Source organism: Paenibacillus sp. MAHUQ-45, from assembly GCF_058133325.1.
In genome coordinates this window covers 56921-114591 of record NZ_JBYUPV010000014.1, presented here as the reverse complement: position 1 = coordinate 114591, position 57671 = coordinate 56921, and the positions used below count along the sequence as shown (strand labels likewise).

The following is a 57671-nucleotide window of genomic DNA, read 5'->3' as shown; positions in this document are numbered from 1 at the left end:
CCTTCAATCAAACAGGAGCAGTTTGACGAGTTGTTTAAGGCCAATAATCAAGCTTTTAGCAAAATGTCCCTTACGGATGACGCCTCCATTAAGGCAGAGCTGCATACAACCAATCAACTGCTGTCTATTGTCTTGTTTGCTGTGATTCTTATGGTGTTCTATCTGAATGCCAGTAATACGAAGATCATTTTGGCCAAAAGAATGCCTGAAATAGCCACGCTACGCAGTATTGGCGCAACCCGTTTAACGATGAATCTGATCCTGCTCGCAGAAAATGTGGTATACGGTTTGGTCAGTGGAATAGCAGGGGTCATACTTGGGGTTTTATTGAAGGAACCCGTAATATCCTCACTCAGTTCCTACGGCAAAATGGCTTCAAGTCTGAGCATTCCGTATGATTTTAATATCCGGTATGTCATCTATTCCGTAGGCTTAACGGTAGTTTTTCAGGTAGGGGTCTCCTTGTACGGGATACTGTCTGCAAGCAGGAAATCGCTTAGAGCGTCGATGCTTGATACGGTTTATACAAAGGCGGACATCTCAAGAAGTAGAAGCTGGCTGGGGATTGTTTTATGGGGGTTATCGATCCTTCTATATTTCATCAATACGGAATATAACCTCCTGCTGGCGGGTTTGGTGTTTATGGGAATGCTGACAGGCACGATCTGCTTAATTCCCTTGCTCACAGCGGGTTTATCTAATATTCTCACCAAATTGGCAAAGCGTGGATGTGGAGCAGCCGTACAACTGGGGAGCACCAATCTGGCAGGAAACAAGATCAACCAGTCGAGCATCATCTTGGTGACAGTTACCTTATCCATAATGTTGACTGTATATTTAACAACGGTGTCCATTAATCATGTGTTTGAGCAGGCGGGAAAAACTTTTGAGGGAGATATCCAAATTACCGGACTCTCTGAACCTGCCGCAGCGTATAACCAGCTTGATCGTGTTAATGGCGTACAGTCTCTTCAGCCTGTTTACTACAGCTTTCGCGATTTTACAATCAATAACTATAAAATGAATATAGGCATCTTTGGACTGGATCATGAAATGCTCGGAATTAAGGATGTTTCGGGTAAAATGAGTGTCCTTTTGGCAGGGGAGGCTCTGATCGACAGATTTTATGGCCCACATAACGATTTGAATATCGGTGATCGGCTAACTATTAAAAGCGATACGATGGATGCCTTTACGATACGAATTGTTGGCTACATTCATTCGGGGAACTTTACTTCAAAAAGAAACGTATTGGTGGTCTCTCCAGCGGAATATATGGCGAAGGTAAGCCGGATTCCGAACTCCATTGAAATTAAAACTACAGGGGACCTCAAGCAAGTGAAGGATGATCTGAGTGAAGCACTGGCTGGAACCAGCATCCTAGTTCAGACCGTAGATGAATTCTTAGCAGGCAATAAAAGTGGAGTGGACTCCTTACTCATGTTAATCAATCTCATTTTGGGGTTGTCAGTTTTGATTGCTTTCACAGGTGTCATCATTAATCAGCTAATCGGGTTCTTGCAGCGGAAGAAAGAGTATGCGGTTCTGTATTCACTGGGAATGAGCAAATTGCAGATCAACCGGATGATACTCACCGAGACGGCGGGGATTTTTATTACAGGCTGTCTGTTCTCCGGGGTACTGGGCCTATTTCTTGCCAAGGCACTGGAGCAGATTCTGTTCTGTATTGGGGAGTATGTGAGCATTGGTATGGATATCGTTGCGATCTTGAAGCTGCTCGCCGTGATGTTCCTGCTCCTTATGCTGACTTCCGTGTTGTCGATCAGAAGGATGCCTCAATTGAATGTGGTACAGGAATTGAAATATGAGTAATTTAAGGTTTATGGAAAAGGATGATTCTATAGTGGAAGCTATTATGGAATGTCAATCACTTACTAAGAGGTATGATAACCATACAGCGCTTAACAATATTAATGTGACTGTGGGCAAGGGCAGAATTGTGGGTTTGCTCGGACCCAATGGCAGCGGCAAGACGACCTTACTAAAAATGATCAATGGCCTGCTGGTGCCTTCCAATGGAGAAGTGATAATCAAGGGAATGAGACCTGGTATAGAGAGTAAGCGAATAGTATCTTATCTCCCGGAGAGGAACTGCCTAAATAACTGGATGAAGGTGAAGGAGTTAGTTGCCTATTACAGTGATTTCTACGCGGATTTCAGCCGGGAGAAAGCTAGCGATTTAATGAAGGATCTAAATATAAACATGGAGTCTCGCTTAAAGACTCTTTCGAAAGGGACCAAAGAAAAAATACAATTAATTCTTGTAATGAGCCGTGATGCGGACCTGTATTGTCTGGATGAACCTATTGGTGGTGTCGATCCTGCATCCAGAGACTACATCATCGATACCATCCTCAAGTGTTATAACCGTAGAGCATCCATTTTGATTTCCACACATTTGATTTCGGATATTGAGCACATTTTGGATGATGTGATCTTCATTGATAATGGTTGTATTCTACAAGCAGCTACCGCTGAAGAGATCAGAACCGGGAATGGAGTGACTGTGGATCAATATTTCAGGAGGATCTATGCTAAAAAAACTGATCAAATATGATTTCAAATCAACCATGAGATATATGATTCCCTTATATGTAATTATTCTCTTATTTACAGTATTGGCCCGACTGGTGACCCATGTAAGCGGATTTGAAGGCCTACTCGGTTTTATTCCCATTGTTATTAAGCTTACCTATGAGTTGATGTTGGCGGCAGCAATCATTATCACCTACATTTTGCAGGCGGTCCGTTATTATTCACACCTGGTTACCGACGAAGGGTATCTGACATTTACTTTACCGACAGCCATCCGAAATTTGACGATATCCAAGCTTGTGACCGCTGTGAGTTGGAATCTGGCCACAATGCTGCTTGTTCTGACTTCAATCGGCATCGTCTTTTATTCCGAGGAGAACAAGAGGGCATTTACGGCGGCCGTGGAGGAACTGTTTCAACAGGGAGCGGGATCAGGATCAGGTTCAGGTTTGAATACAACCATGACTATTTTATTGGTTTGTATCATTTTTATTATCACTTCCTTGACGATTCATCTATTTATATACACCTCCATTGCGCTGGGGCAAGTTCTCATGAGTAAAAATAGATTGGCAGGCACATTTGTGGCGGGGATTGTGATCTATATATCGATACAACTGCTGATGGTGGTTATACTCTTGCCGATAATGTTCATGCTGGACTTGAATACCGAGGACTCCGGTAACCATATGATTTTGTTGATGGCTATATGTGCCCTGTTTCAGATCTTCATTTGTGTCCTCATGTACAAGGCGGTAAACCATATGTTCAGCAAAAGGCTAAATTTAGAATAAGCAGAATTTAGTAGGGAGGCGGCAGTCATACATTTGCTTGAACTGAAACATATTCAGAAGAAGTACAGGGATGCCGAAGTGCTGAGGGATGTATCTTTACGGATTCAAAAGGGAGAATTCCTGACGATTATGGGTTCTTCCGGCAGCGGGAAAAGCACGCTCTTATATATTATGGGTGGTATGGAATATCCGACAAGCGGAAGTGTCCACTTGTCGGGACGGGATATTCTTGGACTCTCGGACAAGCAAAAAAGCAAACTCCGCCAAAGTGAAGTGGGATTTGTATTCCAGAACTATAATCTTGTACAAAATCTCACGGTAGAGGAGAATATTGTACTGCCCACTCTACTGGCTGGTAAGAAACAGCGCGATGTTGCGCCCAGGCTGGAAGAATTGCTACAACTGCTGGGTTTAAAGGAGCAACGCCGACAGATACCCAGCCAGTTGTCGGGCGGACAGCAGCAGAGAGTGGCCATTGCGAGGGCGGTAATCAACAACCCCCCATTGATTCTTGCGGATGAGCCAACCGGAAACCTCGACAGTGCTTCGGCCATTCAAGTCATGGAAATGCTGCATCATATCAACCAAACCTTCGAAACTACCATCGTACATATCACACATAACTCGGATTTGATCGGCTATGGAACAAGGAGTATTACCATAAAAGACGGACAGATTGTATCGGATGCTTTAGTAACACCCGATCGTCCTGCCGCAATGGTTGGGAACCCATAAGGAGATATGCCAGATGAATGAAATCTTGAAGATTGCAGATATTCTAGACGGAGCAGACACTATCCCTGAGCTTCTATCCAATGCTGTCGGCAGATTTCAGCAACAGACTGCAGTGAAGTTTAAAGCAAATGGTGCAATTATCGAAAAAACATATGTTCAGCTAAAGGCTGATTCTGATGCATTGAGCGCGGCCTTTGAGGAAAGGGGCCTTGCGCAAATAAACATTGGAATTATTGGGGATTTAAGCTACGAGTGGATGGTTACTTTTTTTGGCGTGACGGGTTCTGGGAATACAGTGGTTCCCATCGATAAGGATTTAAGCCTTCTGAATATTGAAAGATTAATTCTCCAAGCAGATGTAGTGGTTCTTTTTGTAGACGGCAACAGGCTGTATATCGCTGAGGAGTTAAGACAACGTTGTGAATCTCTGAAAGTAATCGTCTGCTTTGACAATACGGAACGCTTTCAGAGTTTAGATGAATTTTCGTGGGAAAGAGCCAGTAAGCAGCCAATGGCAATCCGCGTACATGCGGATCATACCGCCATGATTGTCTTTACATCAAGCGCGGCAGGTGATCACAAAGGGGCCATGCTCTCACACCGGAATCTTTGCCATGATGTTCTCTGCTCTGTCTATTTGGTGGGTAGGGGAGCTTTCACACCTGGAGAGTGTACGGTACCGGTACTTCCGCCACATCATATGTTTGCCATTACCCCCGGCATTCTGGCTCCGATGCTATTCTATGGTATTACTGTTTGTATAGGCGGCGGATTGAACAATTATTTGAAGAGTGTGAAGCAGTTCAGTCCTGCTATGCTCATCATGGTACCTATGATTGTAGAAGGCATTTATAAAAGAATTTTGAGAGAGGCAAAGAAAAACGGTAAGGAGAATCGAGAGGTTCTGAATATGCTTGGGGGGGAGCTGCGAACGATTATCTGTGGTGGCGCTTATATGGACGCGGAACTGGTGGATAAATTTCAGGCTCTGGGGATCACCTTACTGAATGGATATGGCATCACCGAGTGCTCACCGGTCGTTTCTTGTAATCGGCCAGGCAGCATAAGAAAAAATTCCGTAGGACTTGTTGCCCCTGAACCCTATTGTCAGGTGAAAATCAACAATGGTGAGATTATGGTTCGGGGAAGCATCGTTATGCAGGGATATTACAAGGATCAACGGGGTACTCAGGAGGCTTTTGAGGAAGGCTGGTTTAAGACAGGGGACTTGGGCTACACGGACAAAGATAACTACTTGTATATTACAGGCCGAAAAAAAGATCTCATCATTCTGAAGGACGGCAACAATATTTCACCGGTAGAGATTGAGCAGGCCATAGAAGAGCATCCGCTGATAGATCGCTCGCTTGTATACGCAGCGGATAAAAACGGCACGGAAATGTTGATGGCGGTCATATATCCTGATTACAAATATGCGGATAACAACGGAATTGATGATGTCGAAGCGGCTCTGAATGAAGTTATTCATACGATAAATAAAAGTTCACCCGCATTTAAGCGTATCCGAAGGGTGGAAGTACACGAGAAAGCATTTGATAAGCAGGATATGAAAAAAGAACGCCGGGTATTCACCACAATATCTAAGGAGTTGGCAACCTATGAACAAGGAACAGAATGACGAGCAAATGTTGCAGATCAAAGATATAATATCGCAATTTACAGATGTGGATCTAAAGGAGATTAGGCTGGAATCAGAGCTGATTTGCGATTTGGGCTTTACCTCCTTTGATCTAGTCTGTCTGCTGTCTTCCCTTGAAGAAGAGTTTGGTGTAAAGGGAGATGAGAAAATGCTCAAACGCATCAAAACTGTGGAAGATGTAAGCAGTATGATCCTGGCACATCAATGCGGAACTTTATAGGTTCTGACAATATAAAAGAGGTGAATGGACATGACATTGTTATCAAAATACCCAACGCTGAATGAAGAGGTCTTAAGTGCAATGCGGCAGTGCGATTTAAGTGAACTGGCCGGATACATGGGGGAGTTCTTTCAGGAAAAGAAAGAGAGCTTTACCTACCGCCAGGATAACAGTGAATATTATATTAATAGTTTCTTTCCTTCCTTCCCAGGTCCGGCTTGGAACCGTCTGATTAAGGGGGTCAATGATATAGTCTATCATGAGCGACGTGTTCCGCTTCAGGCTGATATTGTAGTCACTGGTAGGTGTCACTGCAACTGCTGGCACTGCTTTAGGGCCAAATACGGGGAAGAAGAATTGAGTATCGAGAAGATTAAGGAGTGTATGAATGAATTATCGGAGTTGGGAACCGCTTCGGTCGGTATCACGGGCGGGGAGCCGATGCTTCGAACTGATATTTTTGAAATCATCGAATCCATCCCGGAAGGAATGGAGGGGGTACTTTTCTCAACGGGTCTGGGGATCGATGATGCATGTGCGCTGAAATTCAAGAACACCCGACTAACAAGATGCATTCTGAGTTTGGACCATTTTGAAGAAGAAATATGCTGTAAGCTCAGACGAAATCGCAATGTATTTAAAGATGCAGTACAAGCGATCAAAGCGCTGACTACACAAAACATATATACGGCAGTTACAGTATGCGTAACGCAGGAGTTATTGAAGGAAGGGGCTTTGCAGCAGTATTTTGAGTTTGTCGCTGGACTCGGCGTGCAAGAAGTACGTGTAGTAATGCCGATTCCGCAAGGTAATCTGGAAGGAAGCGAGGTGGGCAGATTTTACGGGAAAGCGATGGGGTTGATTAAACAGTTGAAGAGAGAGAATGCTTCCAATGAGACGTTTCCGGTCATTGTTAATTTTTGCGAGTTTGAAAGCTCGGATTATTTTGGCTGCGGGGCCGGATCTAATTATATTGCTATCAATAATGACGGTAATGTAACGCCGTGTGTCGCCGTACCTTCTTCTTTTGGGAGTGTTCATGAGGACACACTGGGGAATATCTATAAGAAGATGGGTGAGGTATTTTCCAGTTCGAATTGTGCCTGCTTTGGAATTTCTTCCAGCCGTGTGATGACGAGAGATCAGATGGATACCTCTATAACGCCGACACCCCCGGATGTATCCTTTGATATTGCTAAAAAATGCAGAATTTCAAGTGAGCGGGCAGCTATCTTCAGATATTGTGCATCCAAGGGCCAGCCTAAGGAGGGGGTGCCGGTTGAAGCTCAAACTGAATTACCGACTCCTATCCAAGCTATATGATTTAAGTGAGCTATTGTTTTTTTGCCGTACTAGCCGGAGTCCCCGCCAGGCTTTGTTAAGCTATCTTCCGGATGATTCAGTTAAAGTCCTTGATATCTGTGCGGGCACGGCCATCAACGGTATACTGATATCAGAGCAGAAAACCAATGCCACTGTCTTTGGAATCGATAATTCCAAAGAAATGCTGTCTGTTGCACGCAAAAAAATAGTGAAGAAAAAGATTAAAAGTGTGGAAATGCACGAAATGGACGCCATTAATTTGGAATTTGCTGATCATGTTTTTGATGTGGTGATTATTTCATTAATATTGCATGAAATGGGCAAACCTATGGCCCAAAAAACATTAAGTGAAGTAAGGCGCGTTATAAAACCTGAAGGAACGGTATTGGTGGTGGAGTGGGAACAACCTCAAGGGTTGTTTCAAAAATTCATGTTCTCAATCATCAAACGGCTTGAATTTCAGAACTTTGAGCACTTTCTAAACAAGGATTTTGATCAATATTTCAAAAATAACGGACTTAATATCCTAGATGTGAGGCATTGTGATTATACAAGGATTTTTAAGCTGGAAGTATCTTAAGATAAACTGACTCCATACTTAATATAGAAAAGGTCTAGTTGAGTTCGTCAACTGGGCCTTTTCAAATTATATATTTTTATGAATTTAATGGAACTGAGAATGAATATGAGATAGAATTTAAGTATTAATCAGAATGATCACACGGAAAAATGTAATTATGTGCATCCAAGGTAGTGAAAGTTCGCAGAAATAATGAATAGCTGGAGGACACAGTCCTATGAGAATTAGATCAGTTTCCCTAGGAATCATTAGCAGAGAAGATGACATTTTAGTTCAAATCATTAATTTCCCTGGGATAAGTACAACTTTCTATCGACCTATCGGTGGGACTATTGAGTTTGGTGAAAATAGCAAACAAGCATTGATAAGAGAAATTAGGGAAGAACTGAATCAAGAAATTGAAGAGCCTATATTAATTTCTGTCATAGAAAACATATTCGGTACTGAGGATGATATGGGACATGAAGTGAATTTCATTTACGAAGCGAAACTGAGAGAAAAGACATTATATGATCTTGATGAGATAGAGGGAATAGAAGGAGATATTAAATATAAAGCTCAATGGAAACCTTTGAACTTTTTCAAAACAGATTCAGAAGATGTAAAGTTGGTTCCAGATGGACTATTGGATGTACTTTTAAAACAAGATAACCCAAATATAAGCATCATTAAGCATGTAAGAGCCAACTAAATTTAATATGAAATGAGATAGGAGAACAGAATTGAGTAGAGGGTTAAGAATTTTAATGGATATCTTCCTAATTGAAATTAAGAAATTAAATAAGAATAGTATGGTGAGATTCTTAATCCAATATCTCTTATGCATTTCACCCACCATTATAGTGATATCATTATTAATTCATTACTATCCAAATACAGGTTTAGGGAGGATTGTGGCATTACCAACGATTTATGTCATCAATACATCCATAATAGTAGTTGGAATGATCCTTCAAAAGAAATTTAAACCGTTTTTAAATTTTATGATATGGATCATGTTGATAATGATAACGATATCAATAGCTTTAAATGTTTATCCTCAAGAATCAGGACCGCCGGTAATTGAACTGATTTTCAAAAAGTGAGTTAAAAAATTTGGATAACAACAAGTTGCTCGAATCAATATACATATGGAAATTTAGAAGGACGTGAAGATCTTGAATTACATAAAACAAATAAGAGAGTTAGTAGGAACACGACCTATAATTATGGCAGGAGCATGTGTGATTCTTATAGACGATCAAGGTCGCTTGTTATTACAACAGAGAACTGATAATGGTTTATGGGGCTTACCTGGAGGTTCAATGGAGCCTGGGGAAGAAATGAAAGAGGTCGCAAGACGGGAACTATTTGAAGAGGTGGGTTTAGAAGCTACAGCGCTAGAGTTACTTGATATATTTTCAGGACCGGAACTGTATTATAAGTACCCACATGGAGATGAAGTATATAACGTAGTTGCTGCTTACTTATGCAAGGAATACTGTGGAACAGTTAAAGGTGATGGAGATGAAGTACAAGATATACAGTTTTATCACTTAAACGAGATACCAAACCAAATAAATCCTGCTGATTTACCTATAATAAAAAGATTTTTAAATGAAGTAAGACAATAAGGAACGTGAGGAGGTAACTCATGAAAGATAGTCAGATTGCTAGTTTAATAATCACCCTCCTAATCGGACTAATCACTTGTGTAACCGGATTCATTGTGAAGAAAAAACCTCCGAAAACGATAAATTCACTATATGGATACAGAACCAGGAGATCAATGAAGAACCAACTATTATGGGATGAAGCCAATAGATACAGTGCAGAATTAATGATCAGATATGGGCTGTTGTATACATTAATTGGTCTAATATTAAGCTTTCTATTTGAAGGGACTTATCTTTCACTCATTATTACTGGATTGATCTTTGTACCATTCACCCTCTTGATTATACAAACTGAAAAACGATTAAAAGAACTTGATGAAGAGCTAGAAAGGAAAAATTGATGTTGGGAAGAGATAATTGAATAAGCGAGTATCACAAGGAGGAATTGCATGAAAGACTATATAAATAACAATGAATATCAAATTAGCTTGCCGTACATAGGTGCAAAGTATGCAGCATTTTTTAGTATGATGGGTATTTTTTCTATATTAATTCATCAGATTTGGGATCTAGAGCAATGGAAAGAAATTTACATAACAATATTAATCTTATTAATAAGCGTCGTTGGAGTATCCATGATAAAAGAGATTAGGAAAAAACGTAGCATTGTTATAAAAGACAGCAATTTGATCGTTGATGGTGTGTTCCTTGAAGCTAATGAAATAAAATGTACCAATATCAATAAATATTACATAGAATTTGAAACGAATAAGAAAAGCTGGTCTCAGCGTGTGATCAGATTTGATTTTAAAGGCATAGAAAAAGAAACTCATAGAAGCAACTTAAAAGCATGGTTAAGGAGGAAAAAAATAACAATTAAATAAAAAGAAGGTATAAGAATATGAGTCATCGAACCTCTAATACCGTTATTAAAGCAATCCTCTTCGATTCTGGTAAGGTGTTGAATGGTCCTGTTACAGGACATTGGTTTATTAGCCCCAACTTTTTTAACTTTATCGATGAGGAGATTTTCTGCTCAATAGACAAGCAGACTAGAAATAAGGCATTTTATAAAGCCAATACCTATATATCAAATCAGAGTTTGATAAGAAATGAAGATGAAGAATTGTATCATTTCATTGAATTCTATAGAATTTTCGCTGCTGAATTGCCTCAATTAGGGTTGGGCGAAGATCAGATCAAAGCTATTGCGACTGATTTAGTTTTTAATTATGAAAAGTATAAGTTCTATACAGATGCGATAGAATTAATCCCGGAGTTGAGCAGGACTTATAAGCTGGCTGTAGTCTCGGATGCATGGCCATCTTTGGATAATGTATTTAAACAGGTCGGGTTAAGGGATTACTTCTCATCCTTTATAATTTCCTCAGTAAAAGGAGTCAGTAAACCGCATGAGTTAATGTACAAGGCGGCTCTTGAAGAATTGGAAGTCTCTCCATCTGAGGCTATATTCGTTGATGATAACATTAGAAACTGTGATGGCGCCGAGCGGCTTGGAATTCACTCTATGGTATTGAGCCGGGATATGAAGCAGTATTTATTTAACAAGATAACAAATCCCAAACACTTAATAGTGCGAAACTTAAATGACGTTGTGAGGAAATTAAAGTAATCTTAATAGTAACTCGAAGAGCACCATAGCATCGGATAACAACGTATTTACACACTAGGGATTTCGTCCTGCAGGCGCTAAAATAATGGAATAATATCAGACAACAAACGACCCAGCTTAAGATAAGAGTTATCTAAGGCTGGGTCGTTTTGTGAAGATGAGAACAGTAGCTGGAAGTATATCCAATTCAGAGCAACGGGGGATGAGATAATGAAAGGAACTCACATTATAGTTTTCTTTTTCATACTAGTTGTAGTTGGATTAATTGGATGTAGTCAGACCACCTCTTAATAAAAGAAGTGAATGTAGAGAAGCTTGATAAAAAAGTCTAACTCTTTGTTAATAACCTTGAGAGCAAGAATGGCGTTTTTTTATATTCGGTAGCAGGGGAAACAAAATATTTGGTAGTTAAAAATTCTAGTGATTACAAGGAGAAGAAGCAAAGTATCTTCAATCGATCAAAGCGCACATTTTGGATCAAATGTTAGTAATAAATATAGAAGAACTAAGTACAGATGATTACCAGGATAAGAGATTAGCTGCGACAAGAATTTACCAACTAAGCGGTGATAATGAATATGGGGAAATACAGATTTATAAGAATGGAAAAGAGGAGGCCTTTGATTTAGTAGGCGGATAACAAGGATCAGAGGTATTGTCACTTAGTGAGATCTCCATATAACAATAAAGAAAAAAGGACTAATATAATGAATACGAAAATAAGAACTCTAGCAATCATAATAGGTGCTTTGGTAGCTATATTTGTAGTAACGCTTGTTGCCTACGTTCAGGTAAACAAAATTGTATATGCAAATAGAGTAACGAACTATCTAATAGAAGAAAAGAAATACAGTAGAGAAGAAATAGCGTCTGTAAAAGGAGTATGGGGAATAAAATTACCGCCATTTTATTCGGTAGTTATTTTTAAAGATGAACCAGATGTTGAATATGTATATTTTGCACATAATGAAGTATTGCAGTTTAGTCATAGATCGATCCAAGAAGGCAGAGAAAATGGCATTACTGAATCGGAATTGAAACATTATGTTCCACTCGAATAACAATGTGTTTTCATTTTGACAAAACAAAGGTGAATTTCATGAATGAAAATATTAAAATCAGAGAATTTGATAAAGAGGATAGTCCAAAAATCTCAACCATTATTCGAGATAATTTAGTACACGTTAATAGTAAAGATTATTCCGAGAAGATTATTAATAATATGTATAGTATTTTTACACCTGAGTATCTCGTTAGTCTAGCCGGGCAGAGGAAAGTGTTTGTAGCTGTTTTAGAAAATTCGATTATCGGAACTATTAGTTTGGCTGGGGATACTGTCTATACTCTTTTTATTGATAAGGACCATCATCATTTAGGTATTGGACGGATACTTATTACTTTCATTGAAGGAATTGCCCGTGATACAGGAATCACATTGCTTAAACTACCCAGTAGTATAACGGCACAAAGTTTCTATGAGAAGCTGGGCTATCATGAAATCGATGTAGTTGAATCTGAAGAATACGGCAGAGATATTATTATGATAAAGAATATAAGTGATTGAGCGGGAGGATAATTCTATGGATATACGACTTACATTTAATGAGGATGTAGAGAACTACGATAGGTGGAGACCCAACTACTGTGAAGAGTTATTCCAAGATATTATGGGGTATGCTCAAATTGAGCAAGGTAACAAAGCAATTGAGGTTGGTATTGGAACGGGTCAGGCGACAAGACCTTTCCTCGAAACAGGCTGTGAATTAACGGCAATTGAATTAGGAGCAGACCTCGCAGAGTATTCAAGATTAAAGTTCCGAGAGTTTGAAAACTTTACGGTATGTAATACTACATTTGAAGAGTTTGAATGTCCAGATGACAGTGTAGATCTAATTTATTCAGCTACTGCATTTCATTGGATTCCAGAAGAAGTGGGTTATCCTAAAGCCTCAAAATTATTAAAAACCGATGGGACACTAGCATTATTTTGGAACCGCCCCTTTGTAGCACGAGAAATTAACGAATTACATCAGAAAATCCAAGCCATCTATCAAAAATACAGACCCTCTAATACCAAAATTATAGAAAATGACACTGCAAGATATAATAACATATCCAAAACTATTCAAGCTTATGGGTTCAGGGATGTTGTGTTTAAGTTATATCATTTAACTAGAAGCTTTTCTGCGACTGACTATATCGCACTATTGAATACATATTCGGACCATAGAACAATGCCATCCATTACAAAAGAAAGGTTTGAAGATGAGATTAAAGAAGCAATTATCAAGTTTGGTAATGTACTACATGTTTACGATACTATCGATTTGTATTTAGCCAGGAAATGATTTGTTCTCGTTGCACGGACTTCCCGAATGTGGTAAAAACATCATTGGCCGTATGGATTTGACTTATCCAGCTTTGTAGCATATGATGAATACATCAAAAATAATTGATGTATCGGGTGGTGAGAATAACCATGGATCATTCGCTACTGTTTGCTAACTATGAACGAAAGTTCAAAGCGTTGGCAGATCAGAAGCGCTTGTCGATTTTATATGAGATCAATAAGCGTTCTGAGGTATGTGTGTGTGATTTGGAAGCGATCGTGGATCTGCCGCAATCTAAGCTATCTTATCACCTCAAATTGTTGCTCGATGCAGAGTTGCTGAAATGCCGCAAAGAGGGCCGCTGGAATTACTACAGGATCAATGAAGAGGCCATGCAGTATTTATTGTCTGACGACGTTTGTTGTATTTTTTACCCGCCGAAAGGATAAGCGGGTAAAATTTTTAAATTATACATCAAAAAAAATTGATGAATTGGAGGTTTTTTTTCAATGGTCAAAATAGAAGTGTTCGAATCCGGTGGATGCTGCTCAACAGGTGTCACTAACCCGGAAGAAAAACGGGCGTCGATTCGCTTTGCGGTAGCTATTAGCCAGTTATCTCAAGCAGGATTCGATGTTAGTGGATATAACCTTCTGAGTGATACAACGAAGTTTGAAGAGAATGAAGCGGTAAAAGAGGTACTAGCGAGTGATCCCAGCAGCTTGCCTGTTACTTTACTTAATGGTGTTGTTGTGAAGACACGTTCATTACCCACCAATGAGGAATTGTCAGCGTGGACGACAATGTCTCTTGAACGACTTGAGGGCAAAGGAGAATGCATATGATACCTTCATTTGATGTGAACCAAATCCAAGTTACACCTTATTTGTTTTTCACAGGAAAAGGGGGCGTAGGAAAAACTTCAACGGCATGTGCAACAGCAGTGGCCTTGGCGGATCAAGGGAAAAGAGTGCTGTTAGTCAGCACCGACCCAGCCTCTAATTTGCAAGATGTTTTTCAGACGGATTTGGATATGAACTATAAGTCAATCCCGGAAGTACCTAATTTGTTCGTCACCAATCTGGACCCGGAGGAGGCTGCGGCCCGTTATCGTGAGGATGTTGTGGGACCCTATCGTGGTAAGCTGCCGGAAGTCGTTATTAATCAGATGGAAGAACAGTTGTCCGGATCTTGCACAGTCGAGATTGCTTCATTTAATGAATTTTCTCATTTGCTAACCGATCAGGCGTTAACAGAATCGTTTGATCATATTGTTTTTGATACAGCGCCAACAGGGCATACTTTGCGTCTTCTGCAACTCCCCAATGCCTGGAATGAGTTTCTGCATAATAGCAAGGAAGGCACTACACAAGGGGGCTTGCTCGCCGGATTGGATAAGCGTAAAGAGGTGTATAAGCAAACAGTCGATGTGCTCAGCGATCCACGGGCAACCTCTCTTGTGCTTGTAACAAGGCCGGATCACGCACCGCTCAAGGAAGCTGCCCGTGCATCCCAGGAATTGGCGGAGACTGGAATCAAGAATCAAATGCTAATTGTCAACGGACTATTGATGAAGCCACTTGTTGGTGATGACACAGCGGCAGCTTATACGAAGCGGCAACAAGACGCACTAGATCAACAATCTATTTTACTGCAAGCTCTGCCAACTTATGCCGTACCATTGGTGTCATTCAATGTGGCAGGGGTGGCGAATGTGCGTCGTTTATTCGCTGACGAGCAAGATGCTCCTAGTACTGAAGTGAATACGACAGAATTAAAGGTTTCTGGTCTGGCGGCAATTCTGGATGATATTGAGTCTAAAGGTCAACGTGTTATTTTTACAATGGGAAAAGGCGGGGTGGGCAAGACGACTACAGCGAGCGCCATCGCTGTTGGTTTGGCAGCACGGGGTCTAAAGGTACATCTTACGACGACTGATCCTGCTACGCAGCTAGATCAAATCATGCACGACAACATTAAAGGCCTACTCAGCATGAGCAAAATTGATCAAAAAGTTGAAGTGGAGAAGTATCGTCAAGAAGTTCTGGATAAAGCGCGAGAAACTATGGATGAACAAAGCATCGCCTATGCGGAGGAAGAATTAAATTCACCGTGTACTGAAGAAATTGCAGTGTTCCGTGCGTTTGCTGATCTGGTGGATAGAGCAGATAACGAAATCGTAGTGATTGATACGGCACCCTCCGGCCATACGCTGTTACTGCTCGATGCGACAGAATCGTATCATAAGGAAATTGCGAACGCTTCCGGGGAAGTACCGCCATCCGTGAAAAAATTGTTGCCACGGTTGAGAAACGAAGAGGAGACGGCAGTCATCATCGTCACCCATGCAGAAGTTACACCGGTGTTCGAAGCGGAAAGGCTCGCAGATGATTTAAGACGAGCGGGGATTCATCCCAAGTGGTGGCTGATTAACCAAAGCATGGCCTTAACCGGGACAAAAGATGTTATTCTACAGCAACGCGCAGCAAGTGAGCGAATCTGGATCCAGCGTGTGGAAGAAATTTCGGGCAACCACTATGTTGTATTGCCTTGGCAATCCCGTGAGGGGAACCATAGCGAGAAGCAAAGTGAGCTGAATAATGCCGGAGTCACGCTATTGCCGGAACCACGTACCGATGAGGGGTGTTGTGGACCTAAGGCTGGTTGCTGCTAAGAATTTTATTGGAGGATTAGAGTTAAATAAAAAACTTCTACTAGAGACATTTCTCTGGTAGGAGTTTTTTTTATATTCATATCATTTGTCGATGTCCCCGCTGATGTAGAGCTGATTCATGCGAATGTTGGTAATACCGAACAGGCAAGTGAGGTATTTAAAGAAGCTGCTGTTGTCTATCATTGTGCTAAACCGAACTATACGAAATGGCCTGAAGAATTCCCTCAGCTTACGAAAGGGATAATGAAGGGGGCGATGAAGGCCGGAGCCAAACTGGTATATGCAGACAATCTATATATGTATGGGCCCTCCCAAGAGGCATATCATGAACAAATGCTAAATCTAGCCGTAGATAGTAAAGGAATAACCCGGGCACAAATGGCCGATGAAATTCTGAAAGCACATGACAAAGGGCAGCTTCGAGCAGTTATCGGTAGAGGACCCGATTTCTATGGTCCGGGGGTGTTGCATTCTATTCTAGGCGGGGATAGGGTATTTAAGAAGGCGTTACAAGGTAAGCCAGCGCAAGTCATCGGTAATATCGATGTTCCTCATACTCATATTTACATAAAAGATTTTGCTGCAGGTCTTGTTAATTTGGCATTAAACGATGCCGCATTAGGGCAGATTTGGCATCTGGCCAGCGCCGAAACAACCACCACCCGAAATTTAATCTCCCAAGTTTATTCACAGCTTCAGACTCCGTCTAAGGTACGTGCTGCCCCCAATTTTGTATTTCAATTCATGAGTTTGTTCAATCCCTTTATGCGAGAAATGAGAGAGATTGAGTACATATATACGACCCCTTACGTAGTAGACCATAGCCAATATGTGCAGGAATTCGGAAATCACACTACTCCACATGCTCAGGCTATCGCGGAAACGATTGATTGGTTTCGCAGATAGCCCCTTGACGGAAAATTATATTTTATCTATAATTCAATTAATCAATTGAATATATTATAATCGCATATACAAGGAGGTTATTCCCCATGGGAGCAACTGCGCTGACTAAACAATCTTTTCAAAATGAAATTCAATCTGGTGTTACTTTGGTTGATTTTTGGGCCTCTTGGTGTGGGCCATGTAAAATCCAGCTTCCAATCGTTGATGAGTTGGCAGGCGAAATGAAGGGTCAAGCAACCCTCGCCACGGTCAATGTGGATAATGAACCAGAATTGGCTTCACAGTTCGGTGTAAGAAGTATTCCGACACTGTTATTGTTCAAGGATGGACAACTGGTAGACACAATGGTCGGCGTCAATCCAAAGAATGTTTTGAAGGATAAAATCTTAAACCTGGTCTAATGGCTAAGGTTCGAAAATCCCGGTAGTACGTATAACAAGTGCTGTCGGGATTTTTGTATACGGAAACCCTGTAGTAGTAATAAACAGAACGCCCCTTCTCATGTTGAATAGGGTGCTTCATTTCCTTTACAGTGTTAACCGGAAATATGCAGCACTGGGCGGAAGCGGACTTCCGCGTACACTGAATTTAATTGCTCTTTGAATGGGGGGCCGTATGAAAGAAATTACAGAAATAACCTCAATAGCAATGGGACATGATTTTCTGGAAAAGCATGAGTTGAGCTTCCTGTACGTGTCCAGACCAGAATGCAGTGTATGTCATGCAATACTGCCCAAGCTAAGGGGGCTGCTGGAGGCATACCCGGAAATTCACCTCGGACATATTGATGCCAATGTGGTGGAAGAGGTAGCGGCACAATTTTTGATTTTCACTGTACCTGTGATGCTGCTAATGGCAGGTCAGAGGGAGTATATCAGAGCCGACCGGTTTGTCGTCTTTGAGCGATTGCAGGAGCAATTAGATCAAATCTATGCGTTAGTAAAGGAAGAGGAGTGATTGAAATGGCTGATACAACCATTAACATGAACACTGTTTGGTATAAAGGGGCTAAGGGGGATGGCCGGATTTCAAGTGATAATCTGAAGACGCGAATTGCGATCCCTCTGCTGAAAGGCGGTAGCGGAGACGGGGCGGAGCCTCAACAATTGCTGATGTCTTCGGCTGTTCAGCTGAAGCGCTGATTCTAAAAGCGGAAAAAGAATGCCATATTGGTCAGCTGCTCATCAGAGGAGGCATTCCAGTGGGAACAGTAGGCAAGGTATCTATAGATAACGGGGAAGATGCAACCAGTAATTTTATTGAAAAGCATGGTCTGGATTGGTGATTGTTGCACGGACCTTTAAGCGGCGAAATTATTAGGACTCTTTAATTGAATTGTATTCCTGTATTTGGTATTCTCTTTGGAAGAATCTCAATTTTTGTTGGGGTAGAGGAGAGAGAGTCTATGTACATTAAACAGACGATTGAGCAGCTTACGCCTTATGTACCGGGGACCCAGCCGCAGGTAGACGGGCCGATGATCAAGATTAATGCCAATGAGAATCCATATCCACCGTCGCCACGGGTGAAGGAGATATTGAGCGGGTTCGATTATGGGCAGCTGCGCTATTATCCTGACGCCACCAGCCAAAGGTTAAGGGCGTTAATTGGGGCGCATTTCAATCTGAGTTCCGGGCATGTGTTCTGCGGCAACGGTTCTGACGAAATTATTGCCTATCTGTTTCAAATCTGTCTGGAAGAAGGAGACTCTATCGCCACTCCTTATCCTACATATACCTTGTACAAGACGATCGCGGACATTCATCGTGTACATACCGAATATGTGCCGACACGTGATGATTTCTCCATCGACATAGAGGCGCTCATTAATACAGGGGCTAAAGGCATTTTTATTGCTAACCCTAATGCGCAGACGGGACTGCTGTTATCGCTTGCCGAAATTGAACACCTGCTCCAGAACTACGAGGGGTTAGTGGTCATCGACGAGGCATATATTGACTTTGCACCAGCGAATGCATCGGCTTATGAGCTGGTTGCACGCTATCCGAATCTCGTGGTGCTACGTACCTTTTCCAAATCCTATTCATTGTGCGGTATCCGGGTGGGGTTCTGCTTGGCGGCTCCGACACTGGTGAATGCCTTGGATAAATGCCGGGATTCCTACAATGTCAGTCACCTTAGTCAGCTCATGGCCGCGGCGGCCTTTGAAGATCAGCTGTATTTGCAAAGGACAATTAAGCAGGTTGTTTCTACTCGTAAACGTGTCAGTGATACGCTGATTAGTCTTGGTTTTGAAGTGTTGCCTTCGCAAGCAAATTTTCTTCTATGTAAGCCACGGCATCACGCTGCCAGTGATATCTATGATTTTTTGAAGTCAAAGCATATTTATGTCCGTTATTTTGACGCTCCGCAGCTCTCGGATAAGCTGAGAATTAGTGTGGGGACGGATGAAGAGATGGATGTGCTGCTGGAGCAACTGACCGAGTTTATTAGCAATTAGATGTACACCTATCATTAAAAAGCCAGCGAATCCCCTGAACTGCACCTCCATTGTTAGTCGTGTCTAACTAGTGGGATGCAGTTCATCCGATTATTGGGGACCAGCTGGCTTTTACTGTGTTAGTGAAAATATCTCTGCTCATCAAGCAGATCGTGGAGAAATTCAATGTTCATTGAGGCGAAGGTCTGCCTCTCCCTTGTTCCTCTGTTAGTTGCTCACCCGGAAAGCCTCCCAGGCCCCGCCAACAGCAGTGCGGTTGGCAACCAGCTTGCCTCCGTTATTTAAATCACAGGTAACATACAAGTTATTGGCCAACGCTTGCAGTGCAATCGTGCCATTCCCTAAATCCACACGATTAAACTTCTCCCACTGCTGAATGGTTGTAGCTTTGGCGATCAATGCACCACCTGTATTGAGATCTGCGGTGACATATTTACTATTGATTTTGGACTTGAGGGAGACTGTGCCATCCGAGTTCGTGACTAATTCAAAGAGTTCCCAGTCTCCTGCAGCTGCTCTGTTGGCGACCAGTTGGTCATTACCGTAATTTTCAGCAGAGACGATTTGCTGATTGGCTTGGGCAACCAGGTAGGAGTATCCTGTTGGATTGGGTGTCACATTACCAGTTACCTCTGAGTAAATGGCCTGAAGCAGCGCTCCAGATCTGTCATTGCTGTACTCCCAGAACATAATACCGCCCAGAGCGTTGTTCTTCACATATTGTACCTTCAGAGTGAGCGATTGCGGATCGTCATAAGAGATGAAGGTATTTCCATTAAACAAGTAAGGGGCTTGTGCACTGCTGTCCCAATACCGTGTATATCCGTTCTTATTCAAATATTGGCTGACAATCGTGTTGTAATCCGGTTCGAATCCCCCGGAACCAGGTCTGTCGAGGCCATTATTGCTATTCTGCACGCCTGTCCAGGACCGGCCGTAAAAGGCTCCCCCAATGACCAGTTTGCTTGCGGGAACGCCGCCATTTCGGAACAAATTGACCGCAGAGGTTACGCTAATATCTCTTCCAGACAAATTCGTATGGTGACCGGTCGTCGCATCCCAGCTTCCGTGGAAATCGTAAGTCATCAAATTGATCCAATCCAGCAGAGGCGTAATATTATTAATTTCCACGCCATTCAGATAGCTGCTGCTGGCTCCAGCTGCAATAGTCAGCAGGTACTGCTTGCCATTAATTTGGCCTTGCGCGTTCAGTTTGTCGCGAACCTTGGAGAGAAGCAAGGTGAAATTTTGTTTATCCTGCGGCCGTGCGGTTGTGCCTGCTGCAGGGTTGGTTGGATATTCCCAGTCTAGATCAACACCATCCAAATTATTGGCGGTCACCAGTTGCACAAGACTGTCTGCAAAGGTTGTACGAGAAGCATCTGTAAGTGCTGCATCAGAAAAACCGTTCGCACCCCAGCCCCCGACAGATAACAGAACCTTTAAATCTGGATTCCGGGATTTCAATCCCACCATAGTTTGCAGATTCGTACGGTCATTATTCGTAATCGTGGCTCTGCCGTTGGAGATCAGGGCAAAGGAGTAGTTGATATGAGACAACTGCTCTGCTTTGATATCATTCGCGGTCAAGTTGGCCCAGCCAGCCACATAAGCGATGATTTTCTTAGGAAGAGGAGCGGCATCGGCCTGCTGTGTTGGCCCAACGACCAGGCTTGAAGCGATAAGAATGAATGACAAGAAGAAGAGCATAACTATTTTACTGATTGATCGGGTAGTGCTAACTCGATTTTTTTTCATCACAAATTCTCCTTTTTGGTTTGAATTTTAAAATCTAGTAGCCTATCCATACCCTCCTCTCCAGGCGGACCACGCCCGTTCATTCGTATGTCTTTGTCTCTCATCCATCTTGCTGCGTAGCTATGCCTATTAACGTCCATCACTCTCATCCTTTCTGTTCTTCACAGAATTACGACTATCGTGAGCGATAAATAACATAGTATGTAAGCGCTATCTATTATTTTTAGAACGTTCATCGATTCTAGCAAAATGCACAGGGAGAGACAGCATAAATAGAGTTAACGTAAATAAGTTTAGATAAGGAATGCAGGTCAGAATAGAAGAAGGTTGTAGGTCTGGAAGAGGGAAGCGTAAAGCAGTGAAGGGTAGTAGCATTAATAACTGGAAGTTATAGAGTGCGTAGGATGGGGGGAATGCAGGGTAGATAACAGGCGTTTATCTGCCATATGAATGTGAGTTTTGTTTCGGCAGGATTAAAGAACTTTGGAATCTTTGTAAAATTAAGGATAGTATAGAGATGCAGTATTTGTCAACTAGATTTAGAAAATTGTATTTAAATGGGGTATTGGGACGAAATTTAAAATTAGGTTAAATGAATAGAGTTTAGTTTATAACCATTCTTTCCAAATCAAATATAGCCAATTAGTTGGTACAATTAGATTGATTCAGCTTGAAAAAGAGGGTGGCATGCGCTGTGATACATGAAGCCGAGAATGTATTAGCACACTATTCGCTGGTGGAACCTGTCATTTGGGGCGACATTTGCAACGCTTCTTGAGTGGATCGAAAATACGGTAGTCTCAAACAGGAAGACTATGATGTGATTACAACCGTTCTACAAATTGTAAAGGAGCAGATAACCGAATTGGATGCAAGAGGGAACTCCTGAGGCGTTATTCATGCGAATTTTCAATTGGGAAATATCGTAGTCTCTGAGGGAAATACTTCGCTAATAGACTTTTGCTTGTTTGGGTACGGACATTATTGTTTTGACTTGGGCAGCGCCTCTTCCATGCTTAAAAGTGAACTGCGTACAACCTTTTTGGAGGGTTATGCTTCATTAATGATCCGGAGAAGAATGGCTGGATTAAAGAGCACGCTGCAAAAATATGCAGAATGCATTGTCGAGATTTTCTTGCTGGCAAAGAGGTTTACTACTCGTTGTGAGGGTATTTGAGGCTGCTTCCGGGCAGTCTTATTTTTTATTTTGGCGACCATACGTAACTTTTTTTGGAGTGAATGTCACAAATGAACTACTTTTTCAGTTATACAGCTAGAGAGGAGGACGCCAACGTGAATGAAGATATAAACGAAGTTATTAACAAGGTGAAATTAGGTGATACGGAGTCATACGCCACGATTATCCGATGTTTTCAAAGAAAGATATACTTGTACTGCTATTATCTTCTCTCCAGCAAAGAAGAAGCCGAAGATGCTACTCAAGATATATTTATTAAGGGATATAACAACTTACGAAATTTCACTCCAACTGTATCGTTCTCATCTTGGCTGTATAAAATTGCTTATCATCATTGCATGGACCTTTTGAAAAAGAGAAATAAGTTTCTGGATCTAATATTCAATTATAAAAAAGAAAAGCAGCAGCCCATTGCAGATCAATCCAGTCGCTATACCGATTATGTCCACGATTTATTAGAGCGATTGAGCCTTGAAGAGAGGAAGATTCTATTGCTGCGTGCTTTAGAAGAATATTCTTTTGAAGAAATTGCTTTAATTATGGATTTGAAGCCCGCCGGGGTCCGCAAAAAATATGAAAGACTTCGAAAAAAATTACTTGCACAAAAGGGAGGGATTCAAAGTGAACAAGTCTATCGACATGGATGATCAAGAAATTTACCATATTAAAAAGATGATTCGAGAGACATCTGTTGAGCTTGATTTAACCGACCGAATCATGGAGTCTTTTATGCCAAAAAGGACTAAGGCTACAGGACATTCTCGCTTGCACCAAGGATGGCGTAGAGCAATGATATCCATTGCTTCAGTTGCCGCCATTGTAATTATTGTTACCGGAACTGGATTTATATCGCCAACGTTGGCAGCATCCATAAAACAGATTCCAGGCATGAACAGTATTTTTAAATTGGCTGGTGATCTTGGGTTAAAGATGGCAGATGAAAAGGGGCTTGTGACGGTGCTGGATACAGGGGCTACACATGATGGTCTGACATTACGAGCGACAGCGATTACTTTCGACGGCACACGTGTATCGATTGGACTTCAGCGTGAAGTTCTAGATCATGTTCAGTCTGCGGAATCTTTATTAGCCGCAATCAAAAATGTGGAATTAGCGATTGACGATAAAGATATTCAAACTTACTCGGCCGCTGGGTATAACGATGTTGGTATTTTCATTAATCCAACTCAGGATCAAAATACGGCGATACTGCAATTTGCTGATTTGAAAAATCAGGGCGGGCAAGCACTCCCTGACACCTTTAAACTCTCGTTGGAGTTGACACTGTCAGGAGCTCAAGAACCATTTAAATTGACTATCCCTGTAACAATAAATACGGAGAACAACCTTGTTCTAAATCCTGCCATACAGCGTAAGTACGAGAATATTAATTTAACGCTTGATAAAATTGAATTCACACTAATTACCACTAATCTGACAACAAGGATAGAATTGCCCGAAGGAATGAAGATAGCTGAACTTCAAAGCTCCCAAGGCATGATCGGATACGATTTATTTGATGAGACGGGGAAAAAGATTAAGCTGATATCCGGCAATGGATGGAATGCGGAGAATGGTAATGTTTTGATTACCGATACTCGCTTTGAACCTTTTGAGTCCATTCCTAAATCGATAACTTTAAAACCGTATAAATATATTTATAAGGATAATGACTCATACCTGTTTCAGTTAGATGCAGATGGGCATGTAAAAGTAGAATATATTCCTGAGTTGGAGATTACGCTGCCCGTTGTGGCACAATAGAGGCGTATTACTGTTACAATACCTAGCCTGTAGACGGGAGTGAATGGCATGATGCCCATGCTTTTTCGTATCGATGGAGGTGGCTCTGAGCAAAGAGTTCCAACGCGTTCAAGCGAACTTTGCTTAGAGCCTTCACCATACTGAAGAGTGAACTCTTTGCTTCTCTATATACCGAATTCTGCTATATAGATAGGAGCAAAATAATGAAATATCAAAATGCACAACAGATGCTACCGGCAGAATTACTGCATAGCATTCAAGAATATGTACAAGCAGGATATCTGTATATCCCAGCCCGGCAAGGGAAGAAAAAACAATGGGGCGAATGTTCCGGGTATAAGCAAATGCTGCAAGACCGTAATGAAGAGATCATGCGTAATTTCCGTTCAGGTCTAACCGTCAAGGAGCTTGCACACAATTACTATTTGAGTGAACGCAGCATTAGACGAATTATTCGCGGTCAATAAGGTGGACACCTTTGATTCTGTATCATCTATGTCCTTTGTAACGCTCGTTTCATGTTCTACACTTATTCTTAAAGGACATGAATTCAGGAGGTACGGATGAACCATTATCAACTGCTCGACATTGAATTTGAATATAGTAGTCAAAAACAGATCATTACCCCGGTTTTGCTTCAAGATGAACGCGATACGATCCTTGTAGATTGCGGCTATCCAGACTTTGAACCTCTCCTTGAAGCAGCAGTGAACAAACATGAGATTACACTACGTTCTCTCACCAAGCTGATCATCACGCATCACGACATGGATCATGTCGGATCACTTGCCGCACTGAAACGAGCATATCCGAGCATCAGTATTATCGCCCATGAGATCGAAACACCATCTATTGAGGGTAAAACAAAATCAAAGCGGTTGGAGCAAGCGGAATCGACATTTGACGCTTTGCTAGAGGAAGCCAAGCCGCAAGCGGAGCAATTTATCCAATTCTTGCAGTCCATTGAGCCGGCAGCCGTTGATCAGACGGTATCTGGTGGGGAATTGTTGCCCTGGTGCGGAGGGATAGAAATCATTCATACGCCAGGGCATACGCCTGGTCATATATCACTGTATCTTCCTGCGAGCAGAACTTTAATTGCCGGAGATGCGGTCGTCATTGAGCAAGGTGGACTTGAAATCGCCAATCCACAATATACATTGGATTTGCCGAAGGCCGTGCATTCAGTTCAGCAATTGCTTGAATATGACATTGAGCAGATCGTTTGCTATCATGGGGGGCTTTTTCACGGCGATGTGAAGCAAGCCTTACGAAAACTCGTAGATATATATCAATCATAGCAAAGCATCCAATGTATTGGTACAGCATGTAACGGTTGGCGGGAAATTTTAAATATAGCAGAACTATAGCTACTTTATTGCGGAAGCAAGTTGTATGATCAAGTCGATAGGCAGAAGGGGGCGATCTAAGTGGGGATTACTATGCCAAAATATAGGCTGGAGCTAGCAGACAAAGAAAAGTTTGCCGTCTACCAGGTGATCTATGCCGATACAGATATTGAGATGTGGTATGACTGGAATACACGTCTTCAAGATACTCAATTTAGTGATCAATGTTATTGGGTTCTGCGTGACGATGTGAGAATCGGCGGTGCAATAATCAATGATGGGACGGTAATGTACCCCTTTTTAATACCACCTTTTGCTGACCGAACGGTCTTTTGGAGAGCACTATTTAGTTGCAGTGATGATATTAAGCACATTAATGGACTCTTACAACAAGATGTCAGTATTTTGCTTACATTCGGATATAAGCTGGGAGCGGTTCGGCAAGTCATGTGCTGCCCGGCTGATGATAGCATAACAGCGGTGCTACCTGATGGATTTTCTGTTCGTTCGCTAGATGAGTCAACAGATATTGCCACGATAGCGAAGATCCTTATGGAAGGATATGCAGGGGGAATTGACTATGAAACTTATGGCGCTCCTGATGAAGCTAAGGCCATAGCAGATGTTCAGCACCTGATGAAGGTCTATGAGCACCGCAATCTTTCGGTTTATGTTTTTGATGAGCAAGAGCAAGGAATTGCCGGGCTTTGTATAGCTGGTATCTATGAAAAAATGCCCCTCGGTTTTGCGGAAGTAGGGGATTTATGCGTTCTTCCTAAGTATAGGAACAATCGGCTCGCCGAAGCTATGCTCAACAATGTGAGGTCAACCGCTTATGCGCATTCACAGGTAGTTAAGCTTTGTGTGACTGTTGGTAATGAGGCAGAGCATCTTTATCGAAAAGTTGGCTTTTATCCGGGACCCCAATTTGCAAATATGAGCAGACAATAGGCTTTGTTAATTGATCCAATCCTCTCGCTTTACCTTCATCAAATAGCTGCTGCCATCCAGCGGAACATAGCAGCAGCTTTAGTTCCTTGACCTCCAAGGGTGCTTCACTTCTACTTATTAAGGATATTGTCCTCAAGCACTTCATATTTGTCCCCATACTGCTTGATAATATGCTGCTCGCCCCAATTGCACAACGAATCAAGGATATACTTCAGACTTTCCCCATATTCACTCAGCTCGTACTCCACCTTTGGCGGAACCTGGTTATAACTAATCCGGTTAATGATACCGTCACTTTCCAGCTCTCGCAACTGCTGGGTCAGCATCTTTTGTGTAATGGCTGGCATCAATTGCTTGAGCTCACTAGTGCGCTTCTTGCCATGGGTTAGATGACAGAGGATTACGCATTTCCACTTCCCGCCGATGACCTCCAGGGTAGCCTCCACCGAAATATTATATTTTTTCTTAACCAATGTCATGGTTATCCCTCCATTTGTTAGAGCTAAATATCCTCATAGGTACTTTTTAGTTACTATGGTACTTTGAAGTGCGTACTATTCGTTTTGAATGTTTTAAACTATCATAGCACTTGCAAGTATTGATGACTAGGGCTTGGCCGAGTGGCATATTATAAGCTCAGCAATTAATCATAGATGGAGGAAGATATAGAATGGCTAACAATCTGCAAGATACAACAACCTTGTCCAATGGGGTGAAAATGCCGTGGCTTGGTCTTGGAGTCTTTCAAGTAGAGGAGGGTGCTGAACTGGAGAATGCGGTGAAAACAGCCATTGTCCACGGTTACCGTAGTGTGGATACCGCTGCGATCTATGGCAATGAAGAAGGGGTAGGCAACGGAATTCGCCAAGGACTTGAAGCTGCCGGCATTTCCAGAGAAGAACTGTTCGTGACTTCCAAAGTGTGGAATGCGGATCTCGGTTATGAGTCCACCATTGCTGCATATGAACTGAGCTTGAAGAAGCTTGGGTTAGAATACCTCGATTTGTATCTGATCCATTGGCCTGTAAAAGGCAAGTATAAAGAAGCCTGGAGAGCGCTTGAGACCCTTTATAAAGAAGGGCGTGTCAAAACGATTGGAGTCAGTAACTTCCTTGAGCACCAGTTAAAAGACCTGCTCGAAGATGCTGAAATTAAGCCCATGGTCAACCAGATGGAATATCACCCGCGCCTGACGCAAAAAGATCTACAAGCCTTCTGCAAAGCACAAGGCATTCAATACGAAGCCTGGTCTCCACTAATGCAGGGCCAATTGCTAGACAACCCTGAGCTGCAAGAAATTGCTGCTAAATACGGCAAATCTATTGCACAAATCATCTTGCGTTGGGATCTTCAAAACGGTGTTGTTACCATTCCGAAATCCACCAAAGAACACCGTATTGTCGAGAACGCTTCGGTCTTTGATTTCGAGCTGTCCGCAGAAGATATGAAACGAATTGACGGATTGGATCAACACCTGCGTGTCGGCCCAGACCCGGACAACTTCGATTTTTAATAGTGCATGAGCCTAAGTCACTCCCTCGTTCTAAATGGAATGGGTGGAGTGATCTATCTTATATCAGGGTATGTGAATACAAAGGAGGTATGGATATGAAGCTACATGTAGAAGGCAAAACCGCACTGGTGACTGGATCAACATCAGGAATTGGCAAAGCGATTGCCAAATCGCTGGTGCAGGAGGGTGCAACTGTTCTGATCAATGGACGGCATGAGGATAAGGTGAATCATACGATCCGAGAAATTAAGCAGGAGCACCCGGAAGCTGAGCTATATCCAGCGGTGGCGGATCTGGGAACAGAGCCGGGCTGTCAGAAGCTTTTGAAGGAATTCCCGAAAGTCGATATTCTTATCAACAATCTGGGGATTTTCGAGCCTGCTGAGTATTTTGATATTCCGGATGAAGAATGGTTCAAATTCTTTGAGGTTAACATCATGAGCGGAGTTCGGCTCAGCCGTCATTATTTGAAGCAGATGCTAGAGAGCAATGAGGGCAGAATTATCTTCATCGCCAGTGAGGCTGCAGTGATGCCTTCTCAGGAAATGCCTCATTACAGTGCAACCAAAACGATGCAGCTATCGCTTTCCCGCAGCTTGGCTGAGCTGACGAAAGGGACAAAGGTGACGGTGAATACAGTCATGCCGGGCTCTACATTAACAGAAGGCGTAGAAACTATGCTGGGCACCCTGTATCCGGAGGATAAGCTGACGATTGAGGAAGCGGAGACCAAGTTCATGAAGGAGAATCGTCTAACCTCCATTATTCAAAGGCTGATCCGGCAGGAAGAGATTGCGGATGTTGTCGTCTTTCTCAGCAGTCCGCTGGCTTCGGCAATTAATGGCTCAGCTATGCGAGTGGACGGCGGCTTGGTTCGCAGCGTATTCTAAAGCTATAGAAATTACAACTATAACTCTTGTCGTACTCCTTGGCGTATTGCTACGGACTACCTGATTACTGGCGATAACCGTGCCTTGTCGCAGCTTAATCAGATGAACAGTTGGATTCAGACTAAGGTAGGGGGCGCACCTGGCAGCATCAAGGATGGCTACAAGCTGAATGGAACTGTGTTCGGCAGCTACAACAGCGGTGCCTTCTATGCACCGTTTGGGGTTAGTGCAATGACCTCTTCAAGCTACCAAAGCTGGTTGAACTCAGTGTGGAACCATACGGCGAGTAGTTCTGCCGAAGGCTACTACGAAGATAGTATCAAATTGTTCTCGTTGCTTGTGATGTCAGGCAACTGGTGGACATATTAATGGTTCTTCGTGTTTTCCTCGTTTCCCAATTAATCTCCCAGGGATCCGGCTCTTTGCCGGATTCCTTTTTGTTTATACACCGCCAGCGATCTATTCTGGATCGGCAAGCAGATTTGCTTGTTCAAGCGAGGGGATGAGGAATTTAGGATCAATAGGGGATGACATTACGATGAGAACAGTGTAGGTTCCATAGGGATCGCACTGCTTGCCGAATTCTTCAAGTGATTTGGTAGAGTCGGTCATTACTTTCAGCAGGTAGTTGTGTTCTCCACTAATGCGATAGCATTCAACAACCTCAGGTGCAGAACGGCAAAAATCCAGGAAGGGATAACATTCCTTTGTCCTAAACAGTACATAGGCCGCAGCACCTTTGCCGATTTTCTCAGGGGAGATCACTGTGCGATACGCCTCAATGACCCCATTCTCTTCCAGACGGCGTACTCGCTCAGTAACGGCTGGTTGCGATAGGCTGACAGCTTTCCCTAACTCGGTCATTGAAATTCTCGCCTGATTTTGCAAATGAAACAGAATCTGCTTATCTATATGGTCCATGAGAACGCTCTCCTTTAATTCTGAATAATTCCTCTCAAACTACCTCATTTTCCTTTGTAAAATGAAGCAACTAACTGGTTTGTCTTATGTAATCAAAGGGACTTGATTTATATAATAAACTCACCCCGGAAAAGTAAGCAACATGATATTGTTCAGAGAGGATGAGTGTCATTGAATAAATTATATTGGAACAAAGAGAAACAAGTGAATTTGCAAGCACGTATAGATGAGGTCATCGATCATACGCTCGCCGATAAAAGGTTAGCAGGTGCCGTTGTTAAAGTATCAATTGGTGGGGACTTGGTGTATAACCGTGCTGCCGGTTTTGCTGATCGGGAGAACAATTGCCCCATGCATGAGGATGCGTTGTTTCGGCTGGCCTCTGTATCTAAGCCTATTGTTTCTACAGCTGCTTTGGTATTGGTATCACAAGGCCGACTGCACTTGGATGACCGTGTAGACCGCTGGCTGCCAGAGTTCCGTCCACGGTTGCAGAATGGTGAAGTTGCGACATTGAGTATTCGTCACCTGTTAACACATACCGCCGGACTGACGTACCGCTTTTTTCAAGAAGAGAAGGGTTCCTATGAGCTTGCGGGTGTATCTGATGGGATGGATCTGGCGGATATCACATTCGAAGAGAACCTGCGCCGACTTGCTTCTGTGCCGCTTTTGTATGAACCAGGGACGCAGTGGAAATATTCTATTGCTACAGATGTGCTGGGCGCAGTAATTGAAAAGGTAGCAGATGCACCGCTTGGGGACGCTGTGCGTTCGCTGGTGACAGGCCCTCTGGGCATGAGTGATACCGGGTTTACTGCAGTCGATCCGGAGCGGCTGGCTGTTGCTTATGCTGATGATCCTGCTGAGCCACGTCGCTTACTGGATTTTGATACCGTACCATTTGTAGAGGGGACGGCAGGTTTCCGGCTTGCTCCTGTCCGGGCAACAGATGCGACAGCTTACCCTTCAGGTGGAGCGGGTATGGTCGGCAGTGCGGGCGACTTTTTGAAGCTGCTGGAAGCCTTGCGTAAGGGGGGAGAACCCTTGATGAAGGAGGCAGTGGTTCGAGAGATGACTACCAACCAGATCGGTGATCTTCCAATGGCTTTTTGGCCAGGCAGAGGGTTTGGTTTAGGCTTTATTCTGCTCAAAGATCCGGCTGCCGCAGCTACTCCTGAATCACCGGGGACTTGGCGTATGGGAGGCACCTATGGTCATTCTTGGTTTGTAGACCCTTCGCAGCAACTCAGCGTAGTAGCGTTCACGAATACTGCACTGGAAGGCATGTCAGGCAAGTTCACTACAGATCTTACCGAGGCCGTTTATGCCGGGATCAAGCAATGATAAGAACAATTAATCCCCTTTTCTCCTTGTTATTATTGTGCTGTGGGGTGCTGCTCATACCGGTGGTTTAATCGTAGTTCAGTTATGGATCACTGCTGAAAAGGTGCCCCGTATCAACTAAATATGTAGGTTAATAATAAATCTAGTTACCAGTTCATCACGTTAATTACGTGTTTGAGCTGGTTTTTTAGTGCTCGTCATCATTCTCAACATCCCGGCGCGTATCCTCCTCTATGGATTATTTGGTTCTTGTCAATTTTCAGACAGGGGATTAGAATATAAGCATTGGCTTATATAAGTATGGAAGGAGGAACTAGATATGGAGCCACTGGCCGATATTGCAGATGATATGAAGTTGTTGGGAGATAAGACGCGTCTGGCGATGCTTTCACTGTTGAAGGAGCGGGAGTGGTGCGTGTGCGAATTTGTGGACATCTTTGATATTTCACAGCCAGCGGTCAGCCAGCATTTAAGAAAGCTAAAAACTCAGGGCATCGTTAAGGAGAGCAAACGCGGACAATGGGTACACTATTCCCTGAACGTCGAAGATAAGCCGCATATCCAGGCTGTTCTGGGTCAGATGCCGGATTCCAAGACGATCCTAGCCCTTTTGAATAAAAAAGAAATTGTTGCTTCTTGTGAGTGATATGCGCTTGAAGTAACAAAACTCTGTTTTAATATAAGTATATCATTATATGATTATATTTGTTTTTGATCAGAAACAACTGGAGGTTGTAGCAGTGGCCGCTTGGGCAATTATTATATTTTTAGCCACACTAGTATTTGTAATTTGGCAACCTAAGAACCTGTCCATTGGCTGGTCTGCCTGTGTCGGGGCGCTCCTGGCGTTACTTGCAGGGGTAGTAAGTTTTAACGATGTGCTTGATGTCACCGGGATTGTGTGGAATGCGACGTTAGCCTTCATTGCCATTATCCTGATCTCATTGATTCTAGACCATATCGGATTTTTCCAGTGGGCTGCCTTACATATGGCACGCGCTGCCCATGGGAATGGCCTTCGGCTGTTCGTCTATGTGACTATTCTGGGAGCTGTGGTGGCGGCGCTTTTTGCCAATGATGGTGCGGCGCTGATCCTGACCCCGATTGTGCTTGCTATGGTGCGTGCCTTGAATTTTGATGAGAAAAAAGTGTTCCCGTTCATCCTCGCTAGTGGGTTTATCGCCGATACGACCTCATTGCCGCTTGTCGTCAGCAATCTGGTTAACATCGTGTCCGCCGATTTCTTCGGCATCACCTTCATGGAATATGCGGGCCGGATGATCATCCCAACCTTATTTTCACTGGTGGCTAGCATTCTGGTGTTGTTTCTCTTTTTCCGCAAAGTCATCCCGAGGAAGTTCGACAGCGCTCAGCTAAAGAATCCTGTAGAAGCGATCAAAGACAATCAGATGTTCAAGCTGTCCTGGGTCGTGCTCGTGATTCTGCTTATCGGCTATTTCGTCAGCGAATTCCTGAACATCCCCGTGTCGGCGGTAGCGGGGGTGATTGCGATTTTCTTCCTGCTGATGGCAAGGAATAGTCCGTCCGTCAACACGAAGGAAGTGATAAAGGGAGCGCCTTGGGCGATCGTGTTTTTCTCCATTGGGATGTATGTCGTGGTGTATGGGCTGCGGAATGCTGGTCTTACAGATTTACTGGCAGAGGTGCTGCGGGCGGCGACAGATCAGGGGTTATTCGTTGCAACGATGAGTATGGGCTTTATGGCAGCGATCCTCTCCTCAGTGATGAACAATATGCCTACGGTACTAATTGATGCGCTCGCCATTGATGCTACACACGCGACAGGAATCATGAAGGAAGCCTTGATATATGCGAACGTTATTGGGTCGGATTTGGGGCCCAAGATTACCCCGATCGGTTCGCTGGCTACGTTGCTCTGGCTACATGTACTTTCTACTAAAGGCGTGAAGATATCCTGGGGGACGTACTTTAAGACAGGAATTATCCTGACGGTTCCGACACTGTTTATTACCCTGTTGGGACTCTATATATGGTTAATTATTCTTTAATATAAAAGGAGATTAGTGAAAATGGAGAAGAAGACTCTATATTTTCTATGTACAGGCAACTCTTGCCGGAGCCAGATGGCCGAAGGCTGGGCGAAGCAATATTTGAGCAAGGACTGGAATGTCTACAGCGCCGGGATTGAAGCCCATGGACTGAACCCCAAAGCGGTACAAGCCATGAGCGAAGTCGGTATTGATATCTCTGGCCAAACGTCTGATATTATTGACTCCAACCTTTTGAATAACGCAGATCTGGTGGTAACCTTGTGTGGCGATGCCGCAGATAAATGTCCGATTACCCCGCCGAAGGTGAAGCGCGAGCACTGGGGGTTCGATGATCCAGCCAAGGCTCAGGGACCAGATGAGGAGAAATGGGCAGTATTTCAAAGAGTCCGTGACCAGATCCGTGCACGTATTAAGCAATTTGCGGAGACAGGAGAATAAGGATGGCGGGCTATCACGAACTTATTGAAGGTAAAGTGTATATCGGCGGGGAGAACGGTTTGCTGGAGGCGCTTCAGGAGCAGGAAATTTCGGATGTGTTTGATCTGAGAGACAACGGCACCAAGGCAGAGGGTTTTCCAGACCATGTTAACCGACATCATCATCCGATAGTGGAGCATGAGAACGGGCAGGAGGCCTCTGTACAACGAGCAATCCTGGCCATCAGCGAAGCTGTAAGCAGTGGGAAGACGGTCTATTTTCACTGCGCAGGTGGACGTAACCGCACAGGAACGGTTGCCACGGGACTACTGATGGAACTTGGGGTAGTTTCTACGGTAGAAGAAGCTGAAAACTTAGCCAGAGAAAAACGTCCGGATATTCATATTAAAGGTGCAATGCGTGAAGTATTGAACCGATTGTACCCGACTGGAGTTTAGTCATTTTAAGAAAACCTAAGAATGAACTAGTAATGAAATTTAAGGCTTCCTCCGCTACTTTGTGAAGGGAGCCTTTTAGCGATGAGTGAAATTTGAAGCCAGCTTATGGTCAAGCACAATCTATGCTTTTGTACATTTATAGCACATCGTGTAAGATGAATTCAGATGTTCATTTCGTACCGAAGGAGCTGTGTCACGATGTCACAAGCTGAAACTATAAAGCTAACTTCTCTATCAACTAAAGGGGGCTGCGGTTGTAAAATTGGTCCTGCCGATCTGATGCAAGTTCTGCGTAGTCTTCCTCCGACTGTACCTAACCCGGATCTGCTGGTTGGATTGGATACCAGTGATGACGCAGGGGTATACCGTTTAAGCGATGAGTTGGCTTTGGTGCAAACCGTCGATTTCTTTACCCCGATTGTGGACGATCCGTATTCTTTTGGTCAAATTGCCGCAGCCAACGCACTTAGTGATATTTACGCCATGGGCGGAAAGCCGCTGACGGTACTGAATATTGTAGCTTTTCCTATTTCGGTTCTGGACAAAAGCATTCTTGCCGATATTTTGCGCGGTGCGGGCGACAAAGTGAAGGAAGCTGGAGCAACGCTAGTAGGCGGTCACTCCATTGATGATAAAGAGCCTAAATTCGGACTGGCTGTTACAGGTCTTGTGCATCCTGATAAGGTAAGAACGAATGCCGCAGCACGCTCGGGCGACAAGCTGATCTTGACCAAACCTATTGGTGTTGGCATCCTAACCACTTCTATCAAGAAAGACCAGTTATCGCCGGAAGAAACAGAGCGGTTGACTACTGTAATGTCTACACTGAACAAAACAGCCGCCGAAATCATGGCGCCTTATGATGTCCATGCCTGCACGGACGTTACCGGCTTCGGATTATTGGGGCATGGCTCGGAAATGGCCAAAGGCAGCGGGCTCGGGCTGATCATTCGCCAAGCTGATGTTCCTGTGCTTCCGCGAGTTAGGGAACTGGCTGAGAAGGGATTTGTTCCTGGAGGAACCAAGAACAATTATGCCCATCTGGAAGGACAAGGCAGCATTTTGTATCCGGAGGAGATGGATCAGCTGAGCCGCTACATTCTCTGTGATGCAGTGACCTCGGGCGGTCTGTTGATCGCTGTAGCTCCAGAACAAAGCGAAGAATTGCTTAATGAGCTTAAGGGTGCCGGCGTAGAAGCGGCATTGATCGGAGAGGTAACGGAGGATCACCCTGGGCAGATCTCGGTGATATAGCATAGCCTTACGTCAGAGGAGAGAGACTATTGTTTGAGGATATTTCGCTGGAAGACTTGAGAAGACTGAAGAACAGAAAGCAATTTACGGTGATCGATGTCCGGTCTCCTTCCGAATACAAGGATGCCACGCTTCCGGGCAGCCTGAATATCCCTTTGTTTGATGATCAGGAACGGGCAGAAGTAGGGACGCTTTATAAGCAGACCAGTGTGCAGGCCGCTAAAGAACGGGGGCTGGAGATTGTCTCGGCAAAGTTGCCGACCTTCATCAAAGAGTTCGCTGCCATCCAGGGGGACAAGGCTGTGTTCTGCTGGAGGGGCGGCATGAGAAGCCGTACAACGGCCACTGTGCTTTCTCTGATGGATATTCATGCTTACCGGCTGACTGGCGGCTATAAGGCCTATCGTAAGTGGGTGCTGGATGAGCTGGAGAATTATGACTTCAAGCCAAAGTCTTATGTGATTCATGGCAATACCGGTACAGGGAAAACAAATCTTTTGCATCGCTTAAAAGCATCCGGTCATCCCGTTCTGGACTTGGAAGGCATGGCTGGGCATAGAGGCTCCATCTTCGGGCAGATTGGACTGCATCCGCACAATCAGAAGACCTTTGACAGTCTGCTAATGGAGGAGTTAATTGCTCTGGAGCATTCCCCTTATGTTCTGTTTGAAGCGGAGAGCAAGAAGATCGGCAAGGTGGTCATGCCGCAGTTCATGGCCCAGCAGAAAGAAACCGGGACCCAGATCTGGATAGAGCTGCCGATGGAGGCCAGAGTGCAACAGATTCTGGAGGATTACCAGCCGGAGCTTTTTAAGGACCAGTGTATTTCAGCTTTTCGGAGCATTAAATCCCGGATCCATATTCCGATTGCGGCAGAGATTGAACGGAATTTGCAAAGTGATAGGTTCGGAGAGGCAGTTGCACTGCTGCTGGAACATTACTATGATCCCAAGTATGACCATTCCTCCAATCAGTATGAGAATGTCGAGCGTATTACGCTATCGGTCAATAACTTGGACGAAGCAGAAGCGGCGGTACTTTCTTTTTTATCAAGTCAAAAGCATTGAGTTAATCTATAGATGTTGTCTAAAAGGTTCCTTTCACTTGTGTGAAGGGGACCTTTTGTTTTACGATTTATGTATTTTAGAGGGGGGCAAAATCCTTATGGCAAGAATAGGCTGTTATCACGCGCATTATTCCAATATTGAGCACATCGAGAATGCTTTGTCCGGCTATGAGGTGGAGCTGGTACATTTTGTAGATCCAGGCCTTGATCGCATAAAAATGGACGCTGATTTTAATAATGAAACTGTGGAAACCAAGGTGAGAGAGACCCTACATTGGATTTCGGGTTGTCATGTGGATGCCATTCTGATTACCTGCACTTTTTTTACCGCAGTATATCGGGAAAATCTTCACCCATTGCCCATTCCCGTCATAAAGATAGATGACCCGTTATTTCAGGATATCTGTCGCTCTGCTGAACCTGTCCTGTTCATTTTCACCAATCCCAATACGGTTAAAGGGACGATGGAACAGTTCCAACATTATTGCCAGGCGGCGCGTCATACGGTGCTTGCAGAAGCCCGCATGCTGGAGCATACGTTCAGTCTGATCATGCAGGGGAAAAAGGATGAGTACACCGCACTAGTGTCGTCTGGCTTAAAGCAAGCGGCGCAGGAGAACCCAGGTGTTCGCATCGTTGCTGCCCAGCTCTCCATGGCTCCTGCGGCTCGGAAGGTGGAACAGGAAACAGGCATACCTATCGGTAACCATCTGAATGCCTTGACCGGTTATATGATTGATAAGCTCTCCTTAGGGAAGAAGAAATATATAAGATGAACAAAAGAAAGAAACGAAAAGCGAGGAGGAGCGAAGGGGGAAGTTTGGAACTGTAGGAGCGCAGCGTTCGCCTGAAAGCTTTCCGCAGGAAAGCTCGCATCGGAAGCATAAGCTCTCCAGATTTCAACCGCAAGAAGAGGTTAATAAAGGAAATCTGGGGACAACAGCGACCGGAAGTCCAAACATTCCACCGCAGCGACGACGGAGCCTTACGTTAGGATCTTAAGTTCATCTTATATAAATGAATTTAAAATGAAAATATTTGAAATGAAAATCTATTTACATTTTACATGGAAGGGACTATAATTCAACTATAAAGTTGCATCGAGGAAACTTTCGTGTATATAGACAACTTTCCCGGGCAAGAGGAGGGATAGATATGTTGGAGCAACAAGTTGTGGAACAAAAGTTGATAAAAGAAAAGAAAGTTAAAATATCTGCACAAGCTGTATTGGACGGAGAAGTCAAAGGCCTGAAACGGCTACTACCTTTTCTCGGACCTGCCTTTATAGCAGCGGTTGCCTATCTCGATCCCGGTAATTTTGCCACCAATATTACTGCGGGGTCCAAATATGGATATCTGCTATTATGGGTGATTGTCGCATCGAATCTGATGGCGGTATTGATCCAATCACTGTCAGCCAAACTGGGCATCGCTACCGGCAAGAACTTGCCAGAGATTGCGCATGACCGTTTTCCGAAGGGCGTATCGATTTTCCTCTGGATTCAAAGTGAACTTGTAATTATCGCTACAGATTTGGCTGAGTTTATAGGGGCAGCCTTAGGGTTGTATTTATTATTCGGCATCCCGATGTTACCGGCCGCTTTGATTACCGCAGTTGGGTCGTTTGCTATACTAGAGCTGCAGCGGCGCGGGTATCGTTCATTAGAAGCGGGAATAGGGGCCATGGTATTAATCGTCGTGCTGGCGTTTACTTTCCAAGTGATTGTATCCAAACCGGATATGGGCGCAGTAGCCGTAGGCATGTTTACCCCCAGATTCGATGGTGTAGACAGTATTCTATTGGCCGCAGGTATTCTGGGCGCAACGGTAATGCCACATGCCATCTACCTACATTCCTCGCTGACGCAAGATCGTGTGGTCGGCCGGGATGAAGCGGAGAAGAAGAAGATCTTCAAGCTGGAACTGGCGGATATTATCATCGCTATGATCATTGCGGGTGCGGTCAACATGGCGATGATTGTAGTCTCCGCGGCATTGTTCTTCAAGAACGGGATGGTGGTTGAAGACCTTGATGTTGCTTTTCATCAATTCCGTGAGCTAGCCGGACCTGTTACCGCCGTTTCCTTTGGACTTGGGCTACTCATTGCCGGATTGTCCAGCTCTTCAGTGGGCACCATGGCCGGAGATGTTGTTATGCAGGGCTTCATCAATAAAAGAATCAATTTGTACCTGCGCCGGGCGATTTCCACGATTCCACCACTCGCCATTATTATTGCCGGTGTGAACGCAACAGACGCGCTGATTATGAGTCAGGTGGTGCTGTCGTTCGGGATTGCTTTTGCACTCATTCCTTTGATTATCTTCACAAGCAACCGTGAAATTATGGGTGGACTGGTCAATCTGCGGATTACCTCCATCACAGGCTGGATTATCTCCGCGCTGGTGGTTCTCCTGAACTTATTCTTGGTCATTGAGATGCTGTATTAAAAAAATAAAGCTCCATAAATAAGCCCAGGCCACTTATCCTTGTAGAACGGATAAGTGGCCTGGGCTTTTGATATGCAGTATGCGAATAATTTAGCGTCTGAAGTAATCGGCCAGCCCGTTGGCGATAGCCTGGGCGGCTTTTTTCTGATAGGAGGCTGTGCGGGCCATCGCCTCATCAGAGGGGTTAGTGAGAAAGCCCAACTCCATCAGAGCTGAAGGAATCGGATTCTCTCTAAGGATGTGATAATCACCGAAGGACACGCCGTTGCTCTTCAGGCCGATGCCTTGTCCCAACCGGGCTTCAATCGCCCGAGCCAGCCTGAGGTCAGTGCCTTCGGAATAGTAGAAGGTCAATGTTCCGGAAATTTTCTTCGGTGAAGAATTATAATGGATGCTCACAAATGCATCCGCCCCAAGCGTCTTGCCGAGCGCAGCACGCTGAGCCAGTGAAGGCTTCACGTCTTTCGTACGGGTCATCTCGACCCGGGCGCCTGCCGCCCGCAGGTAGTCACGGACATAGAAGGCCGTCTGCAGGTTCAGGTCCTTTTCCAAGGTCCCGTAGGTAGTGCCCAGCATGCCAGGGTCACTTCCGCCATGGCCGGGGTCGACCACGATCAGCTTGCCCTTCAGGCCGCCGGAAGAAGGAGGTGGAGCGCTGCTTGTGGAGTTTGCTCCGCTACGGATGTATTGATCCGCGACCCAGCCGGTATCTCCGCTGGCTGTGCGGATTTTGAGCCATCCGTTCTGACGTTGCAGGATGGTTACCGTATCCTGCGCTTGCAATGAACCCAGCGCGCTATAGCTGGTGCCTGGGCCACTCCTAATTCGCAGGGAGCTTGCAGTAACCGTTGCTTTGGCGCTCACGCTGTTTCCAGTGGAAGTCTTGACTGTTGGTGTTGCCTTGACCGCTGTGCTCGTTCCGGCAGTGGGCGTACCGCTCGTCTTCTGAAGGTAGTAGCCAGCAACCCAGCCGGAAGTTGAACCGGATTTGACCTTTAGCCAGCCATGCTGTTCGTCTGTGACACTTACCACCATACCGCTCTTCAATGTCCCCGTGATGACTGCATTCTTGGCCGGCTCGCTGCGCACATTCAGAGAATCAGCATTTACCTTGGCAGTATAGCTGACCGCGGCAGCGGCTTTGGGAGGCTGCAGCCCTATGCTGAATATGCATAAGGCCAACATAGCAATGCCTAATAGTTTCTTCATAGGTACCTCGCTTCCGGGAGATATTCTGGGGCTGAATCGGTAAGAACCAGCCTTGGGTTCTTTACCCAATTCATGAATCAAGGAATTAGATAAAGCCCGTGAAGCTATAGATTATACCATGGAGACGCTGCAAAAAAATCAGGCAGAAGACCCTTTTATAGGGAGGCTGGAGAGGTCTTTTTGGCAATTTCCCGCCGTACGACAGGGGCTACTTCGGTGGCCAGCAGTTCGATAGCCGATGCCACCTTGCTGAAAGGAAGTCCGCCGATATCCAGTTGAGTCATGAAGCGGTTGTGTCCGAACAGTTCATGCTGATAGAGGATTTTCTCAATAATTTGCTGAGGACTGCCCACAGCCAAGGTATTATCGAAGGCGGCGTATTGACCGAACTCGCTGCGAGACACTGTATATCGCTGGTCTCGGCTCGGGCTGATAGAATTACGGTAGCTGTGATAGTATGGATAAAATTCATCTAGCGCCTGCTGCGTAGTATTCGCAATATAGCCATGACTTGTTATAGCAATCTTCAGAGATTCGAGGGAATGGCCGGCCTCCACACCGGAACGGCGATAGCTATCGGCAAGCTCCTTGAAAGGTGCTGGATTTCCGTTCAGGATCGCAATGGCCAACCCTGCACCCAGTGCACCGGCTTTCTCGGCACTCTCGGGTGATCCTCCGACCCCAACCCAGAGCGGAAGCTTATGCTGTACAGGACGAGGCGCAATCTCTGCATTTCTGAGAGAAGAGCGGAACGAACCCTCCCAGTTGATAATCTCATGTTGATTCAGCTCTAGAAGGAGCTGAATGTTCTCGGCGAACAAGCGATGATAGTCTTCAAGGTCATAACCGAACAGAGGAAAAGATTCGAGAAAAGCGCCGCGCCCGGCGATGATCTCGGCCCGTCCATTGGACAGCAGGTCAAGTGTGGCAAAATCCTCGAAGACCCGGACGGGATCAATCGTACTAAGCACGGTAGTGGCGCTGGTCAGCTTGATTCGGCGTGTGACCTGGGACACAGCCGCCAGGACGACAGGCACCGAGGAGATGACAAAATCCAGCCGGTGATGCTCCCCGACACCAAAGATATCAAGTCCTGCCTCATCAGCTAGCTTGGCGGCAGCAATCACCTCATCCAGCCGCTGTTGCGGGGAAATCGTTTTTCCAGTGTGACAGTCGGTCACAATATCTCCAAGCGTATAAATGCCAAATTCAAATTCAGGTACAGCCTCTTGTTGTATAGGATTACTCATTCTTCCGAACTCCTTGCTATTCATAGATTAATTGGTTAAAGCATGTCCGTATGGATGCAATACATGCATTATATCATAATCACTTACGAATTGTAAGTTTGTGAGTTATTGTTTTTATGTTTGTGTGACATATTACTGTAATTATTTGGGTTTTCGTTATATTCTAAATTATAGCAAAACGAGGAGGAATTAATCGCTCATTAGAGGAGGCGTTAAGTAGGTATGGCACTAAGAAAAAGAATGAAATCCTATATTCATGCGACTGTAGCCACATTGGGAATACTGCTTGTTGCAGGTCCCGTCCAGTCTGTTGCAGCGGACTCACCTACTTCTTACATTGGTTCAAATTTAGGTAGCTATTATTCCAATTTACCCTCGCCTGATGTTCTATGGAGCAACACCATGGATACTCCGCCGCCATACTACAGGATGGGCGATGGGGTTATTACTGTTGGAGATGGGAAGGTCTATGCAATTCAGAAGGGGCAACTCCTTGCTATTAATGTGCAGTCCGGTACAATCATGTGGAAATATGGCTCTAAGTTAACAGCGCCGCTGCTCTATCAGGATGGCATAGTGTACATTTCATCGGAAGCGGGAACTCTCTATGCTGTTAATGCTGCAAGTGGCAAAAACAAGTGGACTTCGTCGGTGAATAGCAAGGATGCCAAACTACTGGTTGTTAATAAGGATCAGTTGTTTGTGAGCAATGGTGATATTGGCGCTTACAATCTGAAAAATGGCCAATTCCAGTGGCGTGATCAGCTCAGTGAAAAGCTATTCGATCAGATCAAGGTGGAGGATGACCTTATTTTGGCTCAAAATGAGGTATCTGGTGCCTATTCATACAATGTCTTGCATGCGTTTGACCGATACAGCGGGAAACAACTTTGGGATAGTAGTCGCCATGATCTGCCGATAGCATCACAAGCAGGCACGCTTCTTTCACAAAGAGAGCCCACCTTGCTGGATCATTTGCCCGTGACCACACTGGATACACTTGATGCAAAGACGGGGAAAGTAATCAAGACGGTGGAATATAACCCGACCAATCTGGATACAGCTGCAGTCAAGGAGAGTTTGAATAGTGGAGGAAAAGCATGGATCGGCGGGGATCGGATTTATATTCACGGGAACCGTAGCGTATATAGTTATCCGTTGAATGTAGATCCTGCCAAGGCTACTAAGGAGTACTATTCTATAGCTGAGAATATGGATTATGCAGCAGGGCCATACGATGGAAGGGTATTATTCAGCAATGGAACAGCGATCTATGGGGTCAAAACAGCTAATAAATCCCTCGTTACATACAGTGGGCTGAACAACTCTATTGCCCGTTTTGACCTTTTAGGTCATGGCATGTATGTGGCACAGAGTGACGGAAGTCTGACGGCGATCAACCTGATTACAGCTGCCCCTGTATTAAACATTAACCTCACAAGCCGATCGTTCGGGCCAACGATACTTGAGAATGGGATTATTATCGTACAGGGTGAGCGTAATCTTGTCGCGTTTAAAGAACCGACGGCACTGCGAATGAATTAAAAGAATATGTAAAAAAGAGAGGGGGATCGGATGGAACCGATGTCCCTCTCTTTATATGCTTTGGATCGTAATCACTAACGTTTATTATGGGCCGATAAACGCCTCTATTCACATTGACTTTCATGCAGTTATACCAGATATTTATAGTAAAGATTTAAACTACTAAATAGCTTGCTTAATGCTAGCCTTACTCCACGAAACGGCGGTGGGACACATGACGGGGCATCAGTCGGATAAAGAAGATTCCCGGTTAAAAAACGTGCAAGGCGGGGAAGGAGCAGGTGAAGCTTTTCTCTCCCCGGAAGAAACTTGGACAAGTGTGAATTCTGGTGTAACTGGATTGCTGGGTTATTCAGAAGAGCAACTACTGGGACGGCCATTGAGCGAGTTTTTACACGAAGACTACAAGGAGCTTTATCTTAAACGAATGGGAGCGCTGGCAGCGGGCGAGGTCCCTTTTTTTGAGTGTACGGTGAAGCTGTTGCATCAGGATATGAGTCCTGTTGCTTTAAGCATTCGGATCACGCGGATCAATGAACCGTCGACGGGGAAGCTTCTATTTTATACGGTGCTGCTAATGGGACTATCAGAATCCGGATACAAAGAGAATCTTCTATGTGATAGCCCTGATTTGTTCCGGCTGATTACGGATAAAGTCCGGGATGTCGTATACGTGGCGACACCGGACAGCCTCTGTCGGTACTGCTCGCCTTCTGTTCACGAAGTGCTGGGTTATGAGCCGGAACAACTGGTAGGGCAAAATGTCAGCAGTTATATTCATCCAGATGATCTCATGGCGCTCCAGATGCCGGGCGCGTTGGCTTATAGCAGTGTTCAACTGCGTACCCGGCATGCGGAGGGGCATTATTTGTGGATTGAGTATACGCTACGTGTACTGGAGGAGGAAGGCGTTCGTGGCATTGTTGCGGTAGGCCGCGACATTACAGAACGCAAAACAGTAGAGCGGAAGCTGCAGGAATCCGTGGAGCGCTACACATCCCTCAAGAAATATAACCATGATGCGGTGATTTCCCTGGGGCTGGAAGGCGATATCATCAATGGGAACGACAAGGCCTGTGAATTGACGGGATATACGATCCCTGAGCTGGCTGGAATGAACGTATCGAACATTGTGGGAGCAGAGCACCTGAATGACATTCTGGAGCATACTTCCGGGAAGCACTGGGGAGAACGGAACATTGACCGAATCAGACACAGGGATGGTCATATGGTTGAGGTGCTGACCAGTATTGCACCTATTGTCATTAATGGAAACCGGGTAGGGTTCTATATTATCGTCAAAGATATTACTGAGCAGAAGAAGCTCATGATTGCCAAAGAGACGGCCGAGCAAACGAACCGCGCCAAGAGCGACTTCCTGGCGATGATGAGTCATGAGATCCGCACACCGATGAACGGAGTGATCGGGATGACCGATCTGCTGCTGGAGATGAGCGAGCCGCAATCGGTACAGCACGAATACCTAGAGATTATCCGCCAGAGCGGAGATACATTGTTGTCGATTATTAACGATATTCTGGATTTTTCCAAAATTGAGGCCGGCAAGACGGAGCTGCACGAGGATCGTTTCGATTTGCGGCTCTGCATTGCGTCTGTAATGAGTGTGCTATGTCATAAAGCGGAGAATAAAGGACTGCACATCGAGACTCAGGTGAATGCTGAGGTGCCCACACATCTGCGGGGAGATGGGGAGCGACTTAAGCAAGTATTGCTCAATTTGGTGGGCAATGCGGTCAAGTTCACCTATACTGGCAGCATCGTGCTGGAGGTAAGGGTCGCAGAGCGGAAAGAAGGCAGAACCCAGCTGGAATTCTCCGTCTCCGATACCGGGATTGGTGTTCCGGAAGAACTGCAGGACCGTTTGTTTGAGCCCTTTTACCAATTGGATCATTTTATGAATCGGCGGCATGAGGGGACGGGGCTTGGACTAGCCATCACGAAGAAGCTGGTGGAGCTTATGGGCGGACAAATTACCTTGCACAGGAGAGCGGAGTCAGGGACCACGTTCGTGTTCACCGCGGTTTTTCTGGATGACGAGGATGCCACACTAGCCGAAGTAGGGCAGAACGACGCACACTCTATGACTGGAGCCGAGGATCGTCCCTTGCGGATTCTAGTCGCCGAAGATAATGAGATTAACCAGATTGTTCTGAAAAAAATGCTGGAGAAACGCGGGCACTTCGTGGAGCTGGCAGCTGACGGAACCGTCGTTATGCAGCGAATAACCAGCGGATCTTTCGATCTGGTCTTTATGGATATACAGATGCCGCGCATGAACGGTCTGGAGGCTGCGAAGTCCATCAAGGAGACGCTCCCGCCGGAGCAGCATCCGATTATTGTTGCGGTAACGGCGAATGCACTGAAGGGTGATCGGGAGCTGTGTCTTACAGCAGGGATGGATGAATATATTAGCAAGCCGATCACTAGCGAGACCTTAACGGGAGTGATCCGCAAGTTTTTTTAAAAGCGAGCGCAGAACTGGGAAGGATAGGATGGGCCGGAAAAAAGGCTTATTCTGTCCTTTTTGCTACGGTATTAGGCGTACCGTTAGGAGAAAGATAAACTGAAATAGTGGGAACACACAGCTCTGACGATCTTCTCCCTCCACTGGAAACGAAGTTCGGATCAAGCAGGTCATTGTCATTTAGAGTGAAATCGTTTATTATGGATAATAAAGGTCTATAATAATGATGATTGTGAGAAGGGAGGAGAGAAGCTTGCAGTTTTCCAAAAGTACAGATTATGCCCTGCACGCCTTAATTCATCTGGGACACTCGGAGCGTTGCAACAACGTCGGAATCAAGGAGCTATCGGGAGCACTTGGTGTTTCTGAAAGTTACTTATCCAAAATCATGTCCAAGCTGAGACAGGATGGAATCGTACGTGCTGTGCCAGGGGTGAACGGCGGTTACGAGCTTGCCCGGTCAGCGGATCAGATTACGTTTCTTGATGTGATTCAGGTGATTGAAGGAAGACAGCAGCTTTTCGAATGTTCGAATTCTAGTTCGCAGCAGCATCAGTTGTTAGCGGATGAAGGAGCTGTGCAGAGGGATCAGAAGCATTCGGAGAAAAATGAATGTTTGGTTGAAAAAGTTATGAACGGCGCGGAACAACAACTTCACCAATACTTGCGGGAACATACGATTCAGTCGGTATTGGATGAGGCGTCCAAGCGTTGCAGTCATGATGTGAACAAGAAGTGATGCACTTCTTGCACTCTAATTATGGATATTATAGATCCATGAAGAAGTATCTGAAACATGAACAGGCGGCAGGTTGAGAGTAGCTGTCTGTTTAAGAAATCCATAAACCATATAGAAAGAGTGAGGAACAACTATGAATAATTTTTTTGATGCAGCTAACTGGGAAAAAGCATGGAAAGACGATTCTGTCTTAAAGAAGATACAGAAGGCGGGAATCGATCCTACCAGATCTTTTGACCATAAAGCCAAGACTTTCAACGAACAATCGTTTAGCGAAGAAGGCAGAAAACGAACCCAACGGATCATGAACTGGCTTGAAGGGCAAGGCGTTACATTCGAAAATACCTCTGTTCTGGATATTGGCGCTGCATCGGGAGTATTCACGGTGCCGTTTGCGGAGCGCGGAGCCCATGTAACCGCCGTAGAAACCTCTCCTCCACAGGTTGAATTGTTGAAAGAAAACATCTCGAAGTTCGCCGAAGACGGGGTGAGGATTGTACCCGAACCTTTTGAAGATATCGACGTGCAGGCCAAAGGCTGGAACGAGGCCTTCGATCTTGTCTTTGTCTCGATGTGCCCGGTCATTCACAATTGGGATAGCGTGGAAAAGGTACTTCAATGCGCTCGGAAGTTCTGTTATATCAGTATGCCAGCAAGTCCTCCAGAGCATAGCCTGGTGAAGGAAATCTGGCCGCTTGTCACCGGTCAGCCCTTCCATACGAAACATATGGAAATGGGATACTTGCTGCACCTGCTGTATCTTAAAGGTTATGCATACGAATCGCTGATCACGCGGGAAACGAAAACAACTGAAGTCACGAGAGAAGCGGCGTTGCAGGAAGCACTGACTTGGCTTCGCAATCACCGTCTGCCTGTAGATGAACGGAATCGGAATATCATTGCTGACTATTTGGAGCAAGCCTATCCGACCGGCAAAGTAGTCATTCAGGAGGGGGGACGCTTTGGTAAAGTACTGATTCGACTACAGGATCAAAACATGTATTCGCGAGAGGATTGAGTCTGACAAGGTGTGTTACGTATTCTTGATTGAGTGAAGCGACAAAGCGTTAAATGAACCTCTTGCAACTGGCTTGATTTTTGATTAAGATAGCAGAAACCAGCGTATAATATGCTGATATACAGGCAAGGACAATGACGAAGAGAGTAAGCGCAAGAAGCGGATCTTAACAGGGAAGGCGTGCCGGAGACTGAGAGCACCCTCATGAGACGACCAGCGCCGAAGTTCACTTCCGAGTCGGCCCCTGAAGTGCCTTTGCCAATCGGCAAAAGCATGGGTAGGGTGGCCCGCACCCCGCGTTACCGGGTGAAAGACAGAATGTTCTTTCGCGGCAGAAGCAACCGCCAGGTTTCTTTGGAAATGCCGATTACCGGAGGTCATTCTAAATAAGGGTGGTACCACGGCTCCTCGTCCCTTGCGACGGGGGCCTTTTTGCGTTTCAAGAAGAGGAGTGGAAGGTATGAGTAATGTTGAATTGGATGAGCTGAGAGAGCGTCTGGATGGAATTAATGGTCAGTTGCTGGAGCTGATTTCCGAGCGGGCAAAGATTGTTCAGGAGATCGGTACCTTAAAGGAAAAGCAGGGCGTGCCGAAGTTCGATCCTGAGCGGGAGAAGCAAATGTTAGAGAAGCTGGTAGCGAGCAATAAGGGACCGTTTACCGACAGTACGATCCGTAGCTTGTTCAAGCAAATATTCTCAGCCTCCCTTGACCTGCAATCGGCAGAACACAAGAAGACTCTTCTGGTTAGTCGGAAAAGCCAGCAAGAGGACACAGTCATTACGCTTCCTGGTGATGTAACCGTGGGCGGCCTGTCTTCCCTGATGGTGGCCGGACCTTGTTCGGTAGAAAGCGAGCTTCAGACCCGTACCGTAGCGGCAGCCTTACAAAAAGCCGGAATTCGCGTCATGCGCGGCGGAGCGTTCAAGCCTCGGACCTCTCCGTATGATTTCCAGGGTCTTGGCATGGATGGCTTGCGGATTCTGCGTGAAGCGGCGAACGAATACGGCTTGCTGACGATCAGCGAGATTGTGGACCCGGCCCATCTGGAGCCAGCCCTGGACTATGTGGATATTATTCAGATTGGTGCCCGCAACATGCAGAACTTCGAGCTGCTAAAAGCAGCGGGAGAACTGAACAAGCCAGTATTGCTGAAGCGTGGACTCGCGGCCACGATGGAAGAATTCCTGCACGCAGCAGAATACATCATGTCGCGCGGCAACACTCAGGTTATGCTAATTGAACGCGGCATCCGCACATACGAAAAGTGGACCCGCAACACACTAGATATTTCAGCTGTACCGATCTTGAAGCAGGAGAGTCATTTGCCGGTGCTGGTGGATGTCACCCACTCCACAGGACGCAAGGACATTCTGGTGCCTTGTGCCAAAGCTGCACTTGCTGCCGGTGCCGACGGCATTATGGTTGAGGTGCACCCTGATCCGGCCACAGCATTGTCTGATGCGCAGCAGCAGTTGAATATTGATGAATTCAACACGTTCTTCGATCAAGTGAAGGCTTCGGGCTTATACAAACAATAATTTATATGTAACGCCATTAAATATACTGGATTTAAGATAAATTTGCAGAATACGAGAGCAATGGAGAGCTATAAGCGCTTACAAGGTGGCAATGTCTTTTTGTGAAGGTGACGGGTAGTCGGGTACAATAATTGGCATCAGCGTTGCACCGGACTTGGGCTTTACAAGAAAAGCCCTTAATACCCTTAACAACATAGGAGGATCACAGAATCTTGAAGCAGCTTACATTGAATAATGGGTGGTTCTCCAACACCCGCAGCGATATTCTTTCCGGAATGACGGTAGCCGTTGCGCTCATTCCGGAAGCGATCGCTTTCTCCATTCTGGCGGGAGTCAGTCCGATGGTGGGACTGTACGCTTCAGTTTGCATTGCAATCATTACAGCATTTGCGGGAGGAAGACCCGGTATGATCTCGGCGGCTACGGGAGCAATGGCAATTCTGGTCGGCACTTTGGTTGCTCAGCACGGGATCGAGTATCTGTTCGCTGCCACCGTGTTGGCAGGCCTAATCCAGATCTTGATGGGTACCCTTAAGCTGGGCCGGTTCATTACTTTTGTGCCACAACCGGTAATGACCGGATTTGTAAATGCTTTGGCGATCCTGGTCTTTATGGCCCAACTCACACATTTCAAAGGACAAGGCTGGATCATGTACGGCCTGGTGGCTCTGACATTGGTTATTATCTATGTGGTACCGAAGTTCACCAAAGTCATTCCGTCAGCTCTATTTGCAATAATCGCAGTTTCGATTCTCAGCATTTCACTGCATTTGGATGTGAAAACCGTAGGGGATATGGGCAATATTACGGCGGCACTGCCAGTATTTCATATTCCCCAGGCGCCTTTTACACTGGATACCTTGCTGATTATCTTGCCTTACTCCCTTTCGCTGGCGGTTGTCGGCTTGCTGGAATCACTGATGACGGCGACGCTGATTGATGATATTACCAGCACTGAGAGTGACAAGAACCGGGAAGCGAAAGGTCAGGGTCTGGCGAATGTTGTGACCGGATTTTTCGGCGGCATGGCAGGCTGTGCAATGATCGGCCAATCTATGGTTAATATGAAATCCGGTGGGCGCACCCGTCTGTCCACATTCGTATCAGGTATCTTCTTGTTGTTCCTGATCCTCGTTCTCGGGGATGTCGTCAAGCAGATTCCAATGGCCGCACTTGTAGGTGTAATGTTTATGGTCTCAATCAGCACCTTTGAGTGGGGTGCGCTCAAGACATTGGCCCGCGTTCCTGTGAGCGATGCGCTGGTGATGATCGTAACCGTGGTTACAGTAGTAGCAACGGACAATTTATCCATTGGTGTGCTGTTCGGCGTATTGCTTAGTGCCTTGTCGTTTGCCTGGAAAATCGCCTCGATCCGTGTTACCGTTCAGGAAGCCTCTTCTTTCAGAACCTATACGGTATCTGGTCAATTATTCTTTGGCACAACAAGCCATTTCGTTCAACACTTTCAATATGAAGCCGACCCGACGGAGATCACCATCGACTTCTCGCATTCGCATGTTTGGGACCAGTCGGCAGTGAGTGCAATTGCGAAGATCATCGGCAAATATGCTCAGCATGACAAGAAGGTTATCATCACAGGACTGAATGAAGAAAGCTCACGCCTGCTTAAGCGGGTTGGCTTATCCTTATCCGGCGGTCATTAGACTATATGAACAACCAGGTGTTGATATTTTCAGACCTGAATGAAACAGCTCTTTCCTTGGAGGAAAGGGCTGTTTTTGTTGAGATCCAATTTATTGAAACTGATCGGTTACAACCACCGTATAGAGGGTTAAGCCAGCAGCTGGGCTACCGGCTGCTCATGATAAGCAGGAGGAGATTAAATGAATGTGGAGTTGAACCCAAAGACAAAGCAGTTCCACCCGGGCAAACTAATTGGTGGTATTGTCGCTGTACTGGTTGTAGCTGTGCTTGGAACTAATGCATACGCTTCGGTGGAATATGGTCATGTCGGTTTGTACAAAACCTTCGGCAAGCTAAATGATAATACCTTGGCGCCGGGTATTCATTTTAAAATTCCGTTTATCCAGACTGTCATTCAGGTCAATACACAAGTCACCAAATCCGAGACCGATACCTCTGCGTCTTCCAAAGATCTGCAGCCGGTATCAACTCATGTGGCGGTCAACTATTCGGTGAACAAAGCTTCTGTCTTTCACCTGATGAACAATATAGGGGGTAATTATGATACGGTCATCATCAGTCCGGCCATTCAGGAGATTGTCAAGGAAGTCACTGCCAAATATCCTGCCGAGGATCTGATCACACGCCGTGATGTGGTGTCCGGGGAGGTTAGCGACCAGCTCAAGACCCGTTTGGCTAAATACGATCTGATCGTTAATGATATTAACATTGTTAACTTTAAATTCTCCGACGCTTTCAATCAGTCAATAGAAGCTAAGCAGGTCGCCCAGCAGCAGGCGCTCAAGGCCGAGAATGATCTGCGGCGGATCGAGATTGAGGCAAAGCAGAAAGTAGCTCAGGCACAGGCCGAAGCAGAATCGCTGCGGCTCAAGAAGCAGGAGGTTACTCCTGAACTGGTGCAGCTGAAGCAGATTGAGGTACAGGAGAAGGCGCTCGATAAATGGAATGGTGTCCTGCCTACCGTGACAGGAGGGGCTACCCCGTTCGTGGATGTTCAATCTCTCACACAGCAGCAGCCGTAAGGGCGCAGATAAAATTATCGAGAGTAAAAAGGAAGGTTGTCCTGCTTGCCTGAGGAAGGCGCGGGGCAGCCTTTTCTGTTATTCGCGGGAGCTGCTTCTAACATAAAGGTTGGACAAGCACTGCGGCCTGTTGTAACATGTATTCAACCTCTTTAACAGCTGCCTGAAGCATGGGGTGTCAGATGCCCTGTCAGCAGGACTTCCATAATCGGTTCGTGATAGAGTTCTCTTTAAGTGGTGAAAACCTATATTTGTTTGCGCTTTCTTAACCCTTGGAAGGAAGAAGGGTGTTTTTTTGCGAAAAATCAATAATCCATACCGGAATAATGAGAATTTTTTCTTTTCAAATAACAAGGTTTGTGAGAAAATAAGTCCAACCAATTATTTGAAATCATTATTTTTTAAATTATAAGGAGGAAATACCTATGTCAGAAGAACGCAAGCAGTCCTTTGAAACGTTGGCCGTTCATGCCGGCCAAGAGATCGATCCCACTACTTTGTCCCGTGCCGTACCGCTCTACCAGACAACCTCTTACGGCTTTCGCGATGCGGAGCATGCTGCTAACCTGTTCGCGCTGAAGGAGTTTGGCAACATCTATACCCGTATCATGAACCCGACTACTGACGTATTTGAGCAGCGGATTGCGGCGCTTGAAGGCGGAGCAGGCGCGCTGGCAACGGCTTCTGGCTCGGCGGCTATTTCCTTCTCTATCTTGAATATTGCTGGCGCGGGAGATGAAATCGTTTCTTCTGCCAGTCTTTACGGTGGTACATATAATTTGTTCTCAACCACGCTTCCGAAGCTGGGTATTAAGGTTAATTTTGTGGATTCCGATAACCCGGAGAACTTCCGTAGTGCGATTAACGAGAAGACCAAAGCCATCTTTGCAGAGACTATTGGTAATCCACAGGGGAACGTCCTGGATATCGAAGCGGTTGCAGCGATTGCCCATGAGCACGGTCTTCCACTGATTGTGGACAACACCTTCCCGAGCCCGTATCTGTTGCGTCCGATTGAACATGGTGCGGATATCGTGGTGCATTCTGCGACCAAATTTATTGGTGGTCACGGTACATCTATTGGTGGCGTCATTGTAGATGGCGGCAAGTTCGACTGGAAGGCCAGCGGCAGATTCCCGGGCCTGACCGAGCCAGATCCAAGCTACCATGGTGTAGTCTATACGGAAGCTGTAGGTCCGATCGCTTATATTATCAAAGCACGCGTTCAATTGCTGCGTGATTTGGGAGCATCGATCTCGCCTTTCAACTCCTGGTTGCTTTTGCAAGGTCTGGAGACACTGCATCTGCGTCTTGAACGCCATAGCCAAAATGCTCTGAAGGTGGCGCAGTATCTGGAAGCCCATGATGCGGTAGAATGGGTTAGCTACTCCGGTCTGCCAAGCCATCCATCCTACGAGCTGGCACAGAAGTATCTGCCGAAGGGCCAAGGTGCCATTCTTACGTTTGGTATCAAGGGCGGCAGCGATGCTGGACGCAAAGTGATCGAGAACGTGAAGCTGTTCTCACACTTGGCGAATGTCGGCGATTCCAAGTCGCTGATTATTCACCCTGCCAGCACGACTCACCAGCAGTTGTCAGATGAGGAGCAAGCTTCGGCAGGGGTAACGCCTGAACTGCTTCGTCTGTCGATTGGTACCGAATCCATTGACGATATTCTATATGATCTGGAACAGGCTATCGCTGCGAGTCAGCAGTAATCCTCTTCCACCAAGCATCCTGTGCTACTTGGTTATCAGCCTTTTTCCAAGCAGCTGGCAGTCCTCACCCCGGTTCCCTGGGGTAATAGACTGCCAGCTCTTCTCGAAGAAGGGGGATTCTTCGTAGTCGGGATGTTTTTTTTGGTTTTGTCCGTTCCGGCTGGATTTGGCAACGCTTGCATATTTCCAGCTCCATCCCAGTATTTATAAGTGAAGCATGAAACTGCCGGTAATAAGGAAGTTGTCTCATGAGGTACCGGTAGGAACCAAAAGCTGAAAAGGTGGGTGCGGAAATGAAGGGTGAACGTCAGCAGCAGGATCAAAGCCAAAAGAATGAGGAGCGCCCGTTAATGAATAGCGCAGATGAGCAGGTGCATGAAGTAGACCTGTCTCAAAAGGGTCCCGTAATTCCATCAACTACAGAACCTGAAGTAGCCAGCGTACGTAGGGAAGCAGCGCTGCCGCTGAACCGCACGTATTTCAAGCGTACCGGCCTGCAGCCCTCCTTTCTGGTGCTGCGAGACGGTCGAAACGAGCGCCCGGACCCGCGTCCGGAGGTCCGGACTACGCCTGGCGGGCCCTGCCTGATCCGCAGCGAGGAATGGCTGCTGGCTCCAGAGCTGGCCAGCTTATATGACAGCTGGCTGACCAGTGAGGACGGCCAGCCAGCAGAACGTGCGCTCCAGCGCATTTACTATCGGCTGCGGGCTGAAGCCGCCGAGCTGCTGGAGTCCCCGGACGGCGACTGGGCCGCCGTCACCCTGCTATCCCCGCCGGAGCTTGCGGGACGGCGGTCCCGGCTGGCTGCGCTGCAGGATGCGCAGCTGGAAGCGCTGTTCGCTGCGGTGGCGGAGCGGCAGCGCCTAGGCGGCGAATGCCGCCTGGATCTGCTGGCGCTGTCACCCGTCAGCGCGGCCGAATTCGCGGCACAGCGCGAATTCATCGAAGAAGTGGCCGATCAGACACTCGGCCACGCTTTTGCGGCGGCTTGCCGCATCGGGGCGCTGATCGCGCCCGATGCCGAGCGTGCCGCCGCCGGGGAAATCGCGCGTATCGCCGATTTCCTTGTGCTGGACGGCGCGGCGGCAGAAGCCGCGCCGGGGGAGAACGCCGCGCAAGACTTCGTCGCCGCGGCGGGCCAGGTCCTGGCCGCCGTGCGCCGCGTGCGGCCGGCGGCTGTGGTGTTCGCCGCCGGAGCTGCGGCGGCGCCGGCCTTGGCCGATCTGTATGAGATCGGCCTCAGCGGGATCTTTTGCAGCGCCGGTCAGCGGACCGAGGCGCTGCTGCGAGCGGCCTGCCTGACGTGGATCGCGCGGCAGGAGAACATGGATACAGCCGCCGGGGGCGGGCTGTAGTAGAGCAAGAGCAGGTCCGGGCACCATGGACCTGCTTTTTTGCGTTCAACAGTACATAACGCTTATATAAAAATAGGCGCATCTATAATAGAACGCATTAAAAAAACAAACATAGCCAAGAAATAAGAGAGTCTACATAAGAAGAAGCATCGACGTGTAATTAACGGCATTTTTGTACCTTAAATCCTCTGCAGCTAAGGGTTAGTGGAGATTAAGTGCAATATTGTACCTTAAATCTTCCAAAATACCCACTCCAGCGTGCTTTTCGAAAAATAAGATGCAATAATGCCCTTATTTTACTTTTTAGCCTATATTAAAGAAAAATAAGGTGCAAAAATGCCGTTAGTTGAGAAGGTAATTACTCTTTTCAATCGTTAAGACGACTAGTGAGGGGGAATTTACCGCTCCTATTGAAATCGTTGGATTTGAACAGCCATGGATAACAGGTCTTGCTATCGACAGTCTATGTTTCGGTGCTGGCTCTCCTATGCAAAGCGTTCAGGTGAGCGCTTTGCGCCTACAGTTCCTAACTTCCCCGTTCGCTCATCTTCATTTTTTATTAATTTCTTTTGTTCGAGGCATCTACCGCTTTACATATTTTGCGGAAAGGAGTATCATGACCTTAAGTTGCATTAAGGAAATATATTTGGACTGTTGCAACAATGATTATCGTTCTCAATGACGTTCTTTCTCATCAGACTCATGGCAAAATGACAACCTGAATACAATTCCATATTCTTTTTAACATGCTGTCCCGGCTTAGCCGGGGCAGCATGTGTCATTTTAGGGGTCATAAGAATGGCTCTCATTCTCAGTGAGAGGCAGGCGTAAGCTCCCGAAGCAAGTTATGTTGCGAAGGGATTTCCAAGAAGTATGGCTCCACAAAACTAAGCGTAAGCTCCCGAAGCAGTTTTGTTGCGAAGGAGACTCCAAGATGTACAGCTTCACAAAACTAAGCACACGCTCCCGAAGCAAGTTTTATTGCGAAGGAACACAGGAAGCTTATGCTTCACAAAACTTTACAGGAAGGTGATTACTATGCAAGCAACATCTAAACAACTCCCCCGCGAAGGGGCATTATCCCGAGGCGCTAAGCCACCCGGTGCTCCACAGCCCCGGAGGTTCGATCCTCGCGCAATGCTGAGGAACTCAGAAATGCAAGCCGCACTGGGCAGTGGGCTGATCATGCTGCTGGCTTGGGCAGTGGGTGGCTGGTCGCAGATTCTTTCGATTATTCTGTACGTAATTTCATATACCATCGGCGGCTGGATCAAGGCCAAGGAAGGTGTGGAGACACTGGTCAAGGAACGCGACCTCGACGTCAACTTGCTGATGATTGCTGCGGCGCTAGGTGCTGCGACTATTGGATACTGGAATGAAGGGGCGATGCTGATCTTTATTTTCGCCTTGAGCGGCGCGCTGGAGAGCTATACGATGGAGCGCAGCAAAAAAGACATTTCCTCACTCATGGCCTTGAAGCCAGCCACCGCGATTCGGATTGAACAGGGAGCTATGAACGAGGTCAATATTGAGCAGCTTTCCATCGGCGACCTCTTGCTGGTTCGTCCTGGTGAACTGATTCCTGCCGACGGTCTGGTTTGCCGGGGGGAATCGGCTGTCGATCAATCCTCTATTACAGGAGAGTCGCTGCCTGTAGAGAAGTCCTCCGGGCATGAGGTGTTTGCCGGTACGGTGAACGGGGAAGGTCCGCTATATATTGAAGTGACCAAAGCTGCGGGGAACACGCTTTTTGCCAGAATCATTAAAATGGTGGAGGAAGCGGAGACCGAGGTGCCGGATTCGCAGCGTTTCATTAAACGTCTGGAGGCGGTGTATGCCCGGGTGGTCGTAGGAGCAACCCTGGTCCTGATGTTGGCCCCTCCGTTTTTGCTGGATTGGAGCTGGAGCGATACTTTTTACAAAGCAATGGTGTTCCTGGTTGTCGCTTCACCCTGTGCATTGGTGTCCTCCATTATGCCTGCGATGCTGTCGGCCATTTCCAAGAGTGCACGCAAAGGCATCCTGTTCAAGGGCGGGTTGCATTTGGAGAATATGGCGCGGACCGCTGTCGTCGCTTTTGACAAGACGGGGACATTGACCGCAGGCGTGCCACAAGTGACAGATTTCATTGCTGGAGAGGGATATGACGAGAGTGAACTGCTACTGGTTAGTGCCTCGATCGAGAACATGTCCCGCCATCCGTTAGCGGAAGCGATTGTGCGAAAGGCAGATGAAGCAGGGCTAGCGCTGCGGAGTGTGCAGGATAGCAAATCCTTGACGGGATGGGGTATTGAAGGAACAGTTGACGGAAAAAGCTGGCGGATCGGCAAGTCCAATCTGCTGGATGAGCTGTCTTCCTCCCCAGTCAGTGCTGATCTGGAATCATGGATGTCCGCACGTCGCCGGTTGGAGGGTGAAGGTAAGACAGTATCGCTAATTATGGATGGAGAGCAGGTCGCGGGAATGATCGCGTTGCAGGATTCCTTGCGTCCACAAGCGGAGGCAGCGGTTCGGAAACTGCAGCAGCTTGGGATCAAGGTGGCGATGCTGACTGGCGACCGGGCCGCAACGGCTGAAGCCATCGGGGCGAAGACGGGAGTGGACCTGATTTTTGCGGATCTGCTGCCAGAGGATAAAGTGACTCATGTTAAGGCATTGCGCGAACAATACGGGCATGTGGTTATGGTTGGTGATGGTGTGAATGATGCGCCTGCACTGGCAACGGCCACAGTTGGCCTCGGGATGGGCATGAAGGGCAGCGGGGCTGCGCTGGAGATTGCCGATGTTGTTCTGATGAACGACAATATCGAAGAAATTGCATCGACCATTGCTTTGGCCCGGCGTTCTCAGCGCATTGTGAAGCAAAATATGATTTTTGCCGTAATGGTAATTGCCACACTCGTGATCAGCAACTTGATTCAAGGTATCGCCCTTCCACTGGGCGTCGTGGGCCATGAAGGTAGCACCATTCTGGTTATTCTGAACGGACTGCGGCTGCTGCGCTGAGATCAAGAGTGGATGAGATTTTATAATAAGGATCTTTAATGAGGTCTAAATTAAGGCGCTGCCCCAACATCAGTGCTTGCTTTATGGAGCAACGACCCCAGAGGCTTTATTTCCAACAGATTTCACCGTTTAGGAGGATAAAGGACCGTAGGGACCTTATCGGTAGAATACCAGGTCAAAATCCACGGGTTGGGATTGAAATAGCGTCTCCTGAGTCCATTGCATATTCTAGTGAGCAGCTTCAAGTATCAATAAGGACTATACTGTCCGTTGGCTTTCAAGCGT

General features: G+C 45.8%; 59 protein-coding genes (1 of these 59 cut by a window edge). 54 read left to right on the top strand and 5 right to left on the bottom strand.

The window, feature by feature from the left end; genetic code table 11:
• The 25 genes from AC3Y23_RS24925 to hisC all read left to right on the top strand — a co-directional run.
• A protein-coding gene (locus AC3Y23_RS24925; RefSeq protein WP_379204209.1) for an FtsX-like permease family protein crosses the window boundary here: on the top strand, positions 1 to 1833 show its 3' portion. Its footprint begins 651 nt before the window's first position; only the last 1833 of its 2484 coding nucleotides appear in the window; its start codon lies beyond the left edge, outside the window; it ends in the stop codon at positions 1831 to 1833.
• A 10-nt stretch (positions 1834 to 1843) separates the two neighbouring features.
• Positions 1844 to 2578 (top strand): ABC transporter ATP-binding protein, encoded by a 735-nt coding sequence (locus tag AC3Y23_RS24920; protein ID WP_379204208.1) that lies wholly within the window; start codon positions 1844 to 1846, stop codon positions 2576 to 2578.
• On the top strand, positions 2553 to 3350 hold the full coding sequence (locus tag AC3Y23_RS24915) for a hypothetical protein (protein WP_379204206.1): 798 nt from the start codon (positions 2553 to 2555) through the stop codon (positions 3348 to 3350). The genes AC3Y23_RS24920 and AC3Y23_RS24915 overlap by 26 nt, the downstream gene beginning before the upstream one ends.
• Positions 3351 to 3383: 33 nt before the next feature.
• Positions 3384 to 4085, top strand: a complete 702-nt coding sequence (locus tag AC3Y23_RS24910; protein WP_379204204.1) for an ABC transporter ATP-binding protein — start codon at positions 3384 to 3386, stop codon at positions 4083 to 4085.
• Between the two features lie 13 nt (positions 4086 to 4098).
• Entirely contained in the window at positions 4099 to 5724 is a 1626-nt protein-coding gene (locus AC3Y23_RS24905) for an AMP-binding protein (RefSeq protein WP_379204202.1), read from the top strand.
• Positions 5705 to 5965, top strand: coding sequence for an acyl carrier protein (locus AC3Y23_RS24900; RefSeq protein WP_379204200.1), 261 nt, complete (start codon positions 5705 to 5707; stop codon positions 5963 to 5965). Before AC3Y23_RS24905 ends, AC3Y23_RS24900 begins: the two co-directional genes overlap by 20 nt.
• Positions 5966 to 5995: 30 nt before the next feature.
• On the top strand, positions 5996 to 7288 hold the full coding sequence (locus AC3Y23_RS24895; RefSeq protein ID WP_379204198.1) for a radical SAM/SPASM domain-containing protein: 1293 nt from the start codon (positions 5996 to 5998) through the stop codon (positions 7286 to 7288).
• On the top strand, positions 7245 to 7868 hold the full coding sequence (locus AC3Y23_RS24890; protein ID WP_379204196.1) for a class I SAM-dependent methyltransferase: 624 nt from the start codon (positions 7245 to 7247) through the stop codon (positions 7866 to 7868). The genes AC3Y23_RS24895 and AC3Y23_RS24890 overlap by 44 nt, the downstream gene beginning before the upstream one ends.
• A 217-nt stretch (positions 7869 to 8085) precedes the next feature.
• Complete coding sequence (locus AC3Y23_RS24885; RefSeq protein ID WP_379204194.1) at positions 8086 to 8559, top strand: NUDIX hydrolase; 474 nt, start codon at positions 8086 to 8088, stop codon at positions 8557 to 8559.
• A 466-nt stretch (positions 8560 to 9025) separates the two neighbouring features.
• Entirely contained in the window at positions 9026 to 9481 is a 456-nt protein-coding gene (locus AC3Y23_RS24880) for an NUDIX hydrolase (protein ID WP_379204192.1), read from the top strand.
• A gap of 20 nt (positions 9482 to 9501) precedes the next feature.
• Positions 9502 to 9864 carry an SdpI family protein gene (locus AC3Y23_RS24875; RefSeq protein WP_379204190.1) on the top strand — a complete coding sequence of 121 codons (363 nt, stop codon included), beginning with the start codon at positions 9502 to 9504 and terminating at the stop codon, positions 9862 to 9864.
• Between the two features lie 48 nt (positions 9865 to 9912).
• A complete protein-coding gene (locus AC3Y23_RS24870) occupies positions 9913 to 10347 on the top strand; it encodes a hypothetical protein (protein WP_379204188.1) in 435 nt (144 codons plus the stop codon).
• 17 nt (positions 10348 to 10364) lie between these two features.
• Positions 10365 to 11096: an HAD-IA family hydrolase gene (locus AC3Y23_RS24865; protein ID WP_379204186.1), complete on the top strand. Its 732-nt coding sequence runs from the start codon at positions 10365 to 10367 to the stop codon at positions 11094 to 11096.
• A 472-nt stretch (positions 11097 to 11568) separates the two neighbouring features.
• On the top strand, positions 11569 to 11736 hold the full coding sequence (locus AC3Y23_RS24860) for a hypothetical protein (RefSeq protein ID WP_379204184.1): 168 nt from the start codon (positions 11569 to 11571) through the stop codon (positions 11734 to 11736).
• A gap of 67 nt (positions 11737 to 11803) precedes the next feature.
• Positions 11804 to 12157: a DUF3139 domain-containing protein gene (locus AC3Y23_RS24855; RefSeq protein ID WP_379204182.1), complete on the top strand. Its 354-nt coding sequence runs from the start codon at positions 11804 to 11806 to the stop codon at positions 12155 to 12157.
• 38 nt (positions 12158 to 12195) lie between these two features.
• Positions 12196 to 12660, top strand: coding sequence for a GNAT family N-acetyltransferase (locus tag AC3Y23_RS24850; protein WP_379204179.1), 465 nt, complete (start codon positions 12196 to 12198; stop codon positions 12658 to 12660).
• A 16-nt stretch (positions 12661 to 12676) separates the two neighbouring features.
• Positions 12677 to 13444 (top strand): class I SAM-dependent methyltransferase, encoded by a 768-nt coding sequence (locus AC3Y23_RS24845; protein ID WP_379204178.1) that lies wholly within the window; start codon positions 12677 to 12679, stop codon positions 13442 to 13444.
• A gap of 131 nt (positions 13445 to 13575) precedes the next feature.
• Positions 13576 to 13875 (top strand): ArsR/SmtB family transcription factor, encoded by a 300-nt coding sequence (locus tag AC3Y23_RS24840; protein WP_379204176.1) that lies wholly within the window; start codon positions 13576 to 13578, stop codon positions 13873 to 13875.
• A gap of 60 nt (positions 13876 to 13935) precedes the next feature.
• Positions 13936 to 14271, top strand: a complete 336-nt coding sequence (locus AC3Y23_RS24835) for an arsenic metallochaperone ArsD family protein (RefSeq protein WP_379204174.1) — start codon at positions 13936 to 13938, stop codon at positions 14269 to 14271.
• Entirely contained in the window at positions 14268 to 16100 is a 1833-nt protein-coding gene (gene arsA / locus AC3Y23_RS24830) for an arsenical pump-driving ATPase (protein ID WP_379204171.1), read from the top strand. Before AC3Y23_RS24835 ends, arsA begins: the two co-directional genes overlap by 4 nt.
• A gap of 48 nt (positions 16101 to 16148) precedes the next feature.
• Positions 16149 to 17006 carry an NAD-dependent epimerase/dehydratase family protein gene (locus AC3Y23_RS24825; protein WP_379204266.1) on the top strand — a complete coding sequence of 286 codons (858 nt, stop codon included), beginning with the start codon at positions 16149 to 16151 and terminating at the stop codon, positions 17004 to 17006.
• An 86-nt stretch (positions 17007 to 17092) separates the two neighbouring features.
• Complete coding sequence (trxA, locus tag AC3Y23_RS24820; protein ID WP_379204169.1) at positions 17093 to 17407, top strand: thioredoxin; 315 nt, start codon at positions 17093 to 17095, stop codon at positions 17405 to 17407.
• Between the two features lie 214 nt (positions 17408 to 17621).
• Entirely contained in the window at positions 17622 to 17963 is a 342-nt protein-coding gene (locus tag AC3Y23_RS24815; protein ID WP_379204167.1) for a thioredoxin family protein, read from the top strand.
• Between the two features lie 26 nt (positions 17964 to 17989).
• Complete coding sequence (locus AC3Y23_RS24810) at positions 17990 to 18148, top strand: hypothetical protein (RefSeq protein WP_379204165.1); 159 nt, start codon at positions 17990 to 17992, stop codon at positions 18146 to 18148.
• A gap of 263 nt (positions 18149 to 18411) precedes the next feature.
• Positions 18412 to 19467 carry a histidinol-phosphate transaminase gene (hisC, locus tag AC3Y23_RS24805; protein ID WP_379204163.1) on the top strand — a complete coding sequence of 352 codons (1056 nt, stop codon included), beginning with the start codon at positions 18412 to 18414 and terminating at the stop codon, positions 19465 to 19467.
• Between the two features lie 207 nt (positions 19468 to 19674).
• Here hisC and AC3Y23_RS24800 read toward each other — a convergent pair whose 3' ends face one another.
• Complete coding sequence (locus AC3Y23_RS24800; protein WP_379204161.1) at positions 19675 to 21225, bottom strand: glycosyl hydrolase family 18 protein; 1551 nt, start codon at positions 21223 to 21225, stop codon at positions 19675 to 19677.
• Positions 21226 to 22120: 895 nt separating this feature from the next.
• Here AC3Y23_RS24800 and AC3Y23_RS24795 point away from each other — a divergent pair.
• From AC3Y23_RS24795 to AC3Y23_RS24770, 6 genes are all read left to right on the top strand, one after another.
• Entirely contained in the window at positions 22121 to 22402 is a 282-nt protein-coding gene (locus AC3Y23_RS24795) for a phosphotransferase (protein WP_379204263.1), read from the top strand.
• Between the two features lie 71 nt (positions 22403 to 22473).
• Complete coding sequence (locus AC3Y23_RS24790) at positions 22474 to 23070, top strand: RNA polymerase sigma factor (RefSeq protein ID WP_379204159.1); 597 nt, start codon at positions 22474 to 22476, stop codon at positions 23068 to 23070.
• Complete coding sequence (locus AC3Y23_RS24785) at positions 23045 to 24187, top strand: DUF4179 domain-containing protein (RefSeq protein WP_379204157.1); 1143 nt, start codon at positions 23045 to 23047, stop codon at positions 24185 to 24187. Before AC3Y23_RS24790 ends, AC3Y23_RS24785 begins: the two co-directional genes overlap by 26 nt.
• A 203-nt stretch (positions 24188 to 24390) precedes the next feature.
• Positions 24391 to 24654, top strand: coding sequence for a CD3324 family protein (locus AC3Y23_RS24780; RefSeq protein ID WP_379204155.1), 264 nt, complete (start codon positions 24391 to 24393; stop codon positions 24652 to 24654).
• 96 nt (positions 24655 to 24750) lie between these two features.
• Positions 24751 to 25488: an MBL fold metallo-hydrolase gene (locus AC3Y23_RS24775; RefSeq protein WP_379204153.1), complete on the top strand. Its 738-nt coding sequence runs from the start codon at positions 24751 to 24753 to the stop codon at positions 25486 to 25488.
• Between the two features lie 129 nt (positions 25489 to 25617).
• Positions 25618 to 26487, top strand: a complete 870-nt coding sequence (locus AC3Y23_RS24770; protein WP_379204151.1) for a GNAT family N-acetyltransferase — start codon at positions 25618 to 25620, stop codon at positions 26485 to 26487.
• 110 nt (positions 26488 to 26597) lie between these two features.
• Here AC3Y23_RS24770 and AC3Y23_RS24765 read toward each other — a convergent pair whose 3' ends face one another.
• Positions 26598 to 26960 carry a winged helix-turn-helix transcriptional regulator gene (locus tag AC3Y23_RS24765; RefSeq protein ID WP_379204261.1) on the bottom strand — a complete coding sequence of 121 codons (363 nt, stop codon included), beginning with the start codon at positions 26958 to 26960 and terminating at the stop codon, positions 26598 to 26600.
• A gap of 197 nt (positions 26961 to 27157) precedes the next feature.
• Here AC3Y23_RS24765 and AC3Y23_RS24760 point away from each other — a divergent pair, with 197 nt between their 5' ends.
• The 3 genes from AC3Y23_RS24760 (at position 27158) to AC3Y23_RS24750 (ending at position 29259) form a co-directional block, all read left to right on the top strand.
• Complete coding sequence (locus AC3Y23_RS24760) at positions 27158 to 28000, top strand: aldo/keto reductase (protein ID WP_379204149.1); 843 nt, start codon at positions 27158 to 27160, stop codon at positions 27998 to 28000.
• Positions 28001 to 28095: 95 nt separating this feature from the next.
• Complete coding sequence (locus AC3Y23_RS24755) at positions 28096 to 28890, top strand: SDR family NAD(P)-dependent oxidoreductase (protein WP_379204147.1); 795 nt, start codon at positions 28096 to 28098, stop codon at positions 28888 to 28890.
• A gap of 84 nt (positions 28891 to 28974) precedes the next feature.
• A complete protein-coding gene (locus tag AC3Y23_RS24750; protein ID WP_379204145.1) occupies positions 28975 to 29259 on the top strand; it encodes a hypothetical protein in 285 nt (94 codons plus the stop codon).
• A gap of 90 nt (positions 29260 to 29349) precedes the next feature.
• Here the strand turns inward: AC3Y23_RS24750 and AC3Y23_RS24745 are convergent, their stop codons facing one another.
• Positions 29350 to 29811, bottom strand: a complete 462-nt coding sequence (locus tag AC3Y23_RS24745; RefSeq protein WP_379204143.1) for an Lrp/AsnC family transcriptional regulator — start codon at positions 29809 to 29811, stop codon at positions 29350 to 29352.
• Positions 29812 to 29982: 171 nt separating this feature from the next.
• On the opposite strand from AC3Y23_RS24745, the gene AC3Y23_RS24740 reads away from it, so the two are divergent.
• From AC3Y23_RS24740 to AC3Y23_RS24700, 9 genes are all read left to right on the top strand, one after another.
• Positions 29983 to 31158, top strand: a complete 1176-nt coding sequence (locus AC3Y23_RS24740; protein WP_379204141.1) for a serine hydrolase domain-containing protein — start codon at positions 29983 to 29985, stop codon at positions 31156 to 31158.
• 319 nt (positions 31159 to 31477) lie between these two features.
• The gene (locus AC3Y23_RS24735) at positions 31478 to 31804 is read left to right on the top strand and encodes an ArsR/SmtB family transcription factor (protein WP_379204139.1); all 327 of its coding nucleotides are present in this window, start codon (positions 31478 to 31480) and stop codon (positions 31802 to 31804) included.
• Positions 31805 to 31853: 49 nt separating this feature from the next.
• On the top strand, positions 31854 to 33188 hold the full coding sequence (locus AC3Y23_RS24730) for an arsenic transporter (RefSeq protein ID WP_379204137.1): 1335 nt from the start codon (positions 31854 to 31856) through the stop codon (positions 33186 to 33188).
• A 21-nt stretch (positions 33189 to 33209) separates the two neighbouring features.
• On the top strand, positions 33210 to 33629 hold the full coding sequence (gene arsC / locus AC3Y23_RS24725; protein WP_379204135.1) for an arsenate reductase (thioredoxin): 420 nt from the start codon (positions 33210 to 33212) through the stop codon (positions 33627 to 33629).
• Positions 33630 to 33631: 2 nt separating this feature from the next.
• Positions 33632 to 34066 carry a protein-tyrosine phosphatase family protein gene (locus AC3Y23_RS24720; RefSeq protein WP_379204133.1) on the top strand — a complete coding sequence of 145 codons (435 nt, stop codon included), beginning with the start codon at positions 33632 to 33634 and terminating at the stop codon, positions 34064 to 34066.
• A gap of 198 nt (positions 34067 to 34264) precedes the next feature.
• Positions 34265 to 35320 (top strand): selenide, water dikinase SelD, encoded by a 1056-nt coding sequence (gene selD / locus AC3Y23_RS24715; RefSeq protein WP_379204131.1) that lies wholly within the window; start codon positions 34265 to 34267, stop codon positions 35318 to 35320.
• A 29-nt stretch (positions 35321 to 35349) separates the two neighbouring features.
• Positions 35350 to 36387: a tRNA 2-selenouridine(34) synthase MnmH gene (gene mnmH / locus AC3Y23_RS24710; protein WP_379204129.1), complete on the top strand. Its 1038-nt coding sequence runs from the start codon at positions 35350 to 35352 to the stop codon at positions 36385 to 36387.
• Positions 36388 to 36484: 97 nt separating this feature from the next.
• The gene (locus AC3Y23_RS24705) at positions 36485 to 37162 is read left to right on the top strand and encodes an aspartate/glutamate racemase family protein (RefSeq protein WP_379204127.1); all 678 of its coding nucleotides are present in this window, start codon (positions 36485 to 36487) and stop codon (positions 37160 to 37162) included.
• 379 nt (positions 37163 to 37541) lie between these two features.
• Positions 37542 to 38834: an Nramp family divalent metal transporter gene (locus tag AC3Y23_RS24700; protein WP_379204125.1), complete on the top strand. Its 1293-nt coding sequence runs from the start codon at positions 37542 to 37544 to the stop codon at positions 38832 to 38834.
• A gap of 90 nt (positions 38835 to 38924) precedes the next feature.
• Here AC3Y23_RS24700 and AC3Y23_RS24695 read toward each other — a convergent pair whose 3' ends face one another.
• Positions 38925 to 40043, bottom strand: coding sequence for an N-acetylmuramoyl-L-alanine amidase family protein (locus tag AC3Y23_RS24695; RefSeq protein WP_379204123.1), 1119 nt, complete (start codon positions 40041 to 40043; stop codon positions 38925 to 38927).
• A 155-nt stretch (positions 40044 to 40198) separates the two neighbouring features.
• Positions 40199 to 41293: an LLM class flavin-dependent oxidoreductase gene (locus tag AC3Y23_RS24690; protein WP_379204121.1), complete on the bottom strand. Its 1095-nt coding sequence runs from the start codon at positions 41291 to 41293 to the stop codon at positions 40199 to 40201.
• Between the two features lie 222 nt (positions 41294 to 41515).
• Here AC3Y23_RS24690 and AC3Y23_RS24685 point away from each other — a divergent pair, with 222 nt between their 5' ends.
• From AC3Y23_RS24685 to AC3Y23_RS24635, 11 genes are all read left to right on the top strand, one after another.
• The gene (locus AC3Y23_RS24685) at positions 41516 to 42838 is read left to right on the top strand and encodes an outer membrane protein assembly factor BamB family protein (protein ID WP_379204119.1); all 1323 of its coding nucleotides are present in this window, start codon (positions 41516 to 41518) and stop codon (positions 42836 to 42838) included.
• A 178-nt stretch (positions 42839 to 43016) separates the two neighbouring features.
• On the top strand, positions 43017 to 45323 hold the full coding sequence (locus AC3Y23_RS24680; RefSeq protein ID WP_379204117.1) for a PAS domain S-box protein: 2307 nt from the start codon (positions 43017 to 43019) through the stop codon (positions 45321 to 45323).
• A 253-nt stretch (positions 45324 to 45576) separates the two neighbouring features.
• Positions 45577 to 46062, top strand: coding sequence for an RrF2 family transcriptional regulator (locus tag AC3Y23_RS24675; RefSeq protein ID WP_379204115.1), 486 nt, complete (start codon positions 45577 to 45579; stop codon positions 46060 to 46062).
• 133 nt (positions 46063 to 46195) lie between these two features.
• Positions 46196 to 47080, top strand: a complete 885-nt coding sequence (locus AC3Y23_RS24670) for a class I SAM-dependent methyltransferase (RefSeq protein WP_379204113.1) — start codon at positions 46196 to 46198, stop codon at positions 47078 to 47080.
• 204 nt (positions 47081 to 47284) lie between these two features.
• Positions 47285 to 47470 (top strand): hypothetical protein, encoded by a 186-nt coding sequence (locus tag AC3Y23_RS24665; RefSeq protein ID WP_379204111.1) that lies wholly within the window; start codon positions 47285 to 47287, stop codon positions 47468 to 47470.
• A 70-nt stretch (positions 47471 to 47540) separates the two neighbouring features.
• On the top strand, positions 47541 to 48620 hold the full coding sequence (locus AC3Y23_RS24660) for a bifunctional 3-deoxy-7-phosphoheptulonate synthase/chorismate mutase (protein ID WP_379204109.1): 1080 nt from the start codon (positions 47541 to 47543) through the stop codon (positions 48618 to 48620).
• A 209-nt stretch (positions 48621 to 48829) separates the two neighbouring features.
• Positions 48830 to 50284: a SulP family inorganic anion transporter gene (locus AC3Y23_RS24655; protein ID WP_379204259.1), complete on the top strand. Its 1455-nt coding sequence runs from the start codon at positions 48830 to 48832 to the stop codon at positions 50282 to 50284.
• Positions 50285 to 50464: 180 nt separating this feature from the next.
• Positions 50465 to 51307 carry a prohibitin family protein gene (locus tag AC3Y23_RS24650; RefSeq protein WP_379204107.1) on the top strand — a complete coding sequence of 281 codons (843 nt, stop codon included), beginning with the start codon at positions 50465 to 50467 and terminating at the stop codon, positions 51305 to 51307.
• Positions 51308 to 51732: 425 nt separating this feature from the next.
• Complete coding sequence (locus AC3Y23_RS24645) at positions 51733 to 53025, top strand: homocysteine synthase (RefSeq protein WP_379204105.1); 1293 nt, start codon at positions 51733 to 51735, stop codon at positions 53023 to 53025.
• A gap of 293 nt (positions 53026 to 53318) precedes the next feature.
• Positions 53319 to 54380: a hypothetical protein gene (locus AC3Y23_RS24640; RefSeq protein WP_379204103.1), complete on the top strand. Its 1062-nt coding sequence runs from the start codon at positions 53319 to 53321 to the stop codon at positions 54378 to 54380.
• Between the two features lie 1038 nt (positions 54381 to 55418).
• A complete protein-coding gene (locus tag AC3Y23_RS24635) occupies positions 55419 to 57386 on the top strand; it encodes a heavy metal translocating P-type ATPase (protein WP_379204101.1) in 1968 nt (655 codons plus the stop codon).
• Positions 57387 to 57671 lie beyond the last annotated feature (285 nt).

What these genes read in the sequence shown, in the direction of transcription:
- AC3Y23_RS24685 (WP_379204119.1), top strand. Translation starts at nt 41,516, where the DNA reads ATGGCACTAAGAAAAAGAATGAAATCCTATATTCATGCGACTGTAGCC.
- arsA (WP_379204171.1), top strand. Translation starts at nt 14,268, where the DNA reads ATGATACCTTCATTTGATGTGAACCAAATCCAAGTTACACCTTATTTG.
- AC3Y23_RS24905 (WP_379204202.1), top strand. Translation starts at nt 4,099, where the DNA reads ATGAATGAAATCTTGAAGATTGCAGATATTCTAGACGGAGCAGACACT.
- AC3Y23_RS24645 (WP_379204105.1), top strand. Translation starts at nt 51,733, where the DNA reads ATGTCAGAAGAACGCAAGCAGTCCTTTGAAACGTTGGCCGTTCATGCC.
- AC3Y23_RS24680 (WP_379204117.1), top strand. Translation starts at nt 43,017, where the DNA reads ATGCTAGCCTTACTCCACGAAACGGCGGTGGGACACATGACGGGGCAT.
- AC3Y23_RS24815 (WP_379204167.1), top strand. Translation starts at nt 17,622, where the DNA reads ATGAAAGAAATTACAGAAATAACCTCAATAGCAATGGGACATGATTTT.
- AC3Y23_RS24855 (WP_379204182.1), top strand. Translation starts at nt 11,804, where the DNA reads ATGAATACGAAAATAAGAACTCTAGCAATCATAATAGGTGCTTTGGTA.
- AC3Y23_RS24745 (WP_379204143.1), bottom strand. Translation starts at nt 29,811, where the DNA reads ATGGACCATATAGATAAGCAGATTCTGTTTCATTTGCAAAATCAGGCG.
- AC3Y23_RS24840 (WP_379204176.1), top strand. Translation starts at nt 13,576, where the DNA reads ATGGATCATTCGCTACTGTTTGCTAACTATGAACGAAAGTTCAAAGCG.
- AC3Y23_RS24895 (WP_379204198.1), top strand. Translation starts at nt 5,996, where the DNA reads ATGACATTGTTATCAAAATACCCAACGCTGAATGAAGAGGTCTTAAGT.
- AC3Y23_RS24875 (WP_379204190.1), top strand. Translation starts at nt 9,502, where the DNA reads ATGAAAGATAGTCAGATTGCTAGTTTAATAATCACCCTCCTAATCGGA.
- AC3Y23_RS24790 (WP_379204159.1), top strand. Translation starts at nt 22,474, where the DNA reads ATGAACTACTTTTTCAGTTATACAGCTAGAGAGGAGGACGCCAACGTG.
- AC3Y23_RS24670 (WP_379204113.1), top strand. Translation starts at nt 46,196, where the DNA reads ATGAATAATTTTTTTGATGCAGCTAACTGGGAAAAAGCATGGAAAGAC.
- AC3Y23_RS24700 (WP_379204125.1), top strand. Translation starts at nt 37,542, where the DNA reads ATGTTGGAGCAACAAGTTGTGGAACAAAAGTTGATAAAAGAAAAGAAA.
- AC3Y23_RS24900 (WP_379204200.1), top strand. Translation starts at nt 5,705, where the DNA reads ATGAACAAGGAACAGAATGACGAGCAAATGTTGCAGATCAAAGATATA.
- AC3Y23_RS24730 (WP_379204137.1), top strand. Translation starts at nt 31,854, where the DNA reads ATGATTATATTTGTTTTTGATCAGAAACAACTGGAGGTTGTAGCAGTG.
- arsC (WP_379204135.1), top strand. Translation starts at nt 33,210, where the DNA reads ATGGAGAAGAAGACTCTATATTTTCTATGTACAGGCAACTCTTGCCGG.
- AC3Y23_RS24835 (WP_379204174.1), top strand. Translation starts at nt 13,936, where the DNA reads ATGGTCAAAATAGAAGTGTTCGAATCCGGTGGATGCTGCTCAACAGGT.
- AC3Y23_RS24695 (WP_379204123.1), bottom strand. Translation starts at nt 40,043, where the DNA reads ATGAAGAAACTATTAGGCATTGCTATGTTGGCCTTATGCATATTCAGC.
- AC3Y23_RS24800 (WP_379204161.1), bottom strand. Translation starts at nt 21,225, where the DNA reads ATGAAAAAAAATCGAGTTAGCACTACCCGATCAATCAGTAAAATAGTT.
- AC3Y23_RS24845 (WP_379204178.1), top strand. Translation starts at nt 12,677, where the DNA reads ATGGATATACGACTTACATTTAATGAGGATGTAGAGAACTACGATAGG.
- AC3Y23_RS24635 (WP_379204101.1), top strand. Translation starts at nt 55,419, where the DNA reads ATGCAAGCAACATCTAAACAACTCCCCCGCGAAGGGGCATTATCCCGA.
- AC3Y23_RS24660 (WP_379204109.1), top strand. Translation starts at nt 47,541, where the DNA reads ATGAGTAATGTTGAATTGGATGAGCTGAGAGAGCGTCTGGATGGAATT.
- AC3Y23_RS24870 (WP_379204188.1), top strand. Translation starts at nt 9,913, where the DNA reads ATGAAAGACTATATAAATAACAATGAATATCAAATTAGCTTGCCGTAC.
- AC3Y23_RS24755 (WP_379204147.1), top strand. Translation starts at nt 28,096, where the DNA reads ATGAAGCTACATGTAGAAGGCAAAACCGCACTGGTGACTGGATCAACA.
- AC3Y23_RS24810 (WP_379204165.1), top strand. Translation starts at nt 17,990, where the DNA reads ATGAACACTGTTTGGTATAAAGGGGCTAAGGGGGATGGCCGGATTTCA.
- selD (WP_379204131.1), top strand. Translation starts at nt 34,265, where the DNA reads ATGTCACAAGCTGAAACTATAAAGCTAACTTCTCTATCAACTAAAGGG.
- AC3Y23_RS24775 (WP_379204153.1), top strand. Translation starts at nt 24,751, where the DNA reads ATGAACCATTATCAACTGCTCGACATTGAATTTGAATATAGTAGTCAA.
- AC3Y23_RS24735 (WP_379204139.1), top strand. Translation starts at nt 31,478, where the DNA reads ATGGAGCCACTGGCCGATATTGCAGATGATATGAAGTTGTTGGGAGAT.
- AC3Y23_RS24705 (WP_379204127.1), top strand. Translation starts at nt 36,485, where the DNA reads ATGGCAAGAATAGGCTGTTATCACGCGCATTATTCCAATATTGAGCAC.
- AC3Y23_RS24640 (WP_379204103.1), top strand. Translation starts at nt 53,319, where the DNA reads ATGAAGGGTGAACGTCAGCAGCAGGATCAAAGCCAAAAGAATGAGGAG.
- AC3Y23_RS24865 (WP_379204186.1), top strand. Translation starts at nt 10,365, where the DNA reads ATGAGTCATCGAACCTCTAATACCGTTATTAAAGCAATCCTCTTCGAT.
- hisC (WP_379204163.1), top strand. Translation starts at nt 18,412, where the DNA reads ATGTACATTAAACAGACGATTGAGCAGCTTACGCCTTATGTACCGGGG.
- AC3Y23_RS24720 (WP_379204133.1), top strand. Translation starts at nt 33,632, where the DNA reads ATGGCGGGCTATCACGAACTTATTGAAGGTAAAGTGTATATCGGCGGG.
- AC3Y23_RS24780 (WP_379204155.1), top strand. Translation starts at nt 24,391, where the DNA reads ATGAAATATCAAAATGCACAACAGATGCTACCGGCAGAATTACTGCAT.
- AC3Y23_RS24915 (WP_379204206.1), top strand. Translation starts at nt 2,553, where the DNA reads ATGCTAAAAAAACTGATCAAATATGATTTCAAATCAACCATGAGATAT.
- AC3Y23_RS24850 (WP_379204179.1), top strand. Translation starts at nt 12,196, where the DNA reads ATGAATGAAAATATTAAAATCAGAGAATTTGATAAAGAGGATAGTCCA.
- AC3Y23_RS24650 (WP_379204107.1), top strand. Translation starts at nt 50,465, where the DNA reads ATGAATGTGGAGTTGAACCCAAAGACAAAGCAGTTCCACCCGGGCAAA.
- AC3Y23_RS24885 (WP_379204194.1), top strand. Translation starts at nt 8,086, where the DNA reads ATGAGAATTAGATCAGTTTCCCTAGGAATCATTAGCAGAGAAGATGAC.
- trxA (WP_379204169.1), top strand. Translation starts at nt 17,093, where the DNA reads ATGGGAGCAACTGCGCTGACTAAACAATCTTTTCAAAATGAAATTCAA.
- AC3Y23_RS24920 (WP_379204208.1), top strand. Translation starts at nt 1,844, where the DNA reads ATGGAAAAGGATGATTCTATAGTGGAAGCTATTATGGAATGTCAATCA.
- AC3Y23_RS24690 (WP_379204121.1), bottom strand. Translation starts at nt 41,293, where the DNA reads ATGAGTAATCCTATACAACAAGAGGCTGTACCTGAATTTGAATTTGGC.
- AC3Y23_RS24665 (WP_379204111.1), top strand. Translation starts at nt 47,285, where the DNA reads ATGAGACGACCAGCGCCGAAGTTCACTTCCGAGTCGGCCCCTGAAGTG.
- AC3Y23_RS24760 (WP_379204149.1), top strand. Translation starts at nt 27,158, where the DNA reads ATGGCTAACAATCTGCAAGATACAACAACCTTGTCCAATGGGGTGAAA.